General features: G+C 54.8%; 57 protein-coding genes and 2 pseudogenes. 26 read left to right on the top strand and 33 right to left on the bottom strand.

Going from position 1 to position 55,220, the window contains the following annotated elements; genetic code table 11:
* The first annotated feature begins 169 nt into the window (after nt 1–169).
* Together EJA70_RS17865 and EJA70_RS17860 are read left to right on the top strand one after the other, a co-directional pair.
* Nucleotides 170–991 carry a hypothetical protein gene (locus EJA70_RS17865; RefSeq protein WP_158832428.1) on the top strand — a complete coding sequence of 274 codons (822 nt, stop codon included), beginning with the start codon at nt 170–172 and terminating at the stop codon, nt 989–991.
* A 182-nt stretch (nt 992–1,173) separates the two neighbouring features.
* Nucleotides 1,174–2,943 (top strand): ATP-dependent endonuclease, encoded by a 1,770-nt coding sequence (locus EJA70_RS17860; RefSeq protein WP_158832426.1) that lies wholly within the window; start codon nt 1,174–1,176, stop codon nt 2,941–2,943.
* A gap of 318 nt (nt 2,944–3,261) precedes the next feature.
* On the opposite strand, the gene EJA70_RS17855 is transcribed toward EJA70_RS17860, so the two are convergent.
* The 4 genes from EJA70_RS17855 to arsN2 all read right to left on the bottom strand — a co-directional run bounded on the left by EJA70_RS17855 (nt 3,262) and on the right by arsN2 (nt 5,913).
* Nucleotides 3,262–3,798 carry a hypothetical protein gene (locus tag EJA70_RS17855; RefSeq protein ID WP_158832424.1) on the bottom strand — a complete coding sequence of 179 codons (537 nt, stop codon included), beginning with the start codon at nt 3,796–3,798 and terminating at the stop codon, nt 3,262–3,264.
* Nucleotides 3,791–4,963 (bottom strand): DUF3800 domain-containing protein, encoded by a 1,173-nt coding sequence (locus EJA70_RS17850; protein WP_158832422.1) that lies wholly within the window; start codon nt 4,961–4,963, stop codon nt 3,791–3,793. The genes EJA70_RS17855 and EJA70_RS17850 overlap by 8 nt, the downstream gene beginning before the upstream one ends.
* A gap of 59 nt (nt 4,964–5,022) precedes the next feature.
* Entirely contained in the window at nt 5,023–5,391 is a 369-nt protein-coding gene (locus EJA70_RS17845) for a hypothetical protein (RefSeq protein ID WP_017337075.1), read from the bottom strand.
* A gap of 72 nt (nt 5,392–5,463) precedes the next feature.
* Nucleotides 5,464–5,913: an arsenic resistance N-acetyltransferase ArsN2 gene (arsN2, locus tag EJA70_RS17840; protein WP_256677700.1), complete on the bottom strand. Its 450-nt coding sequence runs from the start codon at nt 5,911–5,913 to the stop codon at nt 5,464–5,466.
* A 143-nt stretch (nt 5,914–6,056) separates the two neighbouring features.
* Here arsN2 and EJA70_RS17835 point away from each other — a divergent pair, with 143 nt between their 5' ends.
* From EJA70_RS17835 to EJA70_RS17800, 8 genes are read left to right on the top strand one after another with little or no spacing between them, the layout of a single operon-like run.
* Nucleotides 6,057–6,479, top strand: a complete 423-nt coding sequence (locus EJA70_RS17835; RefSeq protein ID WP_158832418.1) for an arsenate reductase ArsC — start codon at nt 6,057–6,059, stop codon at nt 6,477–6,479.
* An 8-nt stretch (nt 6,480–6,487) separates the two neighbouring features.
* Complete coding sequence (locus EJA70_RS17830; RefSeq protein ID WP_178116905.1) at nt 6,488–6,832, top strand: metalloregulator ArsR/SmtB family transcription factor; 345 nt, start codon at nt 6,488–6,490, stop codon at nt 6,830–6,832.
* Nucleotides 6,833–6,856: 24 nt separating this feature from the next.
* Nucleotides 6,857–8,140, top strand: coding sequence for an arsenic transporter (locus EJA70_RS17825; RefSeq protein ID WP_122257730.1), 1,284 nt, complete (start codon nt 6,857–6,859; stop codon nt 8,138–8,140).
* 16 nt (nt 8,141–8,156) lie between these two features.
* Nucleotides 8,157–8,627: an arsenate reductase ArsC gene (locus tag EJA70_RS17820; protein ID WP_158832414.1), complete on the top strand. Its 471-nt coding sequence runs from the start codon at nt 8,157–8,159 to the stop codon at nt 8,625–8,627.
* A gap of 47 nt (nt 8,628–8,674) precedes the next feature.
* The gene (gene arsH, locus EJA70_RS17815; RefSeq protein WP_038443860.1) at nt 8,675–9,388 is read left to right on the top strand and encodes an arsenical resistance protein ArsH; all 714 of its coding nucleotides are present in this window, start codon (nt 8,675–8,677) and stop codon (nt 9,386–9,388) included.
* Nucleotides 9,389–9,408: 20 nt separating this feature from the next.
* A complete protein-coding gene (gene arsC, locus EJA70_RS17810; protein ID WP_158832412.1) occupies nt 9,409–9,831 on the top strand; it encodes an arsenate reductase (glutaredoxin) in 423 nt (140 codons plus the stop codon).
* A gap of 37 nt (nt 9,832–9,868) precedes the next feature.
* Nucleotides 9,869–10,942 carry an ArsO family NAD(P)H-dependent flavin-containing monooxygenase gene (locus EJA70_RS17805; protein WP_158832410.1) on the top strand — a complete coding sequence of 358 codons (1,074 nt, stop codon included), beginning with the start codon at nt 9,869–9,871 and terminating at the stop codon, nt 10,940–10,942.
* Nucleotides 10,942–12,129, top strand: coding sequence for an MFS transporter (locus EJA70_RS17800; RefSeq protein ID WP_234452433.1), 1,188 nt, complete (start codon nt 10,942–10,944; stop codon nt 12,127–12,129). Before EJA70_RS17805 ends, EJA70_RS17800 begins: the two co-directional genes overlap by 1 nt.
* Here EJA70_RS17800 and EJA70_RS17795 read toward each other — a convergent pair.
* Nucleotides 12,110–12,667, bottom strand: a complete 558-nt coding sequence (locus EJA70_RS17795) for an arsinothricin resistance N-acetyltransferase ArsN1 family B (protein ID WP_158832408.1) — start codon at nt 12,665–12,667, stop codon at nt 12,110–12,112. The two genes, EJA70_RS17800 and EJA70_RS17795, sit on opposite strands and share 20 nt — an antisense overlap.
* A 118-nt stretch (nt 12,668–12,785) precedes the next feature.
* Nucleotides 12,786–13,121, bottom strand: coding sequence for a hypothetical protein (locus tag EJA70_RS17790; protein ID WP_158832406.1), 336 nt, complete (start codon nt 13,119–13,121; stop codon nt 12,786–12,788).
* 468 nt (nt 13,122–13,589) lie between these two features.
* Between EJA70_RS17790 and EJA70_RS17785 the strand changes: the two genes are divergently transcribed.
* Entirely contained in the window at nt 13,590–14,051 is a 462-nt protein-coding gene (locus EJA70_RS17785; protein ID WP_158832404.1) for a 3'-5' exoribonuclease, read from the top strand.
* A gap of 90 nt (nt 14,052–14,141) precedes the next feature.
* Here the strand turns inward: EJA70_RS17785 and EJA70_RS17780 are convergent, their stop codons facing one another.
* On the bottom strand, nt 14,142–14,621 hold the full coding sequence (locus tag EJA70_RS17780; RefSeq protein ID WP_058419434.1) for a transcriptional regulator: 480 nt from the start codon (nt 14,619–14,621) through the stop codon (nt 14,142–14,144).
* Nucleotides 14,622–14,848: 227 nt separating this feature from the next.
* Between EJA70_RS17780 and EJA70_RS17775 the strand changes: the two genes are divergently transcribed.
* The 3 genes from EJA70_RS17775 to EJA70_RS17765 all read left to right on the top strand — a co-directional run bounded on the left by EJA70_RS17775 (nt 14,849) and on the right by EJA70_RS17765 (nt 16,203).
* Complete coding sequence (locus tag EJA70_RS17775) at nt 14,849–15,241, top strand: hypothetical protein (protein WP_256677699.1); 393 nt, start codon at nt 14,849–14,851, stop codon at nt 15,239–15,241.
* A 41-nt stretch (nt 15,242–15,282) separates the two neighbouring features.
* Entirely contained in the window at nt 15,283–15,729 is a 447-nt protein-coding gene (locus EJA70_RS17770; RefSeq protein WP_158832400.1) for a hypothetical protein, read from the top strand.
* A gap of 90 nt (nt 15,730–15,819) precedes the next feature.
* Nucleotides 15,820–16,203 (top strand): hypothetical protein, encoded by a 384-nt coding sequence (locus EJA70_RS17765; protein ID WP_158832398.1) that lies wholly within the window; start codon nt 15,820–15,822, stop codon nt 16,201–16,203.
* 42 nt (nt 16,204–16,245) lie between these two features.
* Here EJA70_RS17765 and EJA70_RS17760 read toward each other — a convergent pair whose 3' ends face one another.
* From EJA70_RS17760 to EJA70_RS17750, 4 genes are all read right to left on the bottom strand, one after another.
* Nucleotides 16,246–17,064 (bottom strand): AbiJ-NTD4 domain-containing protein, encoded by an 819-nt coding sequence (locus EJA70_RS17760; RefSeq protein WP_158832396.1) that lies wholly within the window; start codon nt 17,062–17,064, stop codon nt 16,246–16,248.
* A gap of 162 nt (nt 17,065–17,226) precedes the next feature.
* Nucleotides 17,227–17,355, bottom strand: a complete 129-nt coding sequence (locus EJA70_RS31135; protein ID WP_256677698.1) for a hypothetical protein — start codon at nt 17,353–17,355, stop codon at nt 17,227–17,229.
* Between the two features lie 87 nt (nt 17,356–17,442).
* Nucleotides 17,443–18,090: a transmembrane anchor protein gene (locus EJA70_RS17755; protein WP_158832394.1), complete on the bottom strand. Its 648-nt coding sequence runs from the start codon at nt 18,088–18,090 to the stop codon at nt 17,443–17,445.
* A 12-nt stretch (nt 18,091–18,102) separates the two neighbouring features.
* Nucleotides 18,103–18,840: a HupE/UreJ family protein gene (locus tag EJA70_RS17750; RefSeq protein WP_158832392.1), complete on the bottom strand. Its 738-nt coding sequence runs from the start codon at nt 18,838–18,840 to the stop codon at nt 18,103–18,105.
* A 513-nt stretch (nt 18,841–19,353) separates the two neighbouring features.
* Here EJA70_RS17750 and EJA70_RS17745 point away from each other — a divergent pair.
* The 4 genes from EJA70_RS17745 to EJA70_RS17730 are packed head-to-tail and all read left to right on the top strand — an operon-like array spanning nt 19,354 to nt 21,987.
* The gene (locus tag EJA70_RS17745; protein WP_032894820.1) at nt 19,354–19,653 is read left to right on the top strand and encodes a metal-sensing transcriptional repressor; all 300 of its coding nucleotides are present in this window, start codon (nt 19,354–19,356) and stop codon (nt 19,651–19,653) included.
* Between the two features lie 7 nt (nt 19,654–19,660).
* Nucleotides 19,661–20,797, top strand: coding sequence for a nickel/cobalt efflux protein RcnA (locus EJA70_RS17740; RefSeq protein WP_158832390.1), 1,137 nt, complete (start codon nt 19,661–19,663; stop codon nt 20,795–20,797).
* 12 nt (nt 20,798–20,809) lie between these two features.
* Nucleotides 20,810–21,247, top strand: coding sequence for a YqaA family protein (locus tag EJA70_RS17735; protein ID WP_158832388.1), 438 nt, complete (start codon nt 20,810–20,812; stop codon nt 21,245–21,247).
* Nucleotides 21,244–21,987 (top strand): TraX family protein, encoded by a 744-nt coding sequence (locus EJA70_RS17730; protein WP_158832386.1) that lies wholly within the window; start codon nt 21,244–21,246, stop codon nt 21,985–21,987. The genes EJA70_RS17735 and EJA70_RS17730 overlap by 4 nt, the downstream gene beginning before the upstream one ends.
* Before the next feature lie 40 nt (nt 21,988–22,027).
* Here the strand turns inward: EJA70_RS17730 and EJA70_RS17725 are convergent, their stop codons facing one another.
* Entirely contained in the window at nt 22,028–23,338 is a 1,311-nt protein-coding gene (locus EJA70_RS17725) for an MFS transporter (protein WP_158832384.1), read from the bottom strand.
* Nucleotides 23,339–23,593: 255 nt separating this feature from the next.
* On the opposite strand from EJA70_RS17725, the gene EJA70_RS17720 reads away from it, so the two are divergent.
* Complete coding sequence (locus EJA70_RS17720; RefSeq protein WP_223656464.1) at nt 23,594–23,746, top strand: YHYH domain-containing protein; 153 nt, start codon at nt 23,594–23,596, stop codon at nt 23,744–23,746.
* A gap of 104 nt (nt 23,747–23,850) precedes the next feature.
* On the opposite strand, the gene chrA is transcribed toward EJA70_RS17720, so the two are convergent.
* The 7 genes and pseudogenes from chrA to EJA70_RS17685 form a co-directional block, all read right to left on the bottom strand.
* On the bottom strand, nt 23,851–25,209 hold the full coding sequence (gene chrA, locus EJA70_RS17715) for a chromate efflux transporter (RefSeq protein ID WP_158832382.1): 1,359 nt from the start codon (nt 25,207–25,209) through the stop codon (nt 23,851–23,853).
* Nucleotides 25,202–26,146 carry a chromate resistance protein ChrB domain-containing protein gene (locus EJA70_RS17710; protein ID WP_158832380.1) on the bottom strand — a complete coding sequence of 315 codons (945 nt, stop codon included), beginning with the start codon at nt 26,144–26,146 and terminating at the stop codon, nt 25,202–25,204. Before EJA70_RS17710 ends, chrA begins: the two co-directional genes overlap by 8 nt.
* A 163-nt stretch (nt 26,147–26,309) precedes the next feature.
* Nucleotides 26,310–26,786 (bottom strand): hypothetical protein, encoded by a 477-nt coding sequence (locus EJA70_RS17705; RefSeq protein ID WP_158832379.1) that lies wholly within the window; start codon nt 26,784–26,786, stop codon nt 26,310–26,312.
* Nucleotides 26,783–26,992, bottom strand: a complete 210-nt coding sequence (locus EJA70_RS17700) for a hypothetical protein (RefSeq protein WP_158832377.1) — start codon at nt 26,990–26,992, stop codon at nt 26,783–26,785. Before EJA70_RS17700 ends, EJA70_RS17705 begins: the two co-directional genes overlap by 4 nt.
* A 551-nt stretch (nt 26,993–27,543) precedes the next feature.
* Nucleotides 27,544–28,152 (bottom strand): annotated as a pseudogene (locus tag EJA70_RS31130) (histidine phosphatase family protein); the annotation flags it as partial.
* 145 nt (nt 28,153–28,297) lie between these two features.
* On the bottom strand, nt 28,298–28,888 hold the full coding sequence (locus tag EJA70_RS17690; RefSeq protein WP_256677697.1) for a hypothetical protein: 591 nt from the start codon (nt 28,886–28,888) through the stop codon (nt 28,298–28,300).
* Nucleotides 28,889–29,034: 146 nt separating this feature from the next.
* Nucleotides 29,035–29,502, bottom strand: coding sequence for a transcriptional regulator (locus EJA70_RS17685; RefSeq protein ID WP_158832375.1), 468 nt, complete (start codon nt 29,500–29,502; stop codon nt 29,035–29,037).
* Between the two features lie 304 nt (nt 29,503–29,806).
* On the opposite strand from EJA70_RS17685, the gene EJA70_RS17680 reads away from it, so the two are divergent.
* From EJA70_RS17680 to EJA70_RS17670, 3 genes are all read left to right on the top strand, one after another.
* Nucleotides 29,807–30,361, top strand: a complete 555-nt coding sequence (locus EJA70_RS17680; protein WP_256677696.1) for a hypothetical protein — start codon at nt 29,807–29,809, stop codon at nt 30,359–30,361.
* 229 nt (nt 30,362–30,590) lie between these two features.
* On the top strand, nt 30,591–30,992 hold the full coding sequence (locus EJA70_RS17675; protein WP_158832371.1) for a hypothetical protein: 402 nt from the start codon (nt 30,591–30,593) through the stop codon (nt 30,990–30,992).
* An 86-nt stretch (nt 30,993–31,078) separates the two neighbouring features.
* Nucleotides 31,079–31,543, top strand: coding sequence for an exonuclease domain-containing protein (locus EJA70_RS17670; protein ID WP_158832369.1), 465 nt, complete (start codon nt 31,079–31,081; stop codon nt 31,541–31,543).
* 895 nt (nt 31,544–32,438) lie between these two features.
* On the opposite strand, the gene EJA70_RS17665 is transcribed toward EJA70_RS17670, so the two are convergent.
* The 4 genes from EJA70_RS17665 to EJA70_RS17650 are packed head-to-tail and all read right to left on the bottom strand — an operon-like array spanning nt 32,439 to nt 38,709.
* The gene (locus EJA70_RS17665; RefSeq protein WP_158832367.1) at nt 32,439–33,905 is read right to left on the bottom strand and encodes a hypothetical protein; all 1,467 of its coding nucleotides are present in this window, start codon (nt 33,903–33,905) and stop codon (nt 32,439–32,441) included.
* Complete coding sequence (locus EJA70_RS17660) at nt 33,898–34,446, bottom strand: hypothetical protein (protein ID WP_158832365.1); 549 nt, start codon at nt 34,444–34,446, stop codon at nt 33,898–33,900. The genes EJA70_RS17665 and EJA70_RS17660 overlap by 8 nt, the downstream gene beginning before the upstream one ends.
* Entirely contained in the window at nt 34,427–36,601 is a 2,175-nt protein-coding gene (locus tag EJA70_RS17655; RefSeq protein ID WP_158832363.1) for a hypothetical protein, read from the bottom strand. Before EJA70_RS17655 ends, EJA70_RS17660 begins: the two co-directional genes overlap by 20 nt.
* A complete protein-coding gene (locus tag EJA70_RS17650) occupies nt 36,601–38,709 on the bottom strand; it encodes a hypothetical protein (RefSeq protein ID WP_158832361.1) in 2,109 nt (702 codons plus the stop codon). The genes EJA70_RS17655 and EJA70_RS17650 overlap by 1 nt, the downstream gene beginning before the upstream one ends.
* A 999-nt stretch (nt 38,710–39,708) precedes the next feature.
* Between EJA70_RS17650 and EJA70_RS17645 the strand changes: the two are divergent.
* Nucleotides 39,709–40,485, top strand: a pseudogene (locus EJA70_RS17645) (calcium:proton antiporter); the annotation flags it as partial.
* 126 nt (nt 40,486–40,611) lie between these two features.
* Here the strand turns inward: EJA70_RS17645 and EJA70_RS17640 are convergent.
* From EJA70_RS17640 to EJA70_RS17630, 3 genes are all read right to left on the bottom strand, one after another.
* The gene (locus tag EJA70_RS17640) at nt 40,612–41,970 is read right to left on the bottom strand and encodes an 8-oxoguanine deaminase (protein WP_158832359.1); all 1,359 of its coding nucleotides are present in this window, start codon (nt 41,968–41,970) and stop codon (nt 40,612–40,614) included.
* Nucleotides 41,971–42,268: 298 nt separating this feature from the next.
* A complete protein-coding gene (locus EJA70_RS17635) occupies nt 42,269–42,952 on the bottom strand; it encodes an SDR family oxidoreductase (RefSeq protein ID WP_158832357.1) in 684 nt (227 codons plus the stop codon).
* Nucleotides 42,953–42,977: 25 nt separating this feature from the next.
* Nucleotides 42,978–43,328 carry a MerR family transcriptional regulator gene (locus EJA70_RS17630; RefSeq protein WP_158832355.1) on the bottom strand — a complete coding sequence of 117 codons (351 nt, stop codon included), beginning with the start codon at nt 43,326–43,328 and terminating at the stop codon, nt 42,978–42,980.
* Nucleotides 43,329–43,411: 83 nt separating this feature from the next.
* Between EJA70_RS17630 and EJA70_RS17625 the strand changes: the two genes are divergently transcribed.
* Nucleotides 43,412–43,846, top strand: coding sequence for a hypothetical protein (locus EJA70_RS17625; RefSeq protein ID WP_158832353.1), 435 nt, complete (start codon nt 43,412–43,414; stop codon nt 43,844–43,846).
* 57 nt (nt 43,847–43,903) lie between these two features.
* On the opposite strand, the gene EJA70_RS17620 is transcribed toward EJA70_RS17625, so the two are convergent.
* From EJA70_RS17620 to EJA70_RS17590, 7 genes are all read right to left on the bottom strand, one after another.
* Nucleotides 43,904–44,830 (bottom strand): ABC transporter permease, encoded by a 927-nt coding sequence (locus EJA70_RS17620; RefSeq protein ID WP_064118442.1) that lies wholly within the window; start codon nt 44,828–44,830, stop codon nt 43,904–43,906.
* Entirely contained in the window at nt 44,830–45,936 is a 1,107-nt protein-coding gene (locus EJA70_RS17615) for an ABC transporter permease (RefSeq protein WP_158832351.1), read from the bottom strand. The genes EJA70_RS17620 and EJA70_RS17615 overlap by 1 nt, the downstream gene beginning before the upstream one ends.
* Nucleotides 45,937–45,949: 13 nt before the next feature.
* The gene (locus EJA70_RS17610) at nt 45,950–47,497 is read right to left on the bottom strand and encodes an ABC transporter ATP-binding protein (protein ID WP_158832349.1); all 1,548 of its coding nucleotides are present in this window, start codon (nt 47,495–47,497) and stop codon (nt 45,950–45,952) included.
* Between the two features lie 575 nt (nt 47,498–48,072).
* Nucleotides 48,073–48,654: a YigZ family protein gene (locus EJA70_RS17605; protein ID WP_158832347.1), complete on the bottom strand. Its 582-nt coding sequence runs from the start codon at nt 48,652–48,654 to the stop codon at nt 48,073–48,075.
* Nucleotides 48,655–48,661: 7 nt separating this feature from the next.
* Nucleotides 48,662–49,312 carry a TetR/AcrR family transcriptional regulator gene (locus tag EJA70_RS17600; protein WP_008088675.1) on the bottom strand — a complete coding sequence of 217 codons (651 nt, stop codon included), beginning with the start codon at nt 49,310–49,312 and terminating at the stop codon, nt 48,662–48,664.
* An 88-nt stretch (nt 49,313–49,400) separates the two neighbouring features.
* Entirely contained in the window at nt 49,401–50,789 is a 1,389-nt protein-coding gene (locus EJA70_RS17595; RefSeq protein ID WP_158832345.1) for a uracil-xanthine permease family protein, read from the bottom strand.
* A gap of 143 nt (nt 50,790–50,932) precedes the next feature.
* Nucleotides 50,933–51,853, bottom strand: a complete 921-nt coding sequence (locus tag EJA70_RS17590) for a LysR family transcriptional regulator (RefSeq protein WP_053116962.1) — start codon at nt 51,851–51,853, stop codon at nt 50,933–50,935.
* A 138-nt stretch (nt 51,854–51,991) separates the two neighbouring features.
* Between EJA70_RS17590 and EJA70_RS17585 the strand changes: the two genes are divergently transcribed.
* Nucleotides 51,992–53,341 carry an aspartate aminotransferase family protein gene (locus EJA70_RS17585; RefSeq protein ID WP_008088681.1) on the top strand — a complete coding sequence of 450 codons (1,350 nt, stop codon included), beginning with the start codon at nt 51,992–51,994 and terminating at the stop codon, nt 53,339–53,341.
* A 145-nt stretch (nt 53,342–53,486) separates the two neighbouring features.
* Nucleotides 53,487–54,980: a CoA-acylating methylmalonate-semialdehyde dehydrogenase gene (locus EJA70_RS17580; protein ID WP_008088683.1), complete on the top strand. Its 1,494-nt coding sequence runs from the start codon at nt 53,487–53,489 to the stop codon at nt 54,978–54,980.
* Nucleotides 54,981–55,220 lie beyond the last annotated feature (240 nt).

Raw genomic sequence — 55,220 nt, 5'->3', positions numbered from 1 at the left:
CGTTGACCTATGATATCAATAGGCGGTGATGGTCGCCTGGCGCCTGTTTCGCGAAGCAATAGCCCATCTGTGACATCCTTCAGTTTTACATCGGCATGTCCCTAACCAGACGCTGCCCGGTGAACAGGCAATCGGACACCTAAGCGTCGTTGATTTAGGAACCTTTGCCATGTCTGATTTTTCCCCGCTAAACATCTTCAAATCCCAAGCTAAACAGCTCGCTCGTGATCAGGGCCTGAAGCTTTCTGCTGCTCAAGAAACCCATGTCCAAAAAGCGGGCTTCGCTGATTACCATGAGTTTTCTGTCGTCGCCCAACGGAACCCAAAGGATCCGCGTCTGATGTTGGCCGTTTTTGGGATCAAAGACTTTTCCCAAGCGATCCATGAGGATGATGTCTACGCCGACCTGGATCTAGAGTTGGAGGATCAGCTCTCCGGCGCGATTGCGGATACCAATGCGAGTGGATTCACTATTGAAGCTCTTGAAGTGGAAACCGCTGACTACAGCGACGCAACCGGGAAGCTTACTTTGGAAGTTTCCCTGACCTACCAGGGGCAGCAAGATCAGGAGAGGATGTATCACGGTGCAGCGTTCTATCTCAAAGCCTCGGTCGAATTGCTACGCCGTGATGGTATATGGCTACTTGCTGACGAAGGCGTGGTCATCTCCAGCAGTGAGTCTGATGCTGATCGCGACCGTAGATCTGAATGGGAACACTGGGCCCAAGTCGAAGAGGCTGAACGCGGCAACCGCAAAACCATGGCCCAGGCCCTGGCGAATGAGCTGGAGATTTCTCTCGACGACGCAGAGCTTCTGGCCGATTCAGAGGTCACGGCCAACGAATCGGATGAGGGCCTCGTATACAGTTACTGGATCAATTTTGAACCCGTAGCCGAGGGTAAAGTGAGAGCAGACCTCCTAGCGCGATTCGGTTCTCTGGAGTACGAGCTTGGCCCGAACTTCTTCGACGATATTGAGCACGAATTCTGAGGTTGACCAGGTCATGGCCGGCGCAAACGCTGGCCATTCACAACGCTCTCTGCCTTATCCAGCCACTACAAAACAAGCTGCGCATGTCGACAAGAACCACGGTGCTCGTGGAGGACAGTGCGCATCGCCACTTTCCAGCTACGCTGAGGCTCCATGCCCACCGTAGATAGGGAATTCCGGCCATGCACTCCTTGAGCAAAATACACATCAAGAACTTCCGCTCGTGTAAGCAAGTGTTTTTGCCTCTGGGTGATTTCACCCCACTGGTCGGTCAGAACAACGCGGGTAAATCCACCATCCTCGACGCGATCAGATTGGTTTTAGCACCAAAGGCATTTGCGAAAACAGACTCTAATGACCCCAGTCAGCCAATCATCATCAGCGCCTGCGTGTCAGGGATTACAGAAGAGCTGATTGCACAAATCCCTGAAGCAAAACATCAAGCCGCGATTACCCCCTACTGCATCAACGGTGACCTTTGGATAAGGATTTCCGCATCAGGCTCGACTAAACCGACCACGGAAGTCTGGGAAAATGCTGGTCTTGATGAGCAAGGTCTCCCTACTTCATGGCGCTCCTATCCCACGGGCCTGCCTCAAGCCATTTCGGCATTGTTACCCGAAGCGCTGCACATCCGCGCCATGGACGATGTCCAGGAAGACTTGGGCAAAGGCAAAGCTGGGAGCACAATTCGTGGGCTGCTGGATGAAATCATGGCCCCCATCCTCACTGCTCATCAAGAGGTACAGGATGCACTCACAGCGGTCAGGAATATATTGGGAGCCGACGGTGAGAACCGATCCCCTCTACTGACTGAGTTCGATACCAGCGCCACTAATGCCCTCTCAAGCTTCTTCCCTGGTTTGCTATTGAACCTGGACGTACCGTCAATCGACGTTAAGGAGTTTTTCAAGAGCGGTGATCTGAACGTGACCGACGAGATATCCGGTCAAACCAGACGTTTCGACACCTTAGGTAGTGGTGCGCAGCGTGCAATCCAGATGGCCCTAATCCGGCTTTTGGCCGATATCCGTAAAACACGCGATCAAGACCTTGCACGTCGCCTCCTACTGATCGATGAACCTGAGATTTTCCTCCACCCTCAAGGCGTCAGAGGCCTTAGGGAAGCACTACATGTGCTTTCGAAATCTGGCTACCAAGTCGTGTTCACGACCCATTCGCCCTTGATGGTGAGCAGGGATAATGCGCCTGAGACGGTGATAGTGCGCAGATCTCGGGAGAATGGCTCCGAGGTTCGCATTCCTATGGGCGCGGCAGTTGCGCAAGCTATGGCAGAGGCACAAGCCCAATCTCGAACCCTTTTTGAGCTCGGAAACATCGCTGAGATATATTTCGCTGAAAAGGTAATTCTCTGCGAGGGCAAAACCGATCAGAGGCTACTCCCGCTCATCTACGAAAAGCTCTACGGGGTCAGGCCTGAGCTCGAACGGATCTGCTTTGTTGCTCTCGGTAGCTGTACTTCGATTCCCAAAGGTTTTTCTGTCCTGACAGCAATGGGTATCAAATGCGGTGTGATCGCTGACTTAGATTTCGCATTCACTCACGCTAGGGGGCCATGGCTACCGAAGGAATGCGAGGAGATGGATAACGTCAGATCTGTGCTTCAAGTGGTCGGCCAAACTCAAGGGTTCCTCATCGGTGGAAACGGACTGCCACAGAATTCCAGAGGTAGCTCAGCAGCTGACTGTTGGGCTGCTTTTGCCAGAACTGCAGACGGCCAAGCGCTCGCTAATACTGCTCATGAGGCAATGAAAGTTTTTGCAACCTGGGTCTGGCCAATGGGCTGCATTGAGGACGCATTGAGAATTGATGAGAAGGGAGAGGCAGCCATAATCGCTCAGGAAGACAATATCCGGAGCTGGCAACCGGAGATAATTGATCAAGAGTATCCAGTTTTCCGAAGCGCCCTAGATTGGATGCGGGCTATCTAATCCCGTACCTTGCAGTAATGCTTCGGTCTGGTGTCGTTTGGTTCGGTGAGGTGCGACCTGAGCACGAATGACGCTCAGGTCTCGCATCCACTAAGCAATGCGACGTCCTGCTTTCGATTGGTACACACGGAGGCTTGCTGCAATTATCAGACGATCATTTGGCCGCAACTGCAATAGAGCTATCGTCTTTGTGGGCTGCATCCGCCGCTCACCGTAATGTACCCAAATAGGGCCATTAAGCCCAAAAATGATGGTTAATGTGCCTTATTGGGGACATTAAATATGTATCTCAGAGCAACGTACCACTAGCGCTCGACTCTAGGAGGGAAGTAGATTCTCTGATTCGCTGGCCTCATGACGAGCCCAGCGCAACGCAGCTATCGACATGAATTGCCTAATCGCCAGCGCTCCCCGTTCATTTCTGGCTTTCGACCCAGGCAAGGTCAGTGCTACCTCTACCTTGGCACGAGTCGCTTCGTACATCGCAAATGCGTTGAACTCAGAATCAAGCAGCACCAGTAGCACAGTATCGAAGGGCTGTCGTAGATCAATTGCACCCATACGCCCCGTAATCTTTTGCGGGTTCAGGATACATCGCCCCTTTATCTGGATTCTCGCGACGCCATCTTCCAGCGTCTCTGTAGCGTCGTAACCTGCCTGCCTTGCAGGATGTAGTAACAGGCCGAGTCTAGTAGCAGCTTCGTACTCTGCGACCTCGCCTGTCACGCCCAGCGGCTTGCCGGTCAAGCGATAGAATCTACGCGCAAGCACCTTGGCTTCTTTCAAGGTCTCTAGGATTTCGTCCTGGATCAATGCAGCCTGCTGAGGTTCGTTGCCATGACTGAGTTCAGTCATCTGCAAACGCCTCGAGCGCAGTGAGCAGCTTGGCAAGCTCAGCCAGGTTGGCTGCCGTCACGATGTCATATTCTCCTCGACTACTCAGCCGATACACCTCTCGAGCCTTTTTGACCCGTTCCAGTAGAGGAATAACAATGCCCGCCGCCCTTTCGAGAAACTCGTTGATATCAGCCCGTGTCTGAGGAATCTTGTAGCCCTTGGCAGCGCTTGTGATGATCACGTTCGAATCGCGAAGCTTGGCGATGCCGCTGGAGCGGATTCTCTGGTCGTTGATATCTCCGAAACCGCTATCTTTTAGGTGGGCGACTATTTCTGCGGTTGGCACGTAGTCTTTGGTGACGAATTCACTTTGGAATCTCAAGAACCTCAAGATGCTTAGCTGCAGGCGCTCATCCTCATCAGGGTGTTCACCAGCCCGCTCACTAAAACGGTCAGCCTGGCCGAGAGCCTCTTGGTGTACCTGGTAGTCAGCATACCCAGATTCATCCGTCGGCGGTGGCAGAAGAGACTGGTACTTGGATGGCCACTCAAGCATTCCAAGAGTCAGGCTGCGTAGGATCTTTTTGTAGGCGAGAACTGCTTCTTCCGATGCTTTTTCTTCGTAGATCTGAGCGACTGATCCAGCGAAGAAATCTGCAACCTGAACCAAAACGTTGTCCTTACTGGCCATCGTCTGGAACGCATCCTTATCGCCAAATAGGTCGTCCACGAATCGTTCTGCAACGTAGCTTTTGAGGCTCTCCTGAAATTCCTGGCCACCATGCTCGTCAACGATCATCTGGAGGTCAGGGTATGCACGGAACAAACGTTCATAGAGCAACCCGTTCACGTATTTTATGAACGAGGTCTTGATACGGAGGCCGCCGTCTTTGTGAATTCGAGACTTATCAACGACGGTGAAATAGAGCTTGAATGGCAGCTCAGCTAGCTCGTTGAGGATTCGGGCACGGCGATCTGAATCTTTGGGCTTCAGATTGCTAGATTTGATCTCGCCTGTTTGAAAATGCTGCGTGCGGAGTGCTTCAGCTTGGGCATAAGCCGCTTCCAGATCTTTCTCTGCCACCAGAATGGAGCACACGATGAAGAATCCCGAGCTTCCTCCCTTTGACGTATCAAGATCGGAATTCCCGGACTCATCCACGAAAGCATATGTTCTGTCCAAGAGCTTGCTCCATCAACAACGTACTGAGCGCGGTGGGTCGCAATGGCAAGGTGGCGAACTTAGTTCGTCGCAGTGGTACTGCCTGGAGCGGGGCCTTCGCTGAACGTGTAGTTGATGACCACGTCATTTCGGATCAAGACGTCGAGAGTCTTCTGAGTGCCCGTAGTCGTCACCTTCATGGTGACCACATAGCTCTGGGCATGAGCTGAGCCATTGGTGTAGGTGTAGATCCACTTTTCGTCAGTCTCGCTGACAGCACTCTTGGCGTAGGGCTCACCAAACAGGGACTTCAACTCAGTAGTCGTCGTTTTGCCTTTGGTGATGCTCGCTACACTGGCCGACGGAAAGTCTCGTCCTGCGGTGTAGTGGGACGTAGCGCAACCGCCAAGTGCGACACAGATCCCCATTACTGCGATGAGCTTTTTCATATCCATCCTTGATCGTAGAAAGCTCTAAATCTAGCTGGCATCGAGGCTAAAAGCCATCACAAAGGTGATCAGCTACTTTCGTGCATTCGCAGATAATGCCTTGCACATGTAGCAAGCCGAGCCAGGGCAAAGCCCCCTGAACTGCTCCGTCTGAGAAATAAGAGGTGGCGCAGAGCCTCGTTGATTTACTGCATAGCCCTGCTGCTTAAAAAAGCCTGAAGCAGTTGTTGTCAGCAAATGAAATCGAGCGATTCCCTGCTCGGCGGCTTTCGCTTCAATAACCCGAAGCACCGCGACACCGACCCCCTTCGATCTGAATGTCGACACTACGACCAGAGAACGCAACAACCCGTCCGTACCATGCGTTTCGAATCCTCCCCATGCGACCGTCTCGCTGTCCAGCGTGAACTCAAAAAAGGTTCGGCCTGGAAGATCAATATCGTCTGCTGGAAGGTCAGCAAATTTCAGCGCATCGCGAAAGCGCTGCGACTGCCCTCCGGCTATTTCCGTTGCCTGGATCATCATATCCCCTCCATCCTCTCATCTCCGTTATGCCGACACGCATGGAACGTTAGGGCACATGCCGAAACAGCAGACATCATATTCGCTTTACCGAATATTCGCCAAAGCGTATATTCGATTTTCCATATGCATCTAGTCCAGTCATGACCCCTGCTATCAAAGTGCTTTTTGTGTGCGTTGCCAACTCAGCCCGCTCCCAGCTTGCAGAGGCTTTGCTGCGTCACACCGACCCGCACTTCGAGGCCTTCAGCGCAGGGTCTGAACCGTCTGAGGTTGATCTGCGCACGACTCAAGCATTGGAGGCGGTTGGAGTCGATGCAACGGGCCTGCGCAGCAAGTCCATCAGCGAATTTCAAGCTGATCGATTCGATTACGTAATTACTCTTTGTGATAAATCCGCAAGCGAGTGCCTACTAATGCCCAATGAAGGTGAAGTCATTGCCTGGGATTTTCCTGACCCAGTAACTAGCGATGATCCTGGCGCATTTCGCCACACGCTCCACGACATCCACGAGCGCATCAAGCTCTTCGTTTTGGTCAAGACCAAACACCTGGAGGATCTGTGACAGAACCCATGAACCCCACCACCTTATTCAAGTGCCTGGCGGATGACACCCGAGCAAAAATTTCGCTGCTTGTCGTGAGTGAAGGTGAGCTGTGTGTTTGCGAGCTAACGGCAGCACTCGACCTGAGTCAGCCGAAGATTTCTCGTCATTTGGCGCTGCTGCGCTCTGCCGGTTTGCTGTTGGATCGTCGCCAAGGCCAATGGGTGTACTACCGGCTGAATCCTGAATTGCCCACGTGGGTGACTGCAGTTTTGAAGGAAGTGGTAGACGCCAATCAGCAGTGGCTGGAAACCGAGGCTAAGCGCCTCTGCGGCATGAACGACCGTCCGATCAACCAAGCCGTGTGTAGCTGATTCACGCCCAACCGGATTAATGAAATGCTGATTGCCGTATTGATCTTTATCGCCACCATCGTCCTTGTCATCTGGCAGCCCAAGGGACTTGGGGTTGGCTGGAGTGCGATGTTCGGTGCCATCGTGGCGTTGCTGGCAGGTGTCGTTACCCTTGCCGACATACCAGAGGTTTGGCGCATAGTCTGGAACGCTACCGGAACGTTCATCGCGGTCATTATTATTAGTCTGTTGCTTGATGAGGCAGGCTTTTTCAAATGGGCTGCGCTGCATGTCGCCCGATGGGGAGGCGGGAGCACCCGCAAGCTGTTCGCATTTATCGTCCTGCTGGGCGCAGCGGTGTCGGCCCTGTTCGCCAATGACGGAGCAGCATTGATCCTCACACCCATTGTGATCGCGATGTTGTTGGCGTTGCGTTTTTCTCCTGCGGCTACTTTGGCATTCGTCATGGCAGCCGGTTTTATCGCCGATACGGCGAGCTTACCGCTGGTGGTTTCCAACCTGGTCAACATCGTTTCTGCCGACTACTTCGATATCGGCTTCAACGAATATGCATCGATCATGGTGCCGGTAAACATCGTCAGCGTGGCGGCGACGTTAGCCATGCTGCTGTGGTTTTTCCGCAAAGAATTACCAAAGACCTATGACCTCAACCAACTGGACAATCCGGACGAAGCAATCCACGACCGGGCCACTTTTGTAGCCGGCTGGTGGGTGTTGGCACTACTCCTGATCGGCTTCTTTGTCATTGAGCCACTGGGGGTGCCAATCAGCGCCATTGCAGCGGTCTGTGCATTCATTCTTTACGTCATCGCGGCTCGTGGTCACGCCATCAATACAAGCAAGGTGCTCAAAGAGGCGCCATGGCAAGTAGTGATCTTTTCTTTGGGTATGTACCTGGTTGTTTATGGTCTGAAGAACGCCGGCCTGACCGACCACATCGCGCAGATCCTGAACGTGTTCGCCGGTTATGGCGTTTGGGGCGCGTCCCTTGGTACAGGGCTGCTAACAGCGTTGCTGTCTTCGATCATGAACAACATGCCCACCGTTCTGGTAGGCGCCTTATCTATTCATGCCGCTGAAGTCGATGGTGTAGTACAGCAAGCGATGGTTTACGCCAACATCATCGGCTGCGACTTGGGCCCGAAGATCACCCCAATTGGGAGCTTGGCAACTCTGTTGTGGCTGCACGTGCTAGCCCGGAAAAACATAACGATCAGCTGGGGTTACTACTTCAAGACCGGGATCGTGCTGACCGTGCCCATCCTCGTCGCCACATTGTCCGCCCTGGCGCTGCGCCTCAGTTTCTGAATCAAGGAATCGTCTGATGAAAGTCTTGTTCATGTGCACCCACAACAGCTGCCGCAGCATTCTGTCCGAGGCGCTTTTCAACCACTTGGCGCCCGAGGGTGTAGAAGCCGTCAGTTCAGGAAGCTTTCCCAGTGGCCGGGTGAATCAACTGGCATTGCAAACGCTGGAGGCGGCGGGTATTTCCACGGTGGGCTTGAGCAGCAAGGCTTCGGATGCTTTTGAAGGCTCGCCTCCAGACATCGTGATCACTGTCTGCGACCGGGCAGCGGGTGAAGCATGCCCAATCTTCTTTGGGCCAGCTTTGAAGGCGCATTGGGGGCTGGCCGACCCGTCTGAGGCTAGCGGGTCGGAAGCCGAGATCACCGCAGCGTTTGAAGCCACACTGGCCAAAATTCACGAACGCGCGAGTGCGTTTCTTGCACTGCCGCTCAAGACCATCAGCGCTGAACAGTTGAAAGCTGAACTGAACCGCATCGGTTCGCTTTAAAGATCAACCGAGGCGGCACCCAACCAGGCGCCGCCGTAGGAGTTTATATGCAAGACACATTGCCGAACGTACACGCCGACCTGATCGACATTCCGTCGCTGGAGCAACTGTCGCCTCGCACGCCTTCGCTCCATAAACCTCGCATTCTTCTGCTGTATGGATCAACGCGAGAGCGCTCATTCAGTCGGTTAGTCACGCAAGAGGCGGCACGCCTGCTGAATGAGTTTGGCGCTGAAACCAAGATCTTTGACCCATCGGGTCTGCCGCTTCCGGATGACGCTGCCGATACACATCCCAAGGTCGCTGAGCTGCGCGAGCTGATGCAATGGTCTGAGGGGCAGGTGTGGTGCTCCCCTGAGCGTCACGGCTCCATGAGTGCAGTATTCAAAGCCCAAATTGACTGGGTTCCGCTGGCGATTGGCGCTGTACGACCTACGCAAGGCAAAACCCTTGCTGTGATGCAGGTCTGTGGCGGCTCCCAATCCTTCAACGTGGTTAACCAACTGCGGGTACTTGGACGGTGGATGCGGATGTTTACCATCCCTAACCAGTCTTCCGTGGCTAAGGCGTTCACCGAGTTCGATGAAGCAGGCCGTATGAAACCGTCCTCGTACTACGACCGACTGGTGGACGTGATGGAGGAGTTGATGAAGTTCACGCTGCTGTTGCGGGATCGCCAGGATTATTTGGTTGATCGGTACTCCGAGCGTAAAGAGTCCGCCGAAGAGCTTTCCAAGCGCGTCAACCAGCGCTCCATCTAACGTCAGCACGAGGAAGCGATATGAGCCAGATCACGATTTACCACAACCCCGAATGCGGCACTTCTCGAAATACCTTGGAGCTGATCCGTAATAGCGGGGAAGAACCGACGGTTATCGAGTACCTGAAGACCCCGCCTGATCGCACCGCACTTGCCAGGCTCATCGGGGATATGGGTATCGGGGTGCGGGCTCTTTTGCGTATCAAAGGAACTCCGTACGAAGAGCTGGGATTGGGTGATGCTTCGCTGACGGACGAACAGCTCATTGATGCCATGATGGCTCACCCTATCCTGATCAATCGCCCCATCGTCGTGACGCCTTTGGGGACGCGTTTGTGTCGTCCGTCAGAAGCTGTGCTCGATTTGTTACCGCAAGAGCAGCGTGGGAGTTTCGCCAAAGAGGACGGCCAAGTGGTCATTGATGAGCACGGTCGCAGAGTCTGATACGACGACGGTGAGGTGCCGCGATTGAGCCTGGAGGATGCTGGTGAGTCAGAATTCGAAACTTGATGTTGTGGTCATTGGCGGTGGTCAATCCGCGCTGACAGTCGCCTATTTTTTGAAGCGGACGAGCTTGTCTTACGTGCTGCTCGATGCGGAGTCGGCACCAGGAGGAGCCTGGCGGCATGGCTGGGACTCGCTGCGACTCTTCTCTCCATCGGCATGGAGCTCGATTGCGGGCTGGCCGATGCCTGCCGTATCAGAACAAACGCCTCACCGTGATGATGTTATCGACTATCTGACTCTGTACGAGCGTCGATATGCCTTCCCCATCATCCGATCCACCAAGGTGACCCGTGTCGAAAAAATCGAAGAAGGATTACGGGTTGTCTCCGGGGATAGAAACTGGGATGCCAAGACGGTTATCAGTGCAACAGGCACCTGGAGCCGGCCATTTACCCCTAGCTATGCCGGACAGGAGTTGTTCGTAGGGCAGCAGCTTCATTCCGCTCATTACGTTGGGCCGAATGAATTTGAGGGGAAAACCGTCCTTGTAGTGGGTGGTGGCAACTCGGGAGCCCAGATTTACGCAGAGGTTTCTAAAGTGGCTCAGGCAATCTGGGTAACTCAAAAGGCTCCAAAGTTTCTACCTGATGAGGTTGATGGGCGCGTCCTGTTCGAACGAGCTACTGCTCGATTGAAGGCGCAACAGGAAGGTGTGGAGCCTGAACAACCCGCTGGGGGGCTGGGCGACATCGTAATGGTGCCATCGGTGAAGGACGCTCGTGAACGCGGTGTATTGAGCGCAGTACGGCCATTCACGCACTTCACTTCAACAGGCGTTGTCTGGTCATCAGGAGACGAAACAGAGGTGGATGTCGTCATCTGGTGCACTGGGTTTTCTCCAGTGCTCGACCACCTGAACAGCCTGGGCATTGTAGGCCAAGATGGCAAAGTGGCTGTGAACGAAAACCGGAGTGTTGCTTCACCCAATCTGTGGCTGGTGGGTTACGGCGATTGGACGGGGCTCGCCTCTGCGACATTGATCGGAGTGACCCGCACCGCTCGAGATGTAGTCAAGCAAGTGCAAAGCTATCTCGCTGAGTTTGACTGATGTCTACCGCAGCCCCGACGACAAGGCAGCATGCGACCCTGATTGGCTCAATGGGTTGTAACCAAATTCTTGCGTGGGGCTCCACGTTTTATCTGCCGGCAGTTCTAGCTGAACCCGTTTCGCACTCACTAAATACATCCGTTCCCGCTGTAGTGGGCGCCTTATCGTGGTCTCTGCTTGTCGCTGGAATATGCGCGCCTGTAGTCGGCAGGACTATTGATAAGCATGGCGGAAAATGGGTGCTCGCCAGCAGTTCGCTTTTGCTGGCCCTTGGTTTAATCACCATGTCTTTCGCATCAGGGCTGTTCGTCTACTACATCGCATGGACAGTTTTGGGTTTGGGCATGGCCGCAGGCCTGTATGACGCTGGATTCGCGACACTGGGCCGACTGATGGGGGCAAGGGCGAGAGGCTCGATGACCGGACTGACACTCATAGCGGGCTTCGCAAGCACGGTCGCTTGGCCTTTCCTGGCGTCGATGGATGCGAGCCATGGATGGCAAACCACCTGCAGGGTGCTCGCCTTAATCCATCTTGCTGTAGGTTTGCCCCTTCACCTGCTAACGGTTCCATTGCCTACGCCGCGAGCAACTGAGTCCGCCAAGATCGCCAAAGCATCGTACGCGCCTGCTGATCCACGCTTAGCGTGGATCGCCTTGCTGTTCACATTACATGCGTTCGTAATGTCAGCTTTGGCGGTCAATCTAATAGCGCTCCTGCGTAGCCATGAAATTTCCGCCGCCATGGCAGTAACGCTCGGAGCGCTGATGGGGCCGTCTCAAGTTGTCGCTCGACTTTTGGAATATGCGTTTGGCCGCAGCGCTCATCCGGTATGGATAGCAAGGCTAGGGATTCTGGCTTGCATCGTCGGACTGTTGGCCTTGGGGCCGGGGATGGTGATGCTGTCCCTTATCGCAGTGATTACCTTCGGCGGTGGAAATGGGATCATGACCATCGCCAGAGGAACAGTCCCACTTACACTGTTGGGCAGCACCAACCTAGGCATGCACCTTGGCCTGATCGCTCGCCCAGTGTTGGTTGCACAAGCGGTAGCGCCCATGGCATGCGCATACATCCTGGTGCAGCTTGGCCCAAACTGGCTAATTTGGATCATGGCCGGGATATTGGGCATCGGCGCTTTGGTCGCATTCACCAAACTACGAGCTTTCACCCCATCACTGGCTTGATTTCAACCTGGGGGAAGAGAATAGGTTCCAGTGGAGGGGTTGCCTGGCACAGCCCGAGCCGCCAATAGCCGACGTCGTGCCATTTCCCAAGCTTGAAGCCTACCTCTGGATACGTCCCTATATGGGTGAATCCTAGCGACTCGTGCAGGCCCACGCTGCCTTCATTGGGCTGCGCAATTCCAGCGTAAGCGGCGCGAAACCGCTGTTTCTCAAGTATTGGAAGTAGAGTCTCGTAGAGTTCGCGGCCAACACCCTGGCGGCGAGCTGATTCAGCTATGTACACCGTCACGTCAACAGCCCATCGGTAGGCTGCACGTGCACGATGCTGGTTTGCGTATGCATATCCCTTGATCTCACCACCTTCTTCAGCCACAAGGTAGGGATATTTCTGAAGTGTCGTCGCTATCCGCTGAGCAATCTCCTCAACGCTTGGCGGGGTCTCTTCGAATGAGATCGCCGTGTTCGAAACTATGGGGGCATAAATGCGCTGGATGGCTTCTGCATCTGCTACTGCCGCCGTACGGATTTTCAAAGCCATGTAGGTCGTCCCTGATTCGAAAGTTAAACATTACCCTTTTTGGATCAGCCTAGGACATGGTCGAAATATGAAAATGTTATGGACGCTACCATTCGCCTAATTCGGTTAGCTAAAGCCTCTACATCGAGTTGACTGATTCAACCTCAACATACTTGTACTTCTTCCTCGCAGCCTTCACAGCCTGCTGCTCAGCAAGCAACGAGCTCAACGTATCAGCCTCGTGAATCAACTCGATCATTTTCCCCTCAAACTCGTTCCCAACCCGGAGTGTGACCCGCAGCCTGGGCGTAAAAGCTTTCGACGCTTTCTTCTTGGCTGCTGGAGCAACCACCGGTTTCGCGGGCACAACTTCTTCCACAGGCTCCTTTACTAGAGGAGCGGGCACCTGCTCTTCGGGCTGAGGCGTACCGAATAGAGCACGACGCATTTCTTCTTCAGTTAATTCAGGGTTCATAGAACATCTCAAAGGGGCGGCACTTCGCTCGACAAATTCTACTAAGATATTGCTGACTGCTATCTCTGGGGAGCCTGCGTAGACGTCAAATCCCCAGTTCTATTTCAACACGATAGCCTCGCAAGGCTCGTGAAAGCTGCTCCTTCGGCAATCGTGTAATAAGCCCATCCACTAAGCTGCTGGCGTGACGAGCGTACAACGTGACTGTGCCTGCAGCCGGGATTCGATCCGGTACGAATGCGCCGACTCGCTCCTGGGCAATTTTCAGTATATTCAGGACTTCCTGGCTCACCTTGTCGGTGGATAGATGCTCAACGACTGATCTGGGCGGAGGTGCGGCGCGACTCCACATTTCTATGACCGCTTGGAGGAGTCCGTCTGAGCCGAGATGCTCGAGGGCCCTCTCCCATAACTCACCCTCCTGCGCCATATTCAGGCGAGCCCTAGTCATAACGGAGTTCCTGCAACATGAGGCTCTTTCTTGATTGCGAATTTACTCAGCTCTCATCTGCAGCGAAGCTGATATCGCTGGCACTGGTTGCTGAGAATGGTCGCGAATTCTACGTGGAATTGGTCGACACATGGCGAAAGGAAGATTGCAGCGACTTCGTCGTAGAGATCGTCCTTCCGCAGCTATGGGGCGGTGACAATGCACAACCTACCATCAGGGCAAGAACTGCACTGCTCGATTTCCTAGCCTCGTTCGACGAAGTTCTGGAGATTGTCACAGATGCTCCACAGTACGACTGGGAGCTTTTCTGCGAACTCGCATATGACGATGGTAAATGGCCAAGGAACATCCGGAATTACCCCACTGACGCCACCACTCTGGATGCCACAAGTGAAGGGGTTCCGCTTCCGCATCACGCTCTTCTTGACGCCCGTATCATCGCTAGCATGTTCACCGAAAGCGATCTGAAGAAAGGGTGATGAAGTCCTACGGGCCCAAGGTGATCTAAAGCTGTCTTCCACAGCAATCCTTCTTGGGACATATTCAGCCTGGTGCTGGTCATTCAGAAATCAAGCCTGTTCAGACTTGCTGGTCAAATACCTACGAATAGTAGTTTTAGACAGACCCAACGCTTCAGATATCTCGGTTACTGACACTCCCTCACTGTGAAGGCGATTTGCCTCTGCCGCTTTCTGCGCTGCTCCGGATCGTGCTGGTCGACCAGGAGGAAGCTTCCCTGCACTTACCAACGACTCCATCTCAATATCTACGCTGTCCTTCCTAATCCTATTTAGTTGCTTATTCAGACGCTTCAGCCCCTCCCTAAGCGGCTCGTTGGACTGTAGACACGTCGCCATGAGGATCAGTGAGGCTGGCTCAACCTCCAGCAGCGCTGCAAGACGAATGAGCACATCAATCGTGATGTTCACCTCCCCACGCTCAATCCGGCCCCAATAGGAACGGTCAATAGTGATCAGGTTTTCTTGCGTAAGACCTTTTTTTCTACGCAGTGCTCGCACCACTACAGCTAGGGCTTCTGCGGCCTCCATGACATTTCCCCACGCAAATCGAGGATAAGGCCATATTGCGGCGCACCATAACACGGGCTATGATCCGTATTATGGTGCTATCAGCGTTTTTGAGGCCTGCTTTTCGATGCATATACATCCGTAAGCGGAGCTACGCACCTTGCTTGCGGGAGCCATCTGCTCGAGTGCGAGCGACAACAAGCGGGCTTGAATTGTCAATTTCCCGGTTATTAATGAAAGGAAGCCCTATGGCCAGCGTCGAAGAACCCGACTTCATGAATGGGCCACGGACACCACTTGAGGGCCTGTCGAGCAGCTCTGCAGCTCGAGCCTTAGCAGTCGAACGATTTCCTAAAAAGCCTTACTGCCTAGTTCGCGACTGGACAATATTTCGTATTGAAGTCACCCGCGACGAACTCTTCAAATGCCAGGCAGCGGGCCAACTCCCGATGATTCTGTTTGCTCACAACGTGGCCGAGGACAGCCAAGGCCGTTTCGAACGCGGCGATTGGGTTCGTTCAAGCATGTGCACCGGTTTCCACGACGGTGTTGCGTTCGAAACCAGGAACACTATTTACGTGTTGATCGGCCCTGGTCATGAACAGCTCGCAAGCCTGAAAGACGTTTTCTCCCTCTTCTAACTGCGCTCTGTATCGGAGCCCATTCAGGCTAAGGACATACGATGTTTAGAACACACGACGCCGACATGCTCGGTCTCCCCGGTATGTTCGGTGAGGGTCAGTACCAATGGCATCAGGTATCCAAAGTGCTTCGTAATCACTGGTACCACGTAACTGTCCAGGCCATGTGCGAGGACAGAATTTCAGAGGCGGTTCTGATGATCGATAGCGAACCACGGCTTCAGCAACTGCTGATTGCTCAGGACGCGGAGACGATCATCACAGAGGTGCAAGTAGTCACACCTGCCCACATGAATGGCACGGGAGTTTGGCGAATGGAGAAACTGACCAAAGTGACGCTTGGTGAAGACCAAAACGAGTGTGTCGTGTGCCTGCTGGAGGTGGAGACCGGCTCCAAATACCACAGCTCTCACCAACCTGGCTTCAACACTGATGTGCTGAGCAACCTTCGTCCGATCTATCACGCGAACATGATTCGTACAGCCTGAGATTTACCAAGAATCCTTCACGATACCAGCACAGATGGTTCCGTGAAGATTTCCTGGTAACGCCATACGGACTGCGAAAGGAACGCAATTATGCTGAACACAATTGATGTAAATCTGCATGGAAAACGACATACAGATTTCGATCTCGCACGAATCCTAAAAGCACAAGCGCAAGGCTTCGACAAACCGATAACAGCCTATCTCTGCGGAGTATCCATAAAAGCTCGTGCTGGCATCGGCGTGGTTTTTGGCCACGAGCGAAAAGACCATCATGGTCGGTTTGGCGATGGTCATCTGATCAGGACTTCTGACGTGTTGAAAGTCGAGCGTGAAGGCCGGTTTTGGGTGATGACGACCGAGAACTCTAGGTACGTGCTCGCAACATTTCAGCGCGGTAATGGGCGTGCGAGTCTGCGGGATTTCCTACGTCTTTCACGGGGTCAGCACCATTTCACGCCACGAGTTTTGCAGTGACGGTCGCGCCCATTAGCATGGATGGAAATCACCATCCTTTGCTCAATCTGGGGCGTCCGCCTGTGCACTTTTAATGAGGTAATTACCGAGAGAGGCACACAGTCCAACTATCAACTCAGCCTCGTTGAACGAAGGCTCTCGTCCTTCGCGTATGTGCCGACCATTTTCAGATGCGTAACCCCAAGCCTTCGCTACAGCCTGATCCAGTGGGGGAGGAATGATGGTGTTGTGTCGTTTGAGAATGTCACCCAGATTCGCTTTGACATCACCAGTGACTTCTCGGGCAACACACTCTAATGATGCCATAGCATGCTGGATGGCACCTGTTGGATCAGGAGAGGGGCGACGGGAGAGATCACCTATTGCTTCGTGCAGCTCCTTACCCGCTGTCACATGACCGTATTCGCTCACTGTCTCCCGAGCATTCTTTACGATGACTTCGAATGACTCCGGGCCACGAATTTCGACTAAGCCATCTGCAAGCTTCCAACCAATGCCATTCTCTACGAAATAGTCATTCAACTCGGTGTGAAAATGTTCGTACGTATCCGGGTTGTAGTTGTGCTGACCCAAATCGGCCAAGATGCGTTCGATTACGTCATAAACTTTGTACCACTTACATTCTTGGAGAAGATTGTTCACCTCCCAGTCAACGTTGGGAAATTCGCTCCAGTTGTTTGAGTCAGGCTGTTTTTTTAGAGCTTTACAAAGAATGGCCCGCAGGCCTGAGGGCTTGAATCCGCACTCGTAGGCCAATTGAACTAAATACCCTCGCAGCTCCTCCGGCGCATCCTCCCTGATAGTGATTTCACTCTCTTGGGTGCTATGAAATCCGTTGCGCTTGGAAAAAGAGTCTTTCATCCCGTTTCCGCTCCGATGATCCTTCGTTTGATCAAGCTAGAGTTTTTCCCTATCCGTGTCTATTGCCCAGGTACTCGCATTATTGGGGGAACCAATCAGATCAACTGTTGAGAACTGAATAGCCACCAGGCCGCAATCGCGGCCTGGTGGTTTTCCAAAGTGTTATTCGTGTGAATGCCCGTGCTCGGCCCTCTCGGAGGTTTCTCCTTTCTCACCATCGCCGCATGCCGTCATCAGGCCGAGGAAGCAGATCAGGAGCATCGAACGAAACAGAGTGGTTGGGGTTTTCATGGAAGGACTCGTCAAAAGTTGATAATTGGTGTGGCCGCAAGCTGAGCGGTGAATTTTCGGCAGTAGGACAGCCATCGCTGTTTTGAATTACTGTTTGACGCTCAAGTAATCGCCGGTTGTTTTCAGTGCGATGGTCACGTCGTTGTTGCTGCGATTACGCCAAAACCAACCATGGGTGCCGTCAAAGATGGCGGTAAATTCACCCTTATCACTTTTGACCTGCTTGCCCTTGTTGTAGCTATGGAAGTAACCCTTCTCACCGTTGTAGGGTTCGCCATGGGTATCGAAGTTCACAGGCCCACCAACCGCAGTCCATTCGTAGCCAACAGACTTGCCCTTCAAGACTTCGAGCTTTATTTCAGTCCCTTCACCTGGCTTGAGCGTGACGCTCATTTGATTAGTCTTCAAAGCTGAAGTGGGTGTGGGAGCCGGCTGAGCAGCAGGTTTCGCAATAGGCTGGACTTGCGCAACCTGTGGAGCTGGAGCTGGAGCTGGAGCAGCAGCTTGCGGTGGCGCGGCATCCGCCAAAGCTTCCTGAGCAAGGATGATCTTCAATTCGCCCATTTGGGTCAGTCCCAGTGCTCGGCCCACACCCGTTGGATCGACGGCATATTCCGAAGGCATAACCACTGTCACCAGCAGGCCGACCGCAGTCAGCAGTGCAATGACAGTGGAGCGCACCAGTTTGCGAGTGCTTGGCAATTCATTAACAGTGGGAAGCGGAGTATTGAACATGGTCAGAATTCCTTACGCGGAGACAAACAGGCCGGTGATCTGGTAACCCATCAAGAGGAAACCGGCACTCATCATGGCGACGTTGGCGGTATAGGCGTGGCGCCAGAAACTGCCGGTGCGCCGCCAATACCCCATCAGAATGAGAATCGCGCTGAGGGCCAGTAACTGGCCGATCTCAACACCAACGTTGAAGGCGATCAGGTTCGGAATCAGGCCATCAGGTGAGATCTCGTATTCCTGGATCTTCGTCGCCAGACCAAAACCGTGGAGCAAGCCGAAGATCAGCGTGGCCACTTTGGTGTTGGGTTGGAAACCGAACCAGCGCTGGAATGCGCCCAGGTTATCGAGCGCCTTGTACACCACCGAGAAGCCGATGATGGCGTCGATGATGTACGAGCTGATGCTGACCTCTGTAAGTACGCCAAGCAGCAGCGTGACCGAATGACCTACAGCAAACAGCGTGACATACAGCCCCACGTCTTTCAGGCGATAGAGGAAGAAGATCACCCCGAACAGAAATAGCAGGTGGTCGTACCCGGTCATCATGTGCTTGGCGCCCATGTAAATGAAAGGCAGCAACATGACGCCGGAGCTTTCCTGGATGAAGCCTTTGTCACCTTCCGCGACGGCGTGAGCCATCGCCTCGGGCATTCCCAGGAAAAGTGCAGCGATAAGTAAAAACAACAGCAATACGGGGCGGTGCAAAGGCGCGGTAATCGCGCCGACGCCGCTCATCAAGTACGAATGCATATATCAATCCTATGTTGCAGAGATCGAAGGCCGTAGTGCGGCCAAGGTCAAGATGCGAACGAAGGACGGGGTGGACGCTCGATCAAGAATATCGGCGGCAGGGGAACAGAGTGTCGAAGCGCATCGACCCGGATGGATAGCATCGGGGATGTCGCCAGCATCAACGCCGCTGTGAGTTGCGGTGTTTCGTGCTGGTGATCAGGGGTCAATGGCGAATGGTAGTGATCTGAAAGACTCGAATAGCTTGATGAAGCCTCTTCGCCGTGGGAGTGATGGGCGTCTTGCGTGATCTCCCAGGCTGGCTGTTTCGACGCCACTGATAACGAATAGGTATGCCCGGCCCAAGCCACCAATATGGCGAGAGCAAGCGCGATTACCACCGTAGTTGTCAGTGTTCTGCTGAACATGGCGTTAGGGTTTCAACTCGGTTTATAGGGCTTTTACGCGTTTGACCGGATCCCCCTAGGGGGGATAGGATGCCAGCGTAATTCATTGAGGCCTGAGGCTCAAGTCATGAGTGAGCACGAACACGAACACAGCCATCCCCACACCCACCAAAGTCATGAGGCGATCATCAAACGTCTCAAACGGGCGGATGGGCATTTACGCGGCATCATCACCATGATCGAAGAGGGTCGTGAGTGCGTGGACATCGCCCAGCAGCTGCATGCGGTTGAAAAAGCAGTGTGCCAGGCCAAACGTACGCTCATCCAGGATCACATTGATCACTGCCTGGAGGACACCGTTTCGGCGCTAGGCAATGGCGAACGCGCACCACTGGAAGCTTTCAAGCAAATCACCAAGTACCTCTAGGTCTGTCATGCCCAATTTTGCTGAACTGCTGCAACAAGGCGGGGCTCACGCCTGGCTGTATTTCCCGAGCGCGATCCTGCTCGGCGCCTTGCATGGCCTGGAGCCGGGACATTCCAAAACCATGATGGCGGCCTTCATCGTGGCCATCCGTGGCTCGGTCAAACAGGCTGTTTTGTTAGGTTTGGCCGCGACGTTGTCGCATACCGCAGTGGTGTGGTTGGTCGCCATCGGCGGCATGTACCTGGGCAAAGGCCTGGATGCGCAAACCACTGAGCCGTACTTCCAGCTTGCCTCTTCTGCACTGATTATCGTGATTGCGCTATGGATGCTCTGGCGTACTTGGCGCGGCGAGCAGATGTTCAAGTTCGAGCAAGGTGATGATCATCACCACGGCGAGCACGACCATGGTCATCATGACGAGACCCATCGAATCGATACCGGCCATGGCCGCATCGAGCTGTCGATCTTCGAGGAAGGCATGCCACCGCACTGGCGCCTGAAGACACTGACCGGGCACGCTTGGGCTGCCTCAGATGTTCGCCTGATGACTACTCGTCCCGACGGTAGCAGCCAATCGTTCTCTTTCGTTGAGCGCGACGGCTTCCTGGAGTCGACGGTCGATATTCCGGAACCACATGAGTTCAGTGCTCGCTTGAGTCTTGGACATGCAGATCACTCCCATGATTACGATCTCCATTATCAGGAACACGATCACGGGCATGCTCATTCCGAATTGGAAGGCTTAGAGTTGTCGAATGATGGCTACCAGGATGCGCATGAACGTGCGCATGCCAGCGATATCCGCAAGCGCTTCACCAATCGCGAGGTCACTACGGGCCAGATCGTTATGTTCGGCCTGACTGGCGGTCTGATTCCTTGTCCGGCAGCCATCACCGTTCTGTTGCTATGTCTTCAGGTTAAAGAAGTTGCGCTGGGAGGCATGCTTGTCCTGTGTTTCAGCATCGGATTGGCGCTCACCTTGGTCACTGTAGGTGCTGCGGCGGCAATTGGTGCTAAGCAGGCCTCCAACCGTTGGCCTTGGCTGGGCACCGTGGCTCGTCGTGCTCCGTACCTGTCCAGCGTGCTGATCATTTGTGTTGGTCTGTACGTGGGTTTCCATGGCTGGATCGGCCTGAACGCTTGAGGCAAGTCTTTCGTGCTTGAACTTACGAGCTACATTGGTCTGTTCGTGGCGGCATTCGGTGCCGCGACGTTATTGCCAATGCAGTCTGAAGCCGTGCTGGTCGGGATGTTGCTCTCCGACCGGTACGTCGTTTCTACGCTATTGGCGGTAGCCACTGTTGGCAATGTGCTTGGCTCCGCACTGAACTGGCTTCTGGGCCGTTCCGTTGAGCGATTCCGCCACAAGCGCTGGTTCCCCGTGAGCGAGAGCAAGTTAGAAAAAGCCCAGCAGTCCTATCTGCGCTACGGGCGCTGGTCACTGTTATTGAGCTGGGTGCCCATCATTGGCGACCCGCTGACAGTCGTCGCTGGAGTCATGCGCGAGCCGCTCTGGAGTTTCCTGTTGATTGTCACCCTGGCCAAGGGGATGCGTTATCTCGTGCTGACCGCCGTCACTTTGGGATGGACATGACGACTGCTCATACAAATCCGCCTTCTTCACTCAAGAGCCGAAACGCCAGCCTGGATCTGATCAAATGGCTGGCAATGCTCACCATGGTTATCGATCACTTACGATTGGTCTGGCCGGAAATGAGCAACCTGTTCATTCCAGGAAGGCTTTCATTCCCGCTGTTCTGTGTCGCCATTGCGGCAAACGTGGCACGCTCTAAACAGGGGGAATTGCTGACTACTGCGAACGTTCGATACCTTGCGTTGATGCTCTTGTTCGCCGTCATATCAGAAGTGCCTTATCGCTACATCAGCACCTCAGGATCATTCAATGTGTTGGTGACGCTGGCATTGGGGCTGGTGATTGCCTGGGGATGGCAACATCGCACCCTATTGAGCAGCGCTATGGCATTATTGGCCGCCGCGATTGCCTACGTGCTGGATGATCCACTTATGTACGGATTCTACGGTGCACTTGTTCCAGCGGCTGTCTTAATAGCAATCAAAGGCCCCGGTGTTCTTTGGCTGCTGCCAGCGGCTCTATGCCTGATGAGCAATACTCGAAGTAGCATCGTAACCAGGGCGCTGGACTTGGAAGTCTATTCAATGGTGGCGTTGAGCACCGCGTTCGCGGCGCCGCTGATAGGACTCTGGCTACTGCGTCAGACCTTCACCTTCAAGGTCTGGACGGTGCGGCAATGGGGATATTGGTTCTATCCGGGCCACCTTGCCGCTTTGCAAGCGCTACGGTTGCTGGTCTGAATACCGGTCACCAGCTTTAGCAAGCCCTAGGAACTCACGATCATCTGTTGGGCCATCGGCGATGCTGATCATCGATCACGTATGGATGTTCGTGATCCACACCGTCCTGGCCGTCGATGTGTGCGTGATCGCCCGGCAGATTCTCATGGGTGTGTTTGATCGACTCCTGATCATGAGCTGGGCGCCAGATCACGATGCTGACCAGTAGTGCACTGCCTGCCACCACGGCGAGGCCAACAAACGACGCCGTGAGGCTGATGTTGGCTCCCAGCCATCCCGCCAGTGGATAAGTAATCAACCAACAAGCATGGGACAGCGCAAATTGGGCGGCAAACAACGCCGGGCGATCTTCGGCATGTGCCGAGCGACGCAACAGGCGACCGCTCGGAGTCTGGGCCAGCGAATAGCCCACCCCGAGCACCATCCACAGCGGCAGCAGGAAGTTGTAGGTGGTCAGGTTGATGCCGACGGCCAAGCCTACGACCAGTATTCCTCCGCCAAACAACATGGCCGTTCGGTCTTTGATGTTTTTCAGCAGGCGAGGCAAGACCAGGGCCGAGATCATGGAACCACCACCAAACGCAGCCAGCGCCAATGCTGTTGAGCTTTGGGGCAGAGCGAAGCGCGACTGAACCAGCACCACGGTGTTGACGATGACCATGGCACTGGCAGCCGCTACCGTCAGGTTGAGAGCCAGCAGCCCTCGCAGGCGGGGCGTCGCTAGGAATATGCGCATGCCACGGGTAGTTCGTTCATAGATGCTGCGTCGTGGTACTTGCTTCGCCTTTGGCAACAACACCGTGGCGACTAGGGCGGCAGAAGCGAGGAAGCCGATGACCGTGCCGGCGAAAAGGTTGTGGAAGCTGATCACCGTCAGGAGCGCGGCAGCGAGCATCGGGCTCGCGACACTTTCAAGATCGTAGGCCAGGCGCGATAAAGACAGCGCACGCGTGTAGTCGTCTTCATCCGGCAGGATGTCTGGAATGGTCGCTTGGAACATTGGAGTGAACGCTGCCGATGCGGACTGAAGGACGAAAATCAGCACGTAGATTTGCCAGACTTCCGTTACAAACGGTAGTGCAAGTGCGACCAGTGCTCGCACAAGATCCAGTGAAACCAGCATTGCCCGACGCGGTAGACGTTCAGCAAAAGCCGCTGCAATCGGTGCAACGCCGATGTATGCCGTCATCTTGATTGCTAACGCCGTACCTAGGACGGCGCCGGCTTGGGCTCCTGCGAGGTCGAACGCCAGTAAACCGAGCGCGACGGTGGCAAGGCCAGTCCCTACGAGTGCAATCACTTGAGCCAGGAAAAGATGGCGATAGGTTCGGTTGGCTAGGATTTTCAGCATGAGAAATCTCAAAAGGAAACGCGTGCGCCTATCTGGTCACTGAGATTTCCCGAAGATAGAAGAACTACGAGTTTCTCGTTTTCAGATGATTTTGTATCCCCCCTAGGGGGATATGAATTCATCCTAAACCAGAGCCAGGAGTAGCTCAAGAAATAAGCATTCGACCTTTGATCGAGACTCCGGAGAAGTAGCTTGCTCAGTGAAGGCACTTAGCCATACGCTCCCGGGCGTGAGACCTCTCACGGATATAAAAACATGAGCAAGGAGCAAGCCCTGATGAAACTGTCCGCCATTTTGATCGCCGCTTTACTTTCGATTACGTCCGTTGCTGCCTTCGCACACAGCGGCGGTACTGATTCAAAAGGTTGCCATCGCAACCATAAAACCAACGACTACCACTGCCATTAAATGGCAAAAGCCCAGCGTCAGGCTGGGCTTTGGTGTGAGCTGGTCACTTCAGATCTGAAGGGGCCTCGGTGTCTGACGGACGCTGTTTAATCCGCTCGTGATAGCTAGCGCAACAGATGTACTGCTAGACCAGCGAGCGCACAGGCCATCAGTACCTGAATGACGCCGCGCTTGAAGCGAAACAATGCTATTGCGGCTGCGATGGCGATCAATGCAGAGGGCCAGTCGAGGTTACCGCTGAAGCCTTTCGGCCAAAGCACGTGATACCCGAAGAAGCATGCCAGATTGAGGATCACCCCAACTACGGCGGCGGTGATGGCGGTAAGTGGTGCAGTGAACTTGAGTTCGTTGTGGGTCGACTCAACCAGAGGGCCACCCGCAAGGATGAACAGGAACGAAGGTAAGAAGGTGAACCAGGTCACCAGGGCAGCTGCGACAGCTCCGGCCAGAAATACCTGATCAGCCCCGAACACTTGCGAGACATAGGCCCCGACGAAGCCGACGAAAGCCACCACCATGATCAGCGGCCCTGGCGTGGTTTCCCCCAGCGCAAGGCCGTCGATCATCTGTGTCGGGGTTAGCCAGCCATAGTGACCGACTGCGCCTTGATAGACATACGGCAGTACGGCATACGCCCCGCCGAAGGTCAGCAATGCAGCCTTGGTAAAGAACCAGCTCATCTGGGTCAGGGTTCCTTCCCACCCAAAGAGCGCAGTCAAAACACCCATCGGCAAAGCCCATAGCACGGCACCAACCAGTGCGAGTGAGGCCAATTTCAACCAGCTGAATCGAGCATGTTCAGGGGACGGCGTGTCGTCATCGATTAAGGCCGGGCCGAAGGATTTTTTTGCGGCGCTATGGCCACCGGCTCTGAACTTCTCAGGTGCCAATCGCCCGCCGAAATAGCCAATCAATGCTGCCCCTAAGACGATCAGCGGGAACGGAACATTGAATGCAAAGATCGCGGCAAATGAAGCCGCTGCTATCACCCACAGCCAATTATTCTTCAGTGCCCGAGAGCCGATTCTATGCGCCGCCTGCACCACGATGGCCGTCACGGCGGGCTTGATGCCGTAGAAGAGTCCGGCTACCACGGGTACTTCGCCGAACGCGATGTACATCCACGACAGCGCGATCAGGATGAATAGTGAGGGCAGCACAAACAGCGCGCCGGCGATCACGCCTCCCCACGTTCGATGCATCAGCCAACCAATGTAAGTCGCCAATTGCTGAGCCTCGGGCCCTGGCAACAACATGCAGTAATTGAGGGCATGCAGAAATCTGCGTTCTGAAATCCAGCGTCGTCGCTCCACCAACTCCTGGTGCATGATCGAGATCTGGCCCGCAGGCCCGCCGAAGCTAATGAAACCGAGCTTCAACCAGAACCAGAACGCCTCACGCAGACTAATCTGTTCAGGCCTCAACGGATCCACTTCAACCTCTGGTGCCATAACTTTACTCATTGGGCTGCTCCTCTTTCACAAAACCGGCGAGCAGACCGTCGAAAATGGCACTCGCGGCAGCCAGCAGTTGGTCGTCGTCGGTAATGGTTTCTCGCAGCCCTGCCAGTACACGTTCGATGCCGGCAGCCTCCACGGGTTGAATGCCCCCGATATCGAGGTAATGCACAAGGGCAGCGATGCGACCTAGACCTTGTATCTGAATTTGAAAACTGGCTTGTAGGGTTTCAAAGGTGACGCGGTTACCAACATGGCTGAAGGTTGCGTCATCGAAATCAAACCCCAAGGCGTCGACTGGGCAGTCCTGCGGCGTGTTCAGCCAGAGGATCTGCGCTTGCGGGTCGATGAAGCGGCGGATCAACCAGGCACAGGCGAGCCTGTCGACCCAGGGACGTTTGCGCGTTGCCCAGATACAGCCCTGATAATCACTGAGATTGAGTACCCGTATCGGTTGGTTACTGCTGTGCGGCTCATCCGGAGACAGGGCCCTACTGACTGCCGTCTCTAACTCCTGCAGAGCCGAATCAATCTGGTGTTTTGGTTCACCTGGGAAGTAATCGATGCTCGCTATCTGATCGTAGGCTTTGCGCAGCTTGCGGATTTGTTTGGTCGTCGCCAGTGCATTTTCAGCATTCAACTGCTCACGGCAGTCTTCGATCTCTCCACCAAGTTTGGTGTAGTCATCCTTGCGGTCGAAAAACTCGAGAAAGCGCTCACCGTTGGGATCAACTACAGGCAGGAGGTAAGCGGTGCCATTGATCGCCAATATGTCTCGTTCGACAGAAGTCAGAGCTTCGCGGCAAGCGCTGGTATCAGGGAGCAGATAAACACCGTCACGGAGTACAGCGGCACCTGAAGCTTTCAAGGCACGCCAGGCTCGCATACGCTCGGTGGCGTTGGCGGTAGGTAAACCAAGGATCAATACGAGCCAATTTTTCATGTAGTGATATCTACTAAATATGTATTAATCGCTACGCTACTCTATGGTGCAAGGATTGGGAAGCGGTGCTCAACAAAAGGAATTGTCGAGAGGGCATTTTGAGATGGAGGTTGTAGCAAGGATTCAGGTCGGAAGAAGGAGCGGACGTGCAAACTTGAGGTGGTCATTGCGAGCGAAGCCAAGCTTCCATTTTTTGCACCCTTCCTCTGCGTAAAAGCGCTGGTTTCCCTAAATCCAACATCATCAACAATCCCTGTCTTTCGCATTTTGAAGGGAACCAATCAGCGATTTCGACGTTACAGTGCTGGGTATCGCCTAACGCCCACTTGATAACCATGTCAGCTGCGGCTCTGTAGTGATCCGCCATGAACAGCCTTTTGCCGTCTTCTGACCAGCCTCGCATCGCAAGCTTGTCGGTTACGTCGATGACTCCAGCGTCTCCAAAGAAATCGGTGGTGTCTGGATAGTGAATACCAGCAAGAGACACCTTGGCCACGCCGGATTCTCGGTCGAAGTAAGACAGGAAATGCCATCCTCCCGTTGTACTACCTGGATCTGGAAAATTGATCGCAGCTTTTCCAGTGATGTAGTGCGTGCGGGAAACGCGTTTGAGATCAAAATCGAAAAGCGGCTGGGTCATGGGAGTTTTTTGAGCCGAGCCAGCCCCTGTTTGATGTGACCCGCGTTCTCACCAATTATGTAAAGCGCGCCACGAACGTTGTCGCCAACTTCCGCATGTCCTTGGGCTTCCACCTGGAGGGTCAGCTCCATGAGCGCAGCCTCAAGGGCCAGTTGGTTTTGGTACAGCCTTTCCAGAACGTCTGATAACGAATATTCACCCTGCACTTGAGCACCTCCATGGTCTGGGCTCAGCAGAATAGCAGGAGTGAAAGCGTGGAGTTATCCACTCAAGGACAACCAGGCAAGCGGAGCGAGCAGGCGATAGCCGAAGGCGAGAGGATAGAAGCCCGTAGGGCCAAAACGCTGGCGTTTACGCCAAGGCTTGGTTCACGACAGCCGTTCCCCACAGAGGCACGCAACCATACGGCGATTCGGACTTACAACTCCTTCAGCATCTGCTCCAGTGTCTGATGCTCCCATGTACTGAGTAGTGCAACTTGATCAGTGCCAAAGCGATCCCCCGAGTCAAACGACCACCGCCGCCCATCAGCGCTGAAGCACTCCTCGCAATAGTCGAGCGTGTCACAGTCGTTGTAGATCGATATTCGCCAACCATCGACATCAATGTGGAGATGGCCGGCGTAAATCTCATCCCACGACGCCTGGCCCACCTTGGTCATACCGCAACGTCCGAAGATGACCTCGCGTAGTACCTGGCACACCTCTCTCGCTGAAAGGGCGGACGCCGCATCAGCGGTCAACCGGCTTGGTCTATTTACTCTCCAAGCGGCTTCTTCAGGCTTCTTCGACAGCAGACAGCCTTCACAATTGGGCACGTGGTTAGCGATTTCATACTCACGCCAATCGGCCATCGCCCGGCCATCGATTTCCTGTGGGTTGCGCTCGATGAGCCACGCCACTGCATTGATGAGTTGCCCATGCGAGAACACGGCGATGTCTTGCGCAGGATGCTCTGTAACTCGATTTAAGAAAGACTGAGCTCGAGATATAAAGTCTAGAAAAGACTCTGCGCCTTCACCATCGATGAATGTGAAGTCGGCCTTGGCCCAATATGAGTCCACCCAATCTCGTCTCTGGGCAACGGTCGTGTTGATACACCGTGCAGGTTCAAGATAGGTGAACTCGTGAATGGGCCATATTTCGAATGACACTGAGGGGAAAGCAGCCACTGTTTGCATTGCAGTTGCTTGGGCTCGGGAGAACGGCGAGGCAACGATCAGATCTGGGGCCTGGACGAATGACCCTGCCACTTGGCGCGCTTGCTCGACCCCCTTTAGGGTAAGAGGGATGCTCGCGTGATCGAGGCTGGGTTCGCCTGCGTTGGCCGCGCTTTCTCCATGGCGGATCAGCCTGACGTGTTTCACTAATTGTGAGACTCGCATGGACTCGGACATTCCTTTCTTCCCGGTTTGGCTCAGGGCAGCAGGCGATTTATGCCTGTGCCCCGTAAATCATTTTTTTGGCGGCGGAGGCGGCGGTGGAGATTTCGGAAGGTCTTTTCCGTGATCTTTAACGAAGCGCATTGGGGGGGGCGGTGGCGGAGGCGGTTTTTGATTGCTCATGCTGGTTTAGCTCCCGCTGGTGGGTGTAGAACGGCACGAACGACAACACCGAGAGAATCATGGTGAGGGTTACGTAATTTGCTAAGGAAACAAGTTTTGCACCACGTTTATCGTTGTTCACCGTGTTAACGGTCGCGCCTTCAATGTAGTAGCTCAAAATGATCGTCTTGAAGTAGGTTTCCGCGTCATCGTCATTTTCACCGTGAACCGCAAAATGAGCCGTCGCATCGGCCCGATACATTTCCAGCTCAGACAAGGTTGGAAGCCCTCTGTCGAAGTCGCGCAGTTGCCATGACGAGCGAAAATAATATGCTCCACAAAGCAGGCAAAAGACCGCAGATAGGTAAAAAATCCAAAATGAAACGCCTGCAAAACCGTCTTGAGAGCTGGGGGCTTTGCCCAGCATATAGGATAAAAATGAGAGCAGTACGCCTAGGATAGCAAGGGGAAGATTGAGCCTAGAAATGAGCTTTTCTTTACGCTCTAGCTCATAGAAATAGATCTTCTCGTAAAAAGTAAACCTTGCAGCGTCGTCCATGCGAGCTACCTTCTGGCCTGGGGTAGGGCCTCTCGCCGTGTCAGACATCGAGAGATTTTGATAGTGATTCAGCCTCACCTTTCCTAACGTAACTGTTCAGCCGTGGCTCGGCCATACCGGTGTGCATGAATGCAGTTCAGCTTGGATCAGGTATTCCAATATTTTTGGACAGTGCTTCGCGCAACCCCTAGCTTTTCCGCGATTGTTTTCCTGTCGAAACCTTGTGCTTTCAAGGCTCGAATGTATTCCGCTTTAAGCGGCTGCTTAGGCTTTCCTTGGGAGCGCCTGATGAGCTTTCCATCACTGAATTGCTCCTCTACCAACTGCCACCCTCCAGACATCTCGAATTCCCTGATTCGCATGGCAGTACGTTGCAAAGCCTCGGATGGAAGTTCGTCACCCTGCGCAGCAATGACGAGAGTGACCATAGTCAAAAGATCGAGGCCTAGATAGTCAGAGATCTCGTCCAGTTTCTCCAACGTCGCATTCGCTCGGGCCTGCTCAAGCTTCCCTACGTACGTTCTGTGCGTTGCCCCCGCCAACTCTTCGTAACTCAACCCCTGATGAGCACGAGCTCCCCGCAATGCTCCTGCCAGCGCTTCTTTCAGATGCATGAGTCGGATCCTCAAAACTGAGGATAGAGCCACGGCAAGCGTGTTTCGATAAACAGACCATGGTGATATTATCGTGACATATGGTTTGCCAAGCCGTCGTTTGATCATAGCGGCGGGATGTTTGGATTGATGATGGATTGGTCATGAGAGCAGCACCTAAGACACGGCCAGGGACGTCTCGATGGGAGACGCGCTCATCAAGTCCGACGTTGATGGCCCGCGTAAGCCTGCCTGCAATCGACACTGAGCGACGTCTTGGCAAGAACCAGATCCACTTTTTAAGCGAAGGCAGGGATAGTGAGTGATGAAGTTCGATTGCGTGAAGGTTTCAGGAAAAGTTGACTACGTTCGATCTGTTGATCGAATGAACGGCGGACATAAAGCTAAAATCAGCATTGACGGTGCAGTTATCCCGAATTTGCAAGTGTCGAACAAGCTTTACGAAGAGTTGGCGGGCGGCGAGAGTGTAACTTTGTATGGCTTGTTTAAAAGAAATAATGACAAAGAAAAAAACACAGGCATTTTGTACGGCCTAGCGAAGCAAAACGGCGAGAAATCATTTGCAACCCAGTATAGATATCAAGTCCCACTTTTCCTGACGGTCACTGCAGTCATAGCATTTTGCCTAACTTTCGTCGCCGGTTGGATCGCCTCGATATTTCCAGTGCTTTTCTTGTTTGGAGAAAATTCAGATTATATGTATACCACTACGGTATTTGCAGTAATTGAGTCGAGCTTGGTTGCCGCTTTTTTCCTGTGGAGGGCCTGGGTGATGTTCATTGCTACGTCTGATCCTGAAGCTTGGGAAACTACCGAAGCTGCAGTGCTATCGAGTCGCTTCAGTAAGCTCCATAAGTAATAATCCTGTACGTAGGGCACGCTTACACCCGCCCCGGCTTCAGGATCGCTGCGCCAGACTTTCCTTTCCTAGTGAGTATCGGGCAAGCGGAGCGCGCAGGCGTACAGGATGAGCGCCCAACGGGCTGAGACGCGGCGCAGCCGTGGCTCAGTTCTCGCCAGCCTTCCGCCGCAGGCGGCACGCCATAGCTACTACTGCCCGATATCAAATCAACAAGGATGCGGCTGAAATGACCGACGATGAACTCCGTCAGCTTGAGGGCGCTAGGCGAAGGACTCTGTGGGCGCTTGCATGCCTCCGTCCTGGCGATCCCACAGCATCCGAGCTCCTTGCCATCCTCGATGATCTCGACGACCAAGAGCGAAACGACTGCTCCTGTAGCGGTAAGCCACTCGAACTCGTTGAGGTTCGTAACTTCGTCTCGGTGATGCGTCATAACTCCGGAATCGACATCATCTTGGAGCGCGATATCCCGCAGCCTTGGCGAGAACGCTTTCTGCAAGCGAGCATCGGATCAACCAGAATTCCTGAGGGGCCCTACGCCACAGACTGGGACAAATTTCTGATTGAATGGCAGCGTGAGATGCATCATCTGCAAAATCACCAAGTTGCACAGGCTGCTAACAGCTAGCACTGCTGGTTCGAGCGATGGCGGCGCAAACACATAAGCAATCGGTGTTGCCGCTGAAAATCGCAATCTCAAACAGGAGCAGCAAGGTGGAACGACCTTCTTTTTTCATCGATTTCGAGGCATCAGGGATAGCCCCAGATAGCTATCCCATTGAAGTTGCCGTCGTGTCGAGTGAGATCTCCTTCAGCTCGCTTATCAAGCCAGTACGGTACTGGACGCACTGGTCGTTCGATGCGCAAGACATGCATGGTCTCACTCAGGATCATTTACTTCAGGAAGGTGATGCCCCACCCACCGTGGCGGAACGAATGAATCAGCTGTTTTCAGGGCAGGTGCTTTGCAGCGACTCACCTCAAGATGTTTTTTGGCTCGATGTCCTCTACGAAGCAGCAGACCTGACGCCGACCTTCGAGTTGAAGCCTTTGGAAGTGTTTGTGGGTCGGGAGGCTGCCAGTGACATTTATCGCCTACTGCCCACGACTAGGCACCACCGAGCTCTCCATGACGCAACCGCTTTGATGAACGCATGCCGTGCTTTGTCCGAAGCTTGAACTACCAGAGGGGTGGATACCTACCCTCACCTATGCGAAAGCGATGAGTCCATTGAAGTATGGATGTAGCACAGCGTGTGCGACCGCTCGAACCGAAGACAGGTGATCACGTGCCTGGTAGGCATGGCAAGCGGAGCGCGCAGGCGTGTGGGATGGAAGCCCGAAGGGCCGAGACCTTGGCATCGCAAGGGCTCGGTGCACGACAGCCGCTCCCCGCAGGGGCGCGTCTCAACTGAAAGCTCAGGGTCATCAAAGCTCCGCATCCCAAGCATCCATAGCCTCGCTCATAGTCGCGTACCACTGGAGGTCACCGAGCTGTAGGGCATTCGCAATTTGCCTGTTGGTATTGCCGTCGACCCAAGTCGGGAGACTCCCTATGGCCTCTGTGAACAGACTGGCTGTAGCGACAGCGAATCGCCCCGTACTTGTAGACTGGAGGCACACGTAGCGCAATGCAGCGCCACTGGAAAGCCTACGCCAGGCCACGACCTCAATGCAGTCCATTGGCTCCACAGGAGCCTCGACGGCGAAACCCGCGCCCTCATCCGCCCTATGGCTCTCAGATGCTCGGAACGGCCCGCCAAGCGCTCTTGGGTCGTGTACGAGGTGCTTCAACTGCTCACGTGCGGAGACAATTTGCTCCCGAAACTCTTCTGGATCAATGAACATGGCCCCTTCCGGCGTCACCCTAAGGGTCTTGAGGCTGTTCGCGGCTTGGATGAACGCAAGTTCGCGCTCAATCTCACGCTGAGGACGGTGGTCTTGGCGGATGAGATCCCATAGCGCACGGACTATTCGCATCTGACTATTCTCCCTGGTATCGGTAAACCCACACCGGCAGCACGTGAAACTGTGATGACTCAGGTTCACAAGCCGTTCGGGTGGAGCAGCAACACTACTCAGCACTCTCGCGGCTGCTTAGCCGCATTTCCAGCTTTTCAACCAGAGCTTTGACGCTTCGGATCTCAACCGACATATCAATTTTTTGCAGCTTGGATCTATGCTCCAGAGCAGTGAGCGTGTCTTTAACAGAGTCCAGTTCGTCTTGGGCCTCAAGCATCGAACTGTAGGTAGAACTCGAGGTGAGCGCCTTGTATTCAGCGTGAAAATAATGATGGAGAGAAGCAGGGTCAGAGTGGCCGGTGAGTTGGGCCACCTCTGCGCAAACATCGTCTCGCAGCGCCGGCGTCCATCCTTTCTTTAGAGCGGGGGTTTGGGCGAATCTTTCCTCCAGTCTGATATTGATTTGACGCGTGACAAAACGATGTCTAAACATGGACAGGCAAACACGGGTACCTGACAAACCAGCACCTAAACACAGTCGGTCAAACTCCTTAGTGATTGACTCTTTTTTCAGTCGACTACCGTTTTCACCTAGGAATATATTGTTGGGCTGGTCGAACAAAATATTACGATCTGCTAGGAAGTCAATGTAAGCCTTCCTAGCCTCCACGTAAATTGCAAACCGCCTTGCATCTGCAGCATTGATTTTAAAACGGCGTAACGGTGCCGGAGTTCCGCGCTTTTTAGTGGGGATCACAATCTCCAGTGTGTTCGAAATGTTTTGATTGAGCTCAAGGTCGAGGTCAAACAGCTCCTCAGGACGTAGTCCTGTGAGCTTCATCATTCTTAACGTGAACATCCGCCGTTCGTATAGATACACACTGGTAGCATCGTAAAGTTCGAGGTCACTGATTGATTTAAGTCTGGAGCTAGCAGGCAGATCCTCCCAGTCTCGCTTCCGGAAAATCTCATCCTGGATTTTTTGGATGATATGTTCGTCTATTGCCACCTTGTCATCGTTGTACGGCACGGGAGCTACGAGCAGTGGATGAACCATGTAGCATCGCTTGGTTTTGGGATTTGTCTCGTAAGATATCGTGATGTTTGCACCGCTATTCTTTAAGCCTATCAATGGTGTTTTAGATAGATTTGGGTAATTTTCGGTTAGCCAGTGCAGAAAGTTAAGCATGGTATGCTGAATTAGCCGGGTGCGGTTGTTGTTCCTTGCTGGTTCGATACCACGAAGGGTGGATTTGGTTTCTTCAACTAGCTGTTTAGTAAAATCCTGAAAATTAGTTTCGTTGAAATTACTGAATTGAATGTTCTTGACAGAGCAGAAGCGAACGAAGTGCGTGATGAGCGCCGCGTCTACCCGCGCAGAATCCCTGGCGCCTGTGGACGCGCAGATCTCATCCATCCATAGATTGGCAAGGTTACATGGCCTCCCGTTGGGCCAACGAATAAGTACGAAATTTCTGATAATGCGTGGCTTTCCAATGAACGCCCCAGTCTTCCGAACCGGCATAGCTTTGTCTGGTACGCTTACGGAATCATATTCCGTGTAGAGTTGCTTACCCATCCTTTTTGCCGCCGTCGATAACCTTCATTTTCTCTGAAGAAAATATCTGGTCGCTTATCAGGAAAGAGTGATATTTGGCCTTGGACGTTTTGACTTTAAGTGCGATGGCTGCACGGATTTCATCAGCGCTACGGGTGTTCTGAGGATCAATACGCTCTAGGAAAGTCAGGATGTCAAAGTACGCCATCGAGGCGATGTGAGCCTCCAGCAGCGCGATGCGCGCCTGATCCTTGTCTGAAGGAAGGTTAGGCGCCGGCGCCGGGTTAACCTTGGGAGTCAACAGGGCGAATGCCATGGTTCTCATCTGTAGCATCTTGTCCCACAGGCTTGACCCAGAGATGCCAAACTGTGCAACCTTAGCCGCTTGCTTCAGGGAGTTGAGCGAAATCGATGTGAAGCAGCCAGCGACATCCAGTTTGCAGAAGCCTCGCATCGAGGATAGGGCTCGAAGCTGGGCTTTCGACGGTGTAATTTCTTTAGATAGCACCTGTGAAAGCCAAGTGTGACGAGAGTGGAGATTTTTATTTGTTGTATCTCTCATCTTTTTGGCCTCCTAGGCAAATGGCGAAATCGATGGTGTAGATTTCTTCGTCGTAAGATTCAAGCCTGACTTTATATGTGGTCATATCGAACTCAGGTTGTTGCACCATTTTGTCTAGGTATTTGAGCAATTCCTTGTTGCTAATCGAGGCGATGCTGGTGGCTTTGAAGTGCTTCAAGGCTTCTATGTAAAGCGCTAGAAGCCCTTGGTTTGTATCTTTGGACAGCAAGCCGTTTTCAAGAGCAATGAGCTTGTCGTCGATGCATTCGGATTCATATCGGACGGCTTCCGAATCTGACGGTTCATAATCTGTGTAATCATCAATATGCTTCCTATTGGAGTGACCTGCCATATACCTCAGCAATTCTTTCGCTGAATCTCCTACGTGTCTATGTACGAGCAGGAGGAAGAATTTTCTCATCTCGTGAATGCGCACATACCATCGCCGACCTATTTTATCGACGGGCAGTTGGATAGCATCGCAGAAAGTATTAATGCACAAGTTCACTTTCCATTCAGGAATTTCGCCACTAGGGCATTTGAATCCTCGGCCCGGAATATAAAACAGCCTCCCTGCGTACTCCGATTCATCTCCATAGATATCTGCTAGCTTTTCGCCGAGCACTTGGAGTAGCTGGATGGCATGGGCAGCAACGTAGGGAATAGGGCGCTCAATGAAGTCGTTTGCACCCAACTCCCCAGTTTTGCCAACCATGTGGCCCATAAAAGCGCCATTGTTGCCCCGGTCAGTAGATAGACAGTTACGTTCAAGGGTACTAAGCTCAGTATTCCGAATAGGTTTTACGATGCCGATAATTATGGCGCAAGCGCCATAAAAAGATTCCATCACCATTTTGTAGTTGGTTTTATCTACAGGGAAATTTTTCTTCTCTTTGGTTTGGAGCCTGCTTATGTTGAGCGCTTGGAATAGCGGCTGGGCAGGTAGGTTTTCCATACCTCTCGTCATCCAAAGGTGTTTTGTTTTCTGGAAGAGCTCGTTCTTTTTTACGGACTGTTTCGACAATGAATTGTCTTCGTCAATAGAGACGAATTGCTCGATGTAAAAAATCAGAGACTCAACTATGGCATTTCCGTAGACTGTTATCCACTTGCAGGCCTGATTCAGGCATTTGAAGCCAATATCAAGAGGTAGCAATTTGGTGTGGCCACCTGGCTTCAAGTGTGGCTTGTAATCAAGAACAAGTTGATCAATGTTCAGCTTAATGTCGGGGATGTCTTCGGGCAGAATATCATGGCCTTGGAAAAATAATTTTAGGCACGACATGGTATCCATAAAAGAGCTGATGCCCATCGCCCCGTCAGCTGCTTCATCTATTGTCTTAGTATTTTGAGTGCTGTGAAGGTTTGCTCGTACACCTCTTTGTAGTAAGTCGTCATGGGCTAAGGCCGGCTCAAACTGCCTAATGAACAGTCGAAAATTTGCATTATGCAGAGACGTTGAAGGTCGACCGAGAATGGAGCCAATATAGTCTCTTGACAGCAATCCTTTATCATAGGTGCTGTTTTGGGCGCTGGAGACATAGAGGTCGTTTCGAGTAAAGTAGGAAATCGCTTCTCTTGTGAGCTCAACTGGCAGGGCGTCCGGGTCTGATATAAGATCTTCTAATGAGAAGGAGACAGGTAAGATATCGAGCAGGTGTGAAATGAAACGCTCCTTCAACAACAAAGCAGCAGTCCATCCACCCTGACTGAAAGTTTCGGCGATAGCTTTGCAGGCATCCTCATCGAAGAGCCTGAAGCCATGCGTACTGGTTTCATAAGTATCTTTATAAAGATTGGCGCGTGCCGCCAGATTCATAGCGAAGCTAAAGTATGTGATCCATCGACCTTCCGCGACTGGTTTACCTGTAATGGTGCCCATGCGACAGTGAAATAACCATTTCTGCACCGTTTCCAGCAGCAGCTTATTAGGGGCGTCGGTGAGGTTGGTGCCGTCCGCCATCAAGCGATCAAAGCTCATGCACTGAAGCTTTGACCCACCTGGAAAACTGACCAGCCATTCCTGACTTCCGATCCCACCTCTTACCAGCCAATCTGCTTGATAGCTGTGGCTTCTTTTATAGATTTTGCTTTGCCGTTCCGCGTGCTCGATCATCGCTTTGATACGACGTTCGTCGAATGAAAAGTCTTCCATTAGATGGCCTTCCAATCGGAAAGGGAGACTAGCGGACGAAGGTCTTGCTTCAGGATGGTCGCACGAGCATGCGATTTTCGGAGTTCACTCATGGAGTCGCCCGAAACCCTGCCCGCAATAGCCATCTCAGCGTTAGATGCGCTATCGAAATCGAGGGAAATTGTTTTCGCTACTAAATCCCTGAGCGCCGGGAAGATCCATAAGGGCACGCTAGTTCGCTCATCGATCACTAAGCGTTCTTCTGGTGCAAGCTTATCGACGGCATCTGCGTATGCGTAGATCGCGGCAAGGCTAGCCGCACTCCGATCAAATAGCAGTTCGCGCTCTACAAACATTTCAATTAGAGAGCTGGGGTCAGGCGAGTAATGACCCAGCTTCGAGCGTAAGGCTTCGCTTAAGGGATCTCCCTTCTTAAGGCCTAATAGTATCCGTCGGACAAAAGCCTGTAGCTCTTCTCGAGTGCTAAAGTCAGATGCAGCTAACTGCCAAGGCTCGCCCTCTGTTGCTACTAAGATAAACTTTTGATGTAGCACCCTGAAAAACCTCGTCGCCCATCGATGAACCATCCAGGCCGGAATATATTTATCTCTGACCACCTGCAAAGAGTTACCCAGCATGTCCGCTACGGCCTGGAGACTACCAGTACGCAAAAACTCCAAAATCCCTTGAGTGCATCGGATCGTGTAGAGATTGACCATGCTTGGAGTTACGCCTACTTTGTCTAGTTCATCTTTATATAAATCGTGCAGAGAGAGTCCAGCATTTGTAGTCAAGGTTTTTGCAAAGTTAGGACTGGAGCCAATTTGGTTTCTGCTCGAGACAAGGAACAGCTTCCTCCACCCGCTCTTACCCTCCGATAAAAGGCGTCGTCTTGGCATGTTTGTACACCGAATCACATCCATAACGATCCGAGTGCTCAATGGGGGAAGTACAGAGACCTTGCGTGACTGCGCGCGAGGTTTGCTAACGCTGACTGTTATTCGCTTGGTGTCACTATTGCCGCGTAGATAGAATTTTCCGTCTCGTCGGTATAACCTTATGTTGGTCAGTGATGATGGATTGAACGAAGGGTTTTCTGATGCAATGATCGCACTTGCAACTGCGCAGTCTCTGGGTGACAAGTAGCCGAGTAGTCGGTTGAAAGTTTCGTTAACTGTATTGTTATCGATACAGTCGTCGCCGGCAGCCTCCCATAGTCGTGCCCTAAGTTTTGGCTTGCTATGGGAGTTGTAGATGACGGGCCTGAAGAAAGGTAGTTCTTGCAGGTCGTCGAATGTCATCGATTTAAGCTCGTCAGTCTGTTCGGCGTAATATCGAGCGACGGCTAGAAACCAGTTAATACCTGTAGGCGAATCTGGATGCGCAAGATGCATCCCGTTTCTGCTGAATTGTCCGCTCTCGAGCACCGCCTCGATTTCGTCGTTCGAGATGTTCTTACATAGCTCATCACCTCGGGCGTGGCATCTTAGCATTCGATTCCAGTAGTCTACCGAGCATTCGACGATGGCATCGGCCCTTGTCTCGAGGGTGTTCTTAAGATTAAGTAGGTACACGTCATCTTCAAAACTCAAGCCTTCTTCCACAAGGTATTTTTTGGGAAGCAGAAATCGTGGCCCTTTGGGAATAGGCGTGTGCACAGTCCCGTAACCAGCCGGTTGAGACATATTCTCCGGTTGACTGACGGAATTCGCTTTTGCATTTGGGATGAATGTGTCTTCCGGTATGAATCCATCCCGCCTCAGTTTTTTGTAGACAAACGCCACCGCGTTCCAATGGTCATATCGGGTTTTGGGCTTATGATCTTTGTTGTAGAGGTGATGGGAGTAGTGTGTAAGTATGAAGTTGCTCCAGTCATCTTCCGCAGGCGGGAACTTTAACCGGAGCTTGGTAACGTGGTTGAAGATATATCTACTTGCCCGGAAGCGTCCTGAATAGCTAGTAGTCTCTCCAGTGATGCACAATGCCCTAACCGCCTCGGCTACTTTATAGAGCACTTCTTTGTCGACCCACGATGGAGTGTGGATAGTAGAAATCCTGTAGTCGTGAATACATTCATCATCATCCCACTTGAATGTGATGCGATCATCCTGCACTTGGTAGGTAAGCATAATGAGACCCTACGTTGAAAGCGGCATAGCGTAGTGGTCTGGTTGCTCTGGTCAAGAACTTTCGTGCGTGCGTCTAAAGTTTTAAACAGTGTATTAAAAGCATACTCTTACATGTATTTAGGGACGGGATTTTGCATTAACCTCACGTAGCAGTGAAAGGTTGGCCGACAATTGATATGTTGTTTGGTATATCTGTTGGTCTGTGTTTCGCTGATAAGGAATTGCCGGCCTAGACGCTGATCAGCGAATACGCCGGGGGGTAAGGATTAGGCTGGACGAGAGGGTTCGTCGTTATCGGCATACCTAAGCATGGGGGAGCGCAAGGAAGGCGGTTGCTGCTTCCCAGCGTACTCAGTTCCTAGGCAGCATTTCACTGAGCGATTGCTTGGTCATCCTCAACCAAGTGGTCTCTAATAGCTCTTTGCCGGGACTGCTGGCGGGGCATTAATTAAATGAATATTGACTTAGCGTTTGAACCAATTATCGATTTATCCGTCGCCGTGTTCTACGGATACAAGCACTACCTCCGCATATATTTAGTCCAGTTGGTGTTAGGCCCCTAGCTTGTGTTATCGAAGCTAATATTAGTATCCGAATCGGCTTGAATCACGTCCAGCGCAAACCGTAATTTTTTTCAGGTGTGACTGGACATCCCGCGCCTCGCCGCAGACAACACTGCGATACGCGCCAGCTGTCCACCCTTGAGATTGGTGATTTGGGGGAGGGCAAAGGCGATGGACGGTGCGCTAGGGTTTCCCAACTGTCAATCCGAGGTGATGGGCAACCTGGCCACGATGACCTCATCTCGATCATTGTGAGATCTCTCTTCCGTTCACAGCCTATGGGAGGTACTGGAGTTTCTATGAATTCAGCGTTTTTTTCGTCTGGGGTATCCGAAGCACATGGAAATGGGTGTCAAGTTTTAGGTGTCAAAATCTTTGTATAAGCTGTTGATTTATATAGGGTTATACCTTCTAGATGAATTCATGTGTCTAGAAAAGCATATTGCTCGACATCAACGGCATCCTCGGCCTCGCCGCGCTGATGGGCGGGATCAAGCACGGCGAACAGTCCTACAACGACGATTCGGCGCGCAGCTACAGCGTGATGATCCTCACCGCCATGGGCGTGTCGATGGTGGTGCCGGAGTTTATTCCCGAGGCCAACTGGAAGATTTATTCAGCGTTCACCATCGGTGCGATGGTGGTGCTTTACGCGCTGTTTCTGCGCATGCAGGTCGGCCCGCACAGTTACTTTTTCAGCTACAGCTATCCGGATAAACGCCGCAAGAAAGAACCACAGGACGCGCAGGTGAAAGCACCGAGCATCGGCCTGTCGATCGGCATTCTGGTGTTTGGCATTGTGGTGATCGGCGCACTGGCCGAAGTGATGTCGAAGACCCTCGATCTGGGCCTGGAAGGCACGGGCGCGCCGCCGGTGATCACGGCGATTCTGGTGGCGGCCATTTCAGCAGCGCCGGAGATTTTGACCGCGTTGCGCGCAGCGTTGGCCAACCGCATGCAGTCGGTGGTGAACATTGCGATGGGCGCGTCGCTGTCGACGGTGATTCTGACGGTGCCGGTGATGGAAGCGATGGCGCTGTATACCGGCCAGCCATTTCAGATGGCGATGACGCCAGTGCAGACGGTGATGATTTTCCTGACCTTGATCGTTAGTGCGATCAACCTCAATGACGGCGAAACCAATGCCATCGAAGGCATGACGCACTTTGTGCTGTTTGCGACGTTCATCATGCTGTCCCTGCTCGGCCTTTGATATTGATCGTTCCCACGCTCCGCGTGGGAATGCCGCCATGGACGCTCTGCGTCCGCTGCTGGGACGCGGAGCGTCCCGAGATGCATTCCCACGCAGAGCGTGGGAACGATCATATGGGGAGGGGGATCAGGTGCCGGCGATCAGTTGGCGTGCCGCCTGGCTGTGATCGGCGATCAAGCCTTTGAGGTCAAGGCCTTCAACCTGGCCATCGACCACGCGCCACTTGCCACCGATCATCACTCGATCCGCACGATCGGCGCCGCACAACAGCAGCGCCGAAATCGGATCATGGCTGCCGGAGAAACGCAGCTCATCGAGCTTGAACAACGCCAGATCCGCCTGCTTGCCCATAGCAATCTCACCAATGTCGGTACGGCCCAACAAGCTCGCCGAGCCCTTGGTCGCCCAACCCAGCACGCGTTCCGGAGTGATCTTCTCGGCGCCATAACGCAGACGCTGGATGTACAGCGCCTGACGCGCTTCCAGAATCATGTTCGAGGCATCGTTGGACGCCGAACCATCGACGCCCAGACCAAACAGCGCACCGGCGTCAGTCAGATCAATACTCGGGCAGATGCCGGAAGCCAGACGCATGTTCGAACTCGGGCAATGGCAAATGCCGGTGCCAGCCTCGCCGAGACGCGCGATTTCGTCCGGGTTGAAGTGAATACCGTGCGCCAGCCAGGTGCGCGGGCCGAGCCAGCCGACGCTGTCGAGATAATCGACGGTGCGCAGGCCGAAACGCTGCAGGCAGAAATCTTCTTCATCGAGGGTTTCCGCCAGGTGCGTGTGCAGGCGCACGTCGAGTTTGTTCGCCAGTTCAGCACTGGCCGACATGATTTCCGGGGTCACCGAGAACGGCGAGCACGGCGCCAGCGCGATCTGGATCTGCGCGCCATCGCCACGCTCGTGGTACTCGTGAATCAGGCGCTGACTGTCGTCGAGAATCACCTGACCTTCCTGCACGGTCTGTTGTGGTGGCAGGCCACCGTCCTTCTCGCCGAGGCTCATCGAGCCGCGAGTAAGCATGGCGCGCATGCCCAGTTCACGCACGGTTTCGACTTGCACGTCGATGGCGTTTTCCAGGCCGTCCGGGAACAGATAGTGGTGGTCGGCAGCGGTGGTGCAACCGGACAGCAGCAGCTCGGCCAAAGCGACTTTGGTGGCGAGGGCGAGTTTCTCCGGTGTCAGTCGCGCCCACACCGGGTACAGGGTTTTCAGCCACGGGAACAACGGCTGATTGACCACTGGGGCCCAGGCGCGGGTGAGGGTTTGATAGAAATGGTGATGGGTGTTGATCAGGCCCGGCAGGATCACATGCTCGCGGGCATCGAACACTTCAGCGCACGGCGCCGACGGCTGTTGGCCGGCAGCCAGTACTTCGACGATGACACCGTCTTGCACGACTAGACCGCCACGGGCATCGAGCTCGTTGGAGGTGAAAATAGCGAGGGGATTTTTTAACCAGGTACGGGTCGCGGGCATGTTGCCGGCTCCTCTGAAAATGGGTTCAGGGTTGCCAGCTCAGTGATGCCCTGTCTGCTGATCCAGGGTCGCCGCGGGGACGAGGTGCGCAGTTTCGAACAAAACGCTGCATCGGGCAAGCCCAACCCGACAGGACAACATCACCAAAATACACAACCCAATGGCGATGTAATCCGACAACGCCCATTCCAACAAAATACGCAACCCTGTAGGAGCTGCCGAAGGCTGCGATCTTTTGATCTTGTTTTTTACAATCAAAAGATCGCAGCCTTCGGCAGCTCCTACAGGGGATCATCAATTACCAGGGAATCGTTTCACCCTTGTAATTGATGAAGTGATGCCCGCCCTTGCCGGTGTACGCATTCACCTGATCGATCAGCCCACGGGTGCTGGTTTCCACATCAAGGTCAGCCCCTTCGCCGCCCATGTCCGTCTTCACCCAACCCGGATGCAGCGACAACACGGTCATCTTTTGCTCGCCCAATTGCGTGATAAAACTGTTGGTCATCGAATTCAGCGCAGCCTTGCTGGCCTTGTACAGCGCCAGTTCCGGCGCGTCCGGCACGGTCACGCTGCCCAGCCCGGAACTCATGAACGCCAGCACACCGCTGCCCTCGCGGATCTGCCCGACAAAACGCTGGGCCAGATTGATCGGCGCCACCGCGTTGGTGAAAAACAGCTGACCGACTTCGGCCAATGTCGCGCCGCCCGGGGTCTGATCGGCCGGGCCTTTGACCCCGGCGTTGACGAACAGCAGATCAAACGTTTCGCCTTTGAGTTGCTGACTCAATGCGATCACCGCTTGCTGATCGTCCATGTCGAGCTTCTCGATCCGCACCTTGCCCAGTGCTTCCAGCGCCTGAGCATTGGCAGGATTGCGCACGGTGGCGGTGACTTGCCAGCCGTCGGCCAGCAGGGTTTTCACCAGACCGAGGCCAAGGCCCCGGGAGGCGCCGATAATCAGTGCGTTTTTTGCAGACATGAGGGGCTTCCTTGATGAATGAGGATCATGGATTCAATGGACAGGCCTGACCGAGCCGAAGTTGCAGCTCTTGCCGCAGCACGTCGAGCTCGCCCATGCGGGTTTCGATCAGTTGCAGTTTGTCGCGCAGCAACTGCGCCACGGCGTTGTCCGGATCGGGGGCGTCCCACAACGCCGCGACACTGTCGCCGATCTCGCCGAGGGTAAATCCCAGGCGCTGCGCGGTTTTGATATAGAGCACCAGTTGCACCATCTCCGGTGGATAGTCGCGGTAACCGTTGGCGCTACGCTGCGCCGCAATCAACCCGCGTTGCTCATAGAAACGCAGGGTGTCACGGCTGACGGCGCTGGCCAGGGCTAATTCACCGATGCGCATGGCGACTCTCAAAAGGGCTATTGACCCTGGAGCATACTCCAGGCTTTAACGTACTTGCTCCCTGAATTTCTGGAGCAAGGACGATGTGGACTTCAACGCAATATCGCAACGTGGTGCGCGGCAGTGCCTGGTATGACTTGGTCGTCACGGCAGCGTTTGCCACGCCATGGAGTTTTGCGCTTGTGCATGGGCTGTTGAGTGCGCTGGATTTACCCGGCGAATTGCCGGCGTTTCAGCCTGTGCACATGTTGATGGCGAATCTGTTGGGGTCGGTGGTGTGCGTGTGGGCGGTGCTGCGGATTCGTGATCCGCAGGCGCTTTATGGACGGTATGACGCGGTGGCGCGGTTTTTGTTTGCGGTTTGGCAGGCGTACGCCTTGGCCCATGGTGCCAGTTCGATCCTGCTGGTTTTCCTGGTCTTCGAACTGGCGTGGGGCATTGCTCAGGTGTTGCCTGTCAGGGCCTCATCGCTGGCAAGCCAGCTCCCACAGTGTCTGTGCCGTGCACAAAATTTGTGATCACCACTGAACCTGTGGGAGCTGGCTTGCCAGCGATGGGGCCACTGAATTCACCTCTTAATGCCCCGCCTGCCAAGGCTGCCCCAGCGAAACCGGTGCATACAACCGCGTACGCAACGCATCCCGTGACAACAGCACCAACACCACAATCGTCGCCACGTACGGCAGCATCGCCAGCAAACTCGACGGAATCGCCAGCCCCAACCCCTGCGCGACCAAATGCAGGATGCTGGCGAGCCCAAACAAATAAGCCCCCAGCAACAACCGCCACACCCGCCAACTGGCAAACACCACCAGCGCCAGCGCGATCCAGCCACGCCCGGCGGTCATGTTTTCCGCCCACATCGGCGTGTACGCCAGCGACAAATAAGCCCCGGCCAACCCGGCCATTGCCCCGCCAAACAGCACCGCCAAGGTACGCACGGTCAACACCGGCAAGCCCATCGCACTGGCCGCATCCGGGTTCTCACCCACGGCTTGAATGATCAACCCGACACGACTTTTGATGATCACCCACGCCACCAGCGCAAACAGCGCGAACGACAGATACACCAGCAAATCCTGAGCAAACAGCATCCGCCCGATCAGCGGAATTTCACTCAGATAAGGAATCGCCAACGGCTCGAAACCGGCCAGTGGTTTCCCCACCCAGGCCGCGCCGACAAAGGTCGACAGCCCGACACCAAAAATCGTCAGGGCCAACCCGGTCGCGACTTGATTGGCATTGAACACCAGCGCCACCAGCGCAAACAGTGACGACAACAACATCCCGGCCAACATCGCCAGCAACACGCCGAGCCACAGGTTGCCGCTGTTCAGCGCGACGATAAAACCAATCACTGCACCAAACAGCATCATCCCTTCCTGCCCGAGATTGAGCACGCCGCTCTTCTCGCAGATCAGTTCACCCAACGCCACCAGCAACAGCGGCGTGCCGCAACGCACCATGGCGTAGAAAATATTGCTCAACAGATCGATGTCCATCACAGCGCTCCGGCGGTTACGGCGGTGGTCGACGTGCGCTTCACCCAGCGCAGATTCAGGCGTGGCCGATAGAGGATCAGCACGTCACAGGCGAGCAGGAAAAACAGCATCATTCCCTGGAACAACTGGGTGATCGCCTGCGGCAGATTCATCGTCATCTGCGCGCTCTCGCCACCGATGTACAGCAGCGCCATCAACAGGCTGGAAAACAGAATCCCGATCGGATTGAGGCGTCCGAGAAACGCCACGGTAATCGCCGCATAGCCGTAACCCGGCGACACCTGCGGCACCAATTGGCCAATCGGCCCGGTGACTTCACAGACGCCAGCGAGCCCAGCCAAGCCGCCGCTGATCAACAGCGCCAGCCAGATCAAACGCTTCTCGCGAAAGCCGACAAACCCCGCTGCACGCTTGTCCAGCCCAAGCACTTTGATCTGGAAACCGACAAAGCTTTTCTGCAACAACACCCACACCGCGACCAGTGCGAGCAGGGCGAAATACACCCCGGCGTGCACGCGGCCATCCTCCATCAACAACGGCAAACGGCTGGCGTCGCCGAACATCGCCGACTCGGGAAAGTTGAACCCGGCCGGATCCTTCAGCGGCCCATGCACACAGAAGAGCAGCAGGTTCAGCGCGATGTAATTGAGCATGATGCTGGTGAGAATTTCGTTGGCGTTGAAGCGCGTGCGCAACCATGCCGTCAGCCCGGCCCACGCCGCGCCGGCGAGGGTGCCGGTGAGCAGAATCAACACCAGCGCCCAACGGCTTTGCATATCGATGATGTTCACCGCCAAGGCGCTGCCGGCAAGGGCGCCGAGAAGCAATTGACCTTCGGCGCCGATGTTCCAGATCCGCGCCTGATAGGCCACCGCGAGACCCAGTGCGCAGAGCAGAATCGGCAGCGCTTTGACCAGCAATTCGGAGACGCCATACATATCGCTGACCGGTGCAATCAACAGCGTGTGCAAGGTTTGCAGCGGGTCGTGGCCGAGGGCGATAAACAGCAGCGAGCCGCAACCGAGCGTCAGCGCCGCCGCCAGTAACGGCGAGCACCACAGCATCAGACGCGATTGCTGGCCACGGGGTTCGAGGGAAAGCAGCATGAGTAAAACTCCGTTAAACCGTGGCGGCGGAAGGTGGGTTGTCGAACTGGCCGGCCATCCAGCCGCCGACATCGCTGAGTTGCGTATCGCCGGTGTTGTGCAGCGCCGACAGGCGTCCGCCACACAAGGCGCCGAGGCGGTCGCTGATCTGGAACAGTTCGTCGAGGTCTTCGGAAATCACCAGAATCGCCGCGCCGGCATCGCGCAACGCGATCAACGCACGGTGGATGGTCGCGGCGGCGCCGACATCGACGCCCCAGGTCGGATGCGCGGCGATCAGCAGTTTCGGTTGCTGAAGGATTTCCCGGCCGAGGATGAATTTCTGCAGGTTGCCGCCAGAGAGGCTGCGCGCAGCGGTTTGCGTGTCCGGGGTTTTTACGCCGAAGCGCTGAATGATTTGTTGGGCGAGGACTTCGACTTTGCCGCGTTCGATCAAACCGTGGCTGACCAAACCTTGTTGGAAAGCGGTGAGCAGGGCGTTGTCCGCCAGACTCAATTCCGGCACCGCACCATGGCCGAGGCGCTCGGCGGGGACGAACGCCAAGCCCAATTTGCGTCGCGCGTCCGGGCGTAAATCGGCGACGTGTTGCTCGGCGAATCGAATAGTCGCAGCTTCCGCCCGAGGCAAGGTTTGTTCGCCACTGAGCAAGGCGAGCAACTCATCCTGGCCATTCCCCGCAACTCCGGCGATGCCGACGATTTCACCGCTGCGCACCTGCACATCAATGTCAGTCAGCGAGCAGCCAAACGGATCGGGGTTGTGCCAGCTCAAGCCCTTCACCTGCAAAAAAGCCGCGCCGCCGCTGACTTTCGGATAGTCGCCAATCAACGCCGCCGCTTCGCCAACCATCAACTGCGCCAATTGCTGATCCGAGCATTCGGCCGGCACGCAATGCCCGGCCACGCGCCCGCCGCGCAGAACCGTCGCGCTATGACACAGCGCGCGTACTTCGCCGAGCTTGTGGCTGATAAACAGAATGCTGCAGCCTTCGGCGGCGAGACTGCGCAGGGTGATGAACAGTTCATCGGCCTCCTGCGGGGTCAGCACCGACGTCGGTTCGTCGAGAATCAGCAGACGAATGTCCTGCATCAGGCAACGGATGATTTCCACGCGCTGCCGCTCGCCGATCGACAGGCTGTGGACAAGTCGCTCCGGCTCCAGCGCCATGCCATAACGGCGCGACACTTCACGAATCTTCGGCTCCAGTTGTTTCGGCGTGCCAGCCTTCGCGCCCATCGCCAGCGCGATGTTCTGCGCAACGCTGAGGGTTTCGAACAGCGAGAAATGCTGGAACACCATGCCGATGCCCAACTGCCGTGCCTGCGCCGGATTGCGGATGTTGATGCGTTGGCCTTGCCAGAGCATTTCCCCGGCGTCGGCCTGGGTGACGCCGTAGATAATTTTCATCAAGGTACTTTTGCCCGCCCCGTTTTCCCCGAGCAGGGCGTGAATTTCTCCGGGCGCGATGCTCAGGTCGATGGCATCGTTGGCCAGACAACCGGGATAACGTTTGCTGATGTGGCGCAGTTGCAGGCGCGGGAGGGGAGGCGCGATTGGCATGACAGGCTCGACTTGCTTGAAGTTGTGCCTGTGGATAAAGCAATTTCCTGGCCATTGAGTCAGGAACCCGAGCGGGCTGCGGGTGCGGGCGCTCGGCGCAGAGCATTGCGGTGAAAATCGGCGGGATTCGCAGCACCATTACAGCGCAAAACCGTTGATCGGGCTCCAGTTTTGCCCGTTGGCAACTGATCAAAAAACGAGCAAACCCGCGGGGGCTAGGCAGAACCTGCGACTGCGGCGGTCATGAACGGGTTATCCACAGGTTGCTCCACAGTTATTGTGCGCAAGCTGAAAAGCTGGGCATAAGCACTGTGGTGCTTTCTTCTAATGGTGCTAAACGTGGCTAACCGATTGTTTCTGCTTGAAAATTACATTTCGTCGGGCAAATTGAACGAAAAGTGAACAAACCGCGCAAAGCCACGTGACAGAAGGGTTACAGCGTTATGTGCTCAGGTTATCCACAGTCGGGTGCACAGCAGATGTGGGCAAGTTTGCGGGATATGAAATTTCGCATCCGCTCCAAAACATCGCACCCCTGTAGGAGCTGCGGCACGCTGCGATCTTTCGATATTGCTCTACCGCTCCAACAAAATCCGCCCACGACTCAAATCCGCCAACTGCCCCTGCAACACCGCAATCTGCGCTTCACCCACCGCCAACTTCAACTCAACGCCATTCGCCGTAAAATTCTCCTCAACAACCAACCCAGCCAAATCCGCCACGCGTAACTTCACCAACGCCAACTCGGCAAACCCGCAAGCACAACTCAACGCCACCCGACTGATCAACTCAACCTTAGCCGCCGTCTGCAAACACTTGTTCGCACCACCGCCATAGGCCCGGGCCAAACCACCAGTGCCGAGTTGAATCCCGCCGTACCAACGAATGACCAGCACCGCGACCTGATCGCAATCCTGCGCTTCAATCGCCGCAAGAATCGGGCGCCCCGCAGTACCGCCCGGTTCGCCATCGTCATTGCTGCGATATTGATCACCGAGTTTCCACGCCCAGCAATTGTGCGAAGCATTGAAATCGCTGTGCTGTTCAAAGAACGCCTGCGCATCAGCAGGGCTGCCGATCGGCGTGGCGAAGGTGATAAAGCGGCTTTTGCGAATCTCTTCGCGGTACTCGCAAAAACCGCTGAGGGTGAAAGGCATAAACGTCTTATAGAGAAGGAGTGAGGCCGCAGCCTTTGAGAATGATGCGGATCAGGTTGTTGCCGGCGTCTTCCATGTCTTGCTTGGTCAACTTGCTGCGACCGCTGACGCGACAGATCTGCGTGGCGAAATCGGCATAGTGCTGGGTGCTGCCCCACAACAGGAAAATCAGATGCACCGGATCAACCGCGTCCATTTTGCCCGCATCGATCCACGCCTGAAACACCGCCGCGCGGCCAGTGAACCAGGCGCGGTAATCCTGATTGAAATATTCGGTCAGGCATTCGCCGCCGCTGATCACTTCCATCGCAAAGATCCGCGAGGCTTGCGGCTGGCGCCGGGAGAACTCCATCTTGGCGCGGATGTAGCGGGTCAGCGCCTCGGCCGGATCGTCCTCGGCGGTGAGCGTGTTGAAGGTGCTGTCCCACAGCTCGATGATGTTGCTCAGCACCGCCACGTACAAACCGAGTTTGTTGGTGAAGTAGTAATGCAGGTTCGCCTTGGGCAACCCGGCATTCTGGGCGATGGTGTTCATGCTGGTGCCTTTGTACCCGTGACGGGCGAACTCGTCTTCGGCGGCTTTGAGGATGGTCTCTTCGTTTTTCTGACGAATGCGGCTGGCGGGTTTTCCGCCGTGGGCTGGGACTTCAAAGGTCATAGGCACTTCCGGGTTTGTCTGTGGGTGCAACCAGTTGCGTTGATAGCGCACCCACAGAGATCCGACAAGTCCTGAAATGATAAAACCGTTACGCCTGTTCGATCTTGTTCAGCGGCGCGTGCGCTTCGGCGACCTCGGTTTTTGACTCCGGCAGCAACAGGCACAGGATGATCGCCGTCAAACCGCCGCTGGTGATCGCCGAGTCGAACAGGTTCTGCACCAGTTTCGGCAGCAGATGCAGCAGGTTCGGTTGTGCGGCGATGCCCAGACCAACGCCGAACGATGTGGCGATGATCAACATGCTGCGCCGATCCAGCGACGACTGCGCGAGGATGCGCACGCCGGCCGCAGCCACCGCACCGAACATCACCAGGGTCGCGCCGCCGAGTACCGGTTTCGGGATCTGTTGCAGCACCGCGCCGATCATCGGGAACAGTCCGAGACAAAACAGGATCGCGCCGATATACAGCCCGACGTAACGGCTGGCAACGCCAGTCAGTTGGATCACGCCGTTGTTCTGCGCGAACGTGGTGTTGGGGAAAGCGCTGAAGGTCGCGGCGATCATGCAGCTCACGCCGTCACCCAGCACGCCACCGCGCAGGCGGCTTATATAAGAAGGGCCGCTGATCGGCTGGCGGGCGAGCATGCAATTGGCGGTGAGGTCACCGACGGTTTCGATGGTGCTGATCAGATAAATCAGCGCGACCGGCAGGAAAGCTGTCCAGTCGAAGCTGAATCCGAACTTGAACGGTGTAGGAAAATTCACCAGCGGCAAGTCAGGTAATGGCTGCGGCAGCAGTTTCCCGCTGAACCACGCGGCCAGACTGCCCAGCACTAAACCTATGATGATCGCCGACAAGCGCACCCACGGCGTGTTCGAGCGGTTGAGCAGAATGATCGTCAGCAGCACGAACACGCCCAACGCCAGATTGCCCGGCGCACCGAAATCCGGCGCATTGAAGCCGCCGCCCAGATCAGTGATGCCGACTTTGATCAGACTGATGCCGATCAGGGTGATAACGATCCCGGTCACCAGCGGCGTTACGACTCGACGCAATTGACCGATGAAACGGCTGAGGACGATCTGCACGATCGCGCCGAAAAAACACACACCGAAAATCATCGCCAGAATGTCTTCCGGGCTGCCGCCACGTTGCTTGACCAGAAACCCCGCCGACAGCACCGCACCGAGAAAGGCGAAACTGGTGCCTTGCAGACAGATCATCCCGGCGCCAATCCCGAACGGCCGCCGCGCCTGAATAAAGGTGCCGACGCCCGAAACCATCAAGGCCATGCTGATCAGATACGGCAAATACGCCGTCAGCCCCAGCGCCGAACCAATCACCAGCGGCGGGGTGATGATGCCGACGAAACTGGCGAGCACGTGTTGCAGCGCGGCAAGGGTGGCGGCGAGTGGTTTGGGGCGGTCGTTGAGGCCGTAGATCAAGTCGCTGGACGGTGCGGAATCTGGCTGCATGGCTTAAGGCTTCTTATCAAAGGAACGAAGTAATTCCCCCTCTGCAAAAACCTGTCCACCTGCTCAACTTATCCCCCCTGTAGGAGCTGCCGAAGGCTGCGATCCCTTGATCTTGCTGTACTTCACCAACATCGCAATCCCGATCAACGCGTCGCCGCCAGACTCTCCAAAAAGCTCTCCAGCACCAAATGAGGGCGCCGCCCCTTGCGCGTGACCGATGCCAGACTCAAATCGTAAAACCGCGTCCCTGCTTTCAAAGCACGCAAACGCCCCTGCTGCACCCAAAGGCTGGCGTAATGATCCGGCAAATACCCAATGTAACGCCCGGTCAAAATCAAAAACGCCATGCCTTCCCGGTCAGATGCACTGGCCGTGCAATTGAGTGCCTGGTAGTGCGCCTGAATATCCGCGGGCAAACGAAACGTTGGTGCAATCGCGTCCTGACTGTTCAGGCGTTCGTCATCCAGTTGCTTGTCATCGACGTAAAACAGCGGATGGCCCACCGCGCAATAAAGCAGCGAACGCTCGCTGTACAGCGGCTGATATTCCAGGCCCGACAACGCGCTGGCCTGCGGCACCACGCCAACATGCAGACGCCCGTCGAGCACACCTTGCTCAACTTCGTTCGGTGCAATCATGCGGATCTGAATCTGCACATCCGGCCCGCGCTCCTTCAGTTGTGCGAGGGCGTGGGTAATGCGCATGTGGGGGAGGGTGACGAGGTTGTCGGTCAGGCCGATGATCAACTCGCCGCGCAAATGCTGGTGCAGGCCGTTGACCTCGGTGCGGAAACTTTCCAGCGCACTTAATAGCTGCAACGCCGATTGATAGACCTCGCGACCTTCCTCGGTCAGCGAAAACCCCGCACGACCGCGTTGGCACAATCGCAGACCGAGGCGCTGCTCCAGATCGCTCATTTGTTGGCTGATCGCCGAGCGACCGATGCCGAGCACAGTCTCCGCCGCCGAGAAGCCACCGCACTCCACCACGCTGCGAAAAATCCGCAGCAGGCGAATATCAAAGTCACTGACCTGGGCCAGCGGATCGGGGCGGCGGCTGCTCATCTTATTGTTCTCATTGTTTAGCGTAGTTCTAACTGAAGGTTAGAAGAGTTGGATTTCACCGACTTTATCGCCGTGGCAATTTAGCTGCAACAACGCTTTTTATCTCCCTGACGCTTATGCCCTGCGAGGTTTTGCCCGATGAACATGCCTGAAAACGCTCAGTCGCCACTGGCCAGCCAACTGAAACTGGACGCGCACTGGATGCCGTACACCGCCAACCGCAACTTCCAGCGCGATCCGCGTTTGATCGTTGGCGCCGAAGGCAGCTGGCTGATCGACGACAAGGGCCGCCGGGTATACGACTCGCTGTCCGGTCTGTGGACATGCGGCGCGGGCCACACCCGCAAGGAAATTCAGGAAGCGGTCTCCAAACAGTTGGGCACCCTCGATTACTCGCCGGGCTTCCAGTACGGTCACCCGTTGTCGTTCCAGCTGGCCGAGAAAATCACCGAGCTGACCCCGGGCAACCTTAACCACGTGTTCTTCACTGACTCGGGTTCCGAGTGCGCCGACACCGCGGTGAAAATGGTGCGTGCCTACTGGCGCCTGAAAGGTCAGGCGACAAAAACCAAAATGATCGGCCGTGCTCGTGGTTACCACGGTGTGAACATCGCCGGCACCAGCCTCGGCGGCGTCAACGGCAACCGCAAGCTGTTCGGTCAGGCGATGATGGACGTCGATCACTTGCCGCACACGCTGCTGGCGAGCAATGCGTTCTCCCGTGGCATGCCGGAGCAGGGCGGTATCGCTTTGGCCGATGAACTGCTGAAGCTGATCGAACTGCACGACGCTTCGAACATCGCCGCGGTATTCGTTGAACCGATGGCCGGTTCCGCTGGCGTGCTGGTACCGCCACAGGGTTACCTGAAACGTCTGCGCGAGATCTGCGATCAGCACAACATCCTGTTGGTGTTCGACGAAGTGATCACCGGTTTCGGCCGTACCGGCAACATGTTCGGTGCCGATACCTTTGGCGTGACCCCGGATCTGATGTGCATCGCCAAGCAAGTCACCAACGGCGCGATCCCGATGGGCGCGGTGATTGCCAGCTCCGAGATCTATCAGACGTTCATGAATCAGCCGACGCCTGAATACGCCGTGGAATTCCCGCACGGCTACACCTACTCGGCGCACCCGGTGGCTTGCGCCGCCGGCCTGGCAGCACTCGACCTGCTGCAAAAAGAAAACCTGGTGCAGAGCGTCGCTGAAGTCGCGCCGCATTTCGAAAACGCGCTGCATGGTCTCAAAGGCTCCAAGCACGTTATCGACATCCGTAACTTCGGCCTGGCCGGTGCGATCCAGATTGCCGGCCGTGACGGCGACGCCATCGTGCGTCCCTTCGAAGCGGGCATGGCGCTGTGGAAAGCCGGGTTCTACGTACGCTTCGGCGGCGACACCCTGCAGTTCGGCCCAACCTTCAACAGCAAGCCGCAAGACCTCGATCGTCTTTTCGACGCGGTCGGCGAAGTGCTGAACAAGCTCGACTGATTCCACGCAGAACCTGTGGGAGCCGAGCTTGCTCGCGAAGGCGTTCTTAAGAGCGCCAAAGACATCCGGCTCCCCCACAAAGCTACCTATATATAGAAGGCGCCCTTCAATGGGCGCCCGCTGAACAAAAATTCAGGAGTTTTCGATGAGCGTTATCCCGCATTTGATCAATGGCGAACTGGTGACCGAGAACGGTCGCGCGGTTGATGTGTTCAACCCGTCCACCGGTCAGGCTATCCACAAGCTGCCATTGGCCACCCGCGAAACCATCCAGAAAGCCATCGATGCCGCCAAGGCTGCATTCCCGGCGTGGCGCAACACGCCACCGGCCAAACGTGCCCAGGTGATGTTCCGCTTCAAGCAACTGCTCGAGCAGAACGAAGCGCGCATCTCGCAACTGATCAGCGAAGAACACGGCAAGACCCTCGAAGACGCCGCCGGTGAACTGAAACGCGGCATCGAGAACGTCGAGTTCGCCTGCGCCGCCCCGGAAATCCTCAAGGGCGAGTACAGCCGCAACGTCGGCCCGAACATCGACGCATGGTCGGACTTTCAGCCGCTGGGCATCGTTGCCGGTATCACCCCGTTCAACTTCCCGGCCATGGTGCCGTTGTGGATGTACCCACTGGCGATCGTCTGCGGCAACTGCTTCATCCTCAAGCCGTCCGAGCGTGACCCAAGCTCGACATTGCTGATCGCTCAGTTGCTGCTGGAAGCCGGCCTGCCGAAAGGTGTGATGAGCGTGGTTCATGGTGACAAGACTGCGGTGGACGCGCTGATCGAAGCGCCGGAAGTCAAAGCGTTGAGCTTCGTTGGTTCGACGCCAATTGCTGAATACATTTATGCAGAAGGCACCAAACGCGGCAAACGCGTTCAGGCACTGGGCGGCGCGAAGAACCACGCGGTGCTGATGCCGGATGCCGATCTGGATAACGCGGTCAGCGCACTGATGGGCGCGGCGTACGGTTCGTGCGGCGAGCGCTGCATGGCGATTTCTGTTGCCGTGTGTGTTGGCGACCAGGTGGCGGATGCGCTGGTGTCTAAACTGGTTCCACAGATTCAGGCGCTGAAAATCGGTGCCGGCACTTCCTGCGGTCTGGACATGGGCCCACTGGTGACTGGTCAGGCGCGCGACAAAGTCAGCGGCTACGTTGATGACGGCGTGGCAGCGGGCGCGACCCTGGTGGTCGACGGTCGTGGTTTCAGCGTGGCCGGTCATGAGGAAGGCTTCTTCCTCGGTGGCTGCCTGTTCGACAACGTCACCCCGGAGATGCGCATCTATAAAGAAGAGATCTTCGGCCCGGTACTGTGCATCGTTCGTGTGAACAGCCTGGAAGAGGCCATGCAACTGATCAACGATCACGAGTACGGCAACGGCACCTGCATCTTCACCCGTGACGGTGAAGCGGCGCGTCTGTTCTGTGACGAGATCGAAGTCGGCATGGTTGGCGTCAACGTACCGCTGCCGGTGCCGGTGGCTTACCACAGCTTCGGCGGCTGGAAGCGTTCGCTGTTCGGCGACCTGCATGCCTATGGTCCGGATGGTGTGCGCTTCTATACCCGTCGCAAGGCAATCACCCAGCGCTGGCCACAGCGTGCTAGCCATGAAGCCTCGCAGTTCGCGTTCCCTAGCTTGTAAGCAGAAGGGCAGTGCAGCGAAGGCCGACCCCTTGGGGTCGGCCTTCGCGTTTTCGGGCTTTTTTGACCGATGTGACAGATTTATGAAAATAGGTGTTGACGGCAGATCTCAGGTGTCTATAATTCGCCCCACTTCCGGCGCAGTCGAAACGGAAAACTCCTTGAGATTCAATGAGTTATGTAGGTTTCGGCAGCAGGTGCTTCAGTTCATCGAAGCGCAGAAAGAAGTTGAAAAAGAGGT

The organism is Pseudomonas sp. PB103 (assembly GCF_009764635.1).
Classification (GTDB): domain Bacteria; phylum Pseudomonadota; class Gammaproteobacteria; order Pseudomonadales; family Pseudomonadaceae; genus Aquipseudomonas.
This window is presented reverse-complemented; position numbering and strand designations above follow the sequence as displayed.

Bases quoted from the DNA above. Each gene is read 5' to 3' on its own strand.
- EJA70_RS17865 (WP_158832428.1), top strand. From the start codon at position 170: ATGTCTGATTTTTCCCCGCTAAACATCTTCAAATCCCAAGCTAAACAG.
- EJA70_RS17860 (WP_158832426.1), top strand. From the start codon at position 1,174: ATGCACTCCTTGAGCAAAATACACATCAAGAACTTCCGCTCGTGTAAG.
- EJA70_RS17855 (WP_158832424.1), bottom strand. From the start codon at position 3,798: ATGACTGAACTCAGTCATGGCAACGAACCTCAGCAGGCTGCATTGATC.
- EJA70_RS17845 (WP_017337075.1), bottom strand. From the start codon at position 5,391: ATGAAAAAGCTCATCGCAGTAATGGGGATCTGTGTCGCACTTGGCGGT.
- arsN2 (WP_256677700.1), bottom strand. From the start codon at position 5,913: ATGATCCAGGCAACGGAAATAGCCGGAGGGCAGTCGCAGCGCTTTCGC.
- EJA70_RS17835 (WP_158832418.1), top strand. From the start codon at position 6,057: ATGACCCCTGCTATCAAAGTGCTTTTTGTGTGCGTTGCCAACTCAGCC.
- EJA70_RS17830 (WP_178116905.1), top strand. From the start codon at position 6,488: ATGAACCCCACCACCTTATTCAAGTGCCTGGCGGATGACACCCGAGCA.
- EJA70_RS17825 (WP_122257730.1), top strand. From the start codon at position 6,857: ATGCTGATTGCCGTATTGATCTTTATCGCCACCATCGTCCTTGTCATC.
- EJA70_RS17820 (WP_158832414.1), top strand. From the start codon at position 8,157: ATGAAAGTCTTGTTCATGTGCACCCACAACAGCTGCCGCAGCATTCTG.
- arsH (WP_038443860.1), top strand. From the start codon at position 8,675: ATGCAAGACACATTGCCGAACGTACACGCCGACCTGATCGACATTCCG.
- arsC (WP_158832412.1), top strand. From the start codon at position 9,409: ATGAGCCAGATCACGATTTACCACAACCCCGAATGCGGCACTTCTCGA.
- EJA70_RS17805 (WP_158832410.1), top strand. From the start codon at position 9,869: ATGCTGGTGAGTCAGAATTCGAAACTTGATGTTGTGGTCATTGGCGGT.
- EJA70_RS17800 (WP_234452433.1), top strand. From the start codon at position 10,942: ATGTCTACCGCAGCCCCGACGACAAGGCAGCATGCGACCCTGATTGGC.
- EJA70_RS17795 (WP_158832408.1), bottom strand. From the start codon at position 12,667: ATGGCTTTGAAAATCCGTACGGCGGCAGTAGCAGATGCAGAAGCCATC.
- EJA70_RS17790 (WP_158832406.1), bottom strand. From the start codon at position 13,121: ATGAACCCTGAATTAACTGAAGAAGAAATGCGTCGTGCTCTATTCGGT.
- EJA70_RS17785 (WP_158832404.1), top strand. From the start codon at position 13,590: ATGAGGCTCTTTCTTGATTGCGAATTTACTCAGCTCTCATCTGCAGCG.
- EJA70_RS17780 (WP_058419434.1), bottom strand. From the start codon at position 14,621: ATGGAGGCCGCAGAAGCCCTAGCTGTAGTGGTGCGAGCACTGCGTAGA.
- EJA70_RS17775 (WP_256677699.1), top strand. From the start codon at position 14,849: ATGGCCAGCGTCGAAGAACCCGACTTCATGAATGGGCCACGGACACCA.
- EJA70_RS17770 (WP_158832400.1), top strand. From the start codon at position 15,283: ATGTTTAGAACACACGACGCCGACATGCTCGGTCTCCCCGGTATGTTC.
- EJA70_RS17765 (WP_158832398.1), top strand. From the start codon at position 15,820: ATGCTGAACACAATTGATGTAAATCTGCATGGAAAACGACATACAGAT.
- EJA70_RS17760 (WP_158832396.1), bottom strand. From the start codon at position 17,064: ATGAAAGACTCTTTTTCCAAGCGCAACGGATTTCATAGCACCCAAGAG.
- EJA70_RS31135 (WP_256677698.1), bottom strand. From the start codon at position 17,355: ATGAAAACCCCAACCACTCTGTTTCGTTCGATGCTCCTGATCTGCTTC.
- EJA70_RS17755 (WP_158832394.1), bottom strand. From the start codon at position 18,090: ATGTTCAATACTCCGCTTCCCACTGTTAATGAATTGCCAAGCACTCGC.
- EJA70_RS17750 (WP_158832392.1), bottom strand. From the start codon at position 18,840: ATGCATTCGTACTTGATGAGCGGCGTCGGCGCGATTACCGCGCCTTTG.
- EJA70_RS17745 (WP_032894820.1), top strand. From the start codon at position 19,354: ATGAGTGAGCACGAACACGAACACAGCCATCCCCACACCCACCAAAGT.
- EJA70_RS17740 (WP_158832390.1), top strand. From the start codon at position 19,661: ATGCCCAATTTTGCTGAACTGCTGCAACAAGGCGGGGCTCACGCCTGG.
- EJA70_RS17730 (WP_158832386.1), top strand. From the start codon at position 21,244: ATGACGACTGCTCATACAAATCCGCCTTCTTCACTCAAGAGCCGAAAC.
- EJA70_RS17725 (WP_158832384.1), bottom strand. From the start codon at position 23,338: ATGCTGAAAATCCTAGCCAACCGAACCTATCGCCATCTTTTCCTGGCT.
- EJA70_RS17720 (WP_223656464.1), top strand. From the start codon at position 23,594: ATGAGCAAGGAGCAAGCCCTGATGAAACTGTCCGCCATTTTGATCGCC.
- chrA (WP_158832382.1), bottom strand. From the start codon at position 25,209: ATGAGTAAAGTTATGGCACCAGAGGTTGAAGTGGATCCGTTGAGGCCT.
- EJA70_RS17710 (WP_158832380.1), bottom strand. From the start codon at position 26,146: ATGAAAAATTGGCTCGTATTGATCCTTGGTTTACCTACCGCCAACGCC.
- EJA70_RS17705 (WP_158832379.1), bottom strand. From the start codon at position 26,786: ATGACCCAGCCGCTTTTCGATTTTGATCTCAAACGCGTTTCCCGCACG.
- EJA70_RS17690 (WP_256677697.1), bottom strand. From the start codon at position 28,888: ATGGACGACGCTGCAAGGTTTACTTTTTACGAGAAGATCTATTTCTAT.
- EJA70_RS17685 (WP_158832375.1), bottom strand. From the start codon at position 29,502: ATGCATCTGAAAGAAGCGCTGGCAGGAGCATTGCGGGGAGCTCGTGCT.
- EJA70_RS17680 (WP_256677696.1), top strand. From the start codon at position 29,807: ATGAAGTTCGATTGCGTGAAGGTTTCAGGAAAAGTTGACTACGTTCGA.
- EJA70_RS17675 (WP_158832371.1), top strand. From the start codon at position 30,591: ATGACCGACGATGAACTCCGTCAGCTTGAGGGCGCTAGGCGAAGGACT.
- EJA70_RS17665 (WP_158832367.1), bottom strand. From the start codon at position 33,905: ATGGGTAAGCAACTCTACACGGAATATGATTCCGTAAGCGTACCAGAC.
- EJA70_RS17660 (WP_158832365.1), bottom strand. From the start codon at position 34,446: ATGAGAGATACAACAAATAAAAATCTCCACTCTCGTCACACTTGGCTT.
- EJA70_RS17655 (WP_158832363.1), bottom strand. From the start codon at position 36,601: ATGGAAGACTTTTCATTCGACGAACGTCGTATCAAAGCGATGATCGAG.
- EJA70_RS17650 (WP_158832361.1), bottom strand. From the start codon at position 38,709: ATGCTTACCTACCAAGTGCAGGATGATCGCATCACATTCAAGTGGGAT.
- EJA70_RS17640 (WP_158832359.1), bottom strand. From the start codon at position 41,970: ATGCCCGCGACCCGTACCTGGTTAAAAAATCCCCTCGCTATTTTCACC.
- EJA70_RS17635 (WP_158832357.1), bottom strand. From the start codon at position 42,952: ATGTCTGCAAAAAACGCACTGATTATCGGCGCCTCCCGGGGCCTTGGC.
- EJA70_RS17630 (WP_158832355.1), bottom strand. From the start codon at position 43,328: ATGCGCATCGGTGAATTAGCCCTGGCCAGCGCCGTCAGCCGTGACACC.
- EJA70_RS17625 (WP_158832353.1), top strand. From the start codon at position 43,412: ATGTGGACTTCAACGCAATATCGCAACGTGGTGCGCGGCAGTGCCTGG.
- EJA70_RS17620 (WP_064118442.1), bottom strand. From the start codon at position 44,830: ATGGACATCGATCTGTTGAGCAATATTTTCTACGCCATGGTGCGTTGC.
- EJA70_RS17615 (WP_158832351.1), bottom strand. From the start codon at position 45,936: ATGCTGCTTTCCCTCGAACCCCGTGGCCAGCAATCGCGTCTGATGCTG.
- EJA70_RS17610 (WP_158832349.1), bottom strand. From the start codon at position 47,497: ATGCCAATCGCGCCTCCCCTCCCGCGCCTGCAACTGCGCCACATCAGC.
- EJA70_RS17605 (WP_158832347.1), bottom strand. From the start codon at position 48,654: ATGCCTTTCACCCTCAGCGGTTTTTGCGAGTACCGCGAAGAGATTCGC.
- EJA70_RS17600 (WP_008088675.1), bottom strand. From the start codon at position 49,312: ATGACCTTTGAAGTCCCAGCCCACGGCGGAAAACCCGCCAGCCGCATT.
- EJA70_RS17595 (WP_158832345.1), bottom strand. From the start codon at position 50,789: ATGCAGCCAGATTCCGCACCGTCCAGCGACTTGATCTACGGCCTCAAC.
- EJA70_RS17590 (WP_053116962.1), bottom strand. From the start codon at position 51,853: ATGAGCAGCCGCCGCCCCGATCCGCTGGCCCAGGTCAGTGACTTTGAT.
- EJA70_RS17585 (WP_008088681.1), top strand. From the start codon at position 51,992: ATGAACATGCCTGAAAACGCTCAGTCGCCACTGGCCAGCCAACTGAAA.
- EJA70_RS17580 (WP_008088683.1), top strand. From the start codon at position 53,487: ATGAGCGTTATCCCGCATTTGATCAATGGCGAACTGGTGACCGAGAAC.